The organism is Pedobacter westerhofensis, assembly GCF_900182595.1.
GTDB classification, from domain to species: Bacteria; Bacteroidota; Bacteroidia; order Sphingobacteriales; family Sphingobacteriaceae; genus Pedobacter; species Pedobacter westerhofensis.
On record NZ_FXTN01000009.1, the window covers coordinates 1 to 57,671 of the forward strand.

General features: G+C 42.8%; 50 protein-coding genes and 1 rRNA gene (1 of these 51 running past the window's edge). 22 read left to right on the forward strand and 29 right to left on the reverse strand.

Features of this window, described 5'->3' with window-relative positions:
* Window positions 1-215 precede the first annotated feature (215 nt).
* A 5S ribosomal RNA gene (gene rrf / locus FN831_RS17230) occupies window positions 216-327 on the forward strand.
* Window positions 328-577: 250 nt separating this feature from the next.
* On the forward strand, window positions 578-1,558 hold the full coding sequence (locus FN831_RS17235) for an acyl-ACP desaturase (RefSeq protein WP_142529437.1): 981 nt from the start codon (window positions 578-580) through the stop codon (window positions 1,556-1,558).
* A gap of 58 nt (window positions 1,559-1,616) precedes the next feature.
* Here FN831_RS17235 and FN831_RS17240 read toward each other — a convergent pair whose 3' ends face one another.
* The 11 genes from FN831_RS17240 to pyrR form a co-directional block, all read right to left on the reverse strand.
* Window positions 1,617-4,985 carry a methylmalonyl-CoA mutase family protein gene (locus FN831_RS17240; protein WP_142529438.1) on the reverse strand — a complete coding sequence of 1,123 codons (3,369 nt, stop codon included), beginning with the start codon at window positions 4,983-4,985 and terminating at the stop codon, window positions 1,617-1,619.
* Window positions 4,986-5,080: 95 nt separating this feature from the next.
* Window positions 5,081-6,745 carry an alkaline phosphatase PafA gene (gene pafA / locus FN831_RS17245; RefSeq protein ID WP_142529439.1) on the reverse strand — a complete coding sequence of 555 codons (1,665 nt, stop codon included), beginning with the start codon at window positions 6,743-6,745 and terminating at the stop codon, window positions 5,081-5,083.
* A 137-nt stretch (window positions 6,746-6,882) separates the two neighbouring features.
* Window positions 6,883-8,124: a bifunctional folylpolyglutamate synthase/dihydrofolate synthase gene (locus tag FN831_RS17250; protein ID WP_246101602.1), complete on the reverse strand. Its 1,242-nt coding sequence runs from the start codon at window positions 8,122-8,124 to the stop codon at window positions 6,883-6,885.
* Between the two features lie 86 nt (window positions 8,125-8,210).
* A complete protein-coding gene (locus FN831_RS17255) occupies window positions 8,211-9,029 on the reverse strand; it encodes an energy transducer TonB (protein WP_142529441.1) in 819 nt (272 codons plus the stop codon).
* Window positions 9,029-9,430, reverse strand: coding sequence for an ExbD/TolR family protein (locus FN831_RS17260; RefSeq protein WP_142529442.1), 402 nt, complete (start codon window positions 9,428-9,430; stop codon window positions 9,029-9,031). Before FN831_RS17260 ends, FN831_RS17255 begins: the two co-directional genes overlap by 1 nt.
* Window positions 9,430-10,140, reverse strand: coding sequence for a MotA/TolQ/ExbB proton channel family protein (locus FN831_RS17265; RefSeq protein WP_142529443.1), 711 nt, complete (start codon window positions 10,138-10,140; stop codon window positions 9,430-9,432). Before FN831_RS17265 ends, FN831_RS17260 begins: the two co-directional genes overlap by 1 nt.
* Window position 10,141: 1 nt before the next feature.
* A complete protein-coding gene (locus FN831_RS17270; RefSeq protein WP_142529444.1) occupies window positions 10,142-11,683 on the reverse strand; it encodes a hypothetical protein in 1,542 nt (513 codons plus the stop codon).
* Between the two features lie 53 nt (window positions 11,684-11,736).
* Window positions 11,737-13,476 carry a porin family protein gene (locus FN831_RS17275; protein WP_142529445.1) on the reverse strand — a complete coding sequence of 580 codons (1,740 nt, stop codon included), beginning with the start codon at window positions 13,474-13,476 and terminating at the stop codon, window positions 11,737-11,739.
* 11 nt (window positions 13,477-13,487) lie between these two features.
* Window positions 13,488-16,505, reverse strand: coding sequence for a tetratricopeptide repeat protein (locus FN831_RS17280; RefSeq protein WP_142529446.1), 3,018 nt, complete (start codon window positions 16,503-16,505; stop codon window positions 13,488-13,490).
* Between the two features lie 130 nt (window positions 16,506-16,635).
* Window positions 16,636-17,568, reverse strand: coding sequence for an aspartate carbamoyltransferase catalytic subunit (locus FN831_RS17285; RefSeq protein WP_142529447.1), 933 nt, complete (start codon window positions 17,566-17,568; stop codon window positions 16,636-16,638).
* A 3-nt stretch (window positions 17,569-17,571) separates the two neighbouring features.
* A complete protein-coding gene (gene pyrR / locus FN831_RS17290; protein WP_142529448.1) occupies window positions 17,572-18,120 on the reverse strand; it encodes a bifunctional pyr operon transcriptional regulator/uracil phosphoribosyltransferase PyrR in 549 nt (182 codons plus the stop codon).
* A gap of 120 nt (window positions 18,121-18,240) precedes the next feature.
* Here pyrR and FN831_RS17295 point away from each other — a divergent pair, with 120 nt between their 5' ends.
* Window positions 18,241-18,639: a thiol-disulfide oxidoreductase DCC family protein gene (locus FN831_RS17295; RefSeq protein ID WP_142529449.1), complete on the forward strand. Its 399-nt coding sequence runs from the start codon at window positions 18,241-18,243 to the stop codon at window positions 18,637-18,639.
* Between the two features lie 53 nt (window positions 18,640-18,692).
* Here FN831_RS17295 and rpsA read toward each other — a convergent pair whose 3' ends face one another.
* A complete protein-coding gene (gene rpsA, locus FN831_RS17300) occupies window positions 18,693-20,627 on the reverse strand; it encodes a 30S ribosomal protein S1 (RefSeq protein WP_142529450.1) in 1,935 nt (644 codons plus the stop codon).
* Between the two features lie 159 nt (window positions 20,628-20,786).
* Window positions 20,787-21,473, reverse strand: a complete 687-nt coding sequence (gene cmk, locus FN831_RS17305; protein WP_142529451.1) for a (d)CMP kinase — start codon at window positions 21,471-21,473, stop codon at window positions 20,787-20,789.
* A gap of 164 nt (window positions 21,474-21,637) precedes the next feature.
* On the opposite strand from cmk, the gene FN831_RS17310 reads away from it, so the two are divergent.
* Window positions 21,638-22,051: a peptide chain release factor-like protein gene (locus FN831_RS17310; RefSeq protein ID WP_142529452.1), complete on the forward strand. Its 414-nt coding sequence runs from the start codon at window positions 21,638-21,640 to the stop codon at window positions 22,049-22,051.
* Here the strand turns inward: FN831_RS17310 and FN831_RS17315 are convergent.
* The gene (locus FN831_RS17315) at window positions 22,048-23,001 is read right to left on the reverse strand and encodes a lipid A deacylase LpxR family protein (RefSeq protein WP_142529453.1); all 954 of its coding nucleotides are present in this window, start codon (window positions 22,999-23,001) and stop codon (window positions 22,048-22,050) included. The two genes, FN831_RS17310 and FN831_RS17315, sit on opposite strands and share 4 nt — an antisense overlap.
* A 68-nt stretch (window positions 23,002-23,069) precedes the next feature.
* The gene (lon, locus tag FN831_RS17320; RefSeq protein WP_142529454.1) at window positions 23,070-25,541 is read right to left on the reverse strand and encodes an endopeptidase La; all 2,472 of its coding nucleotides are present in this window, start codon (window positions 25,539-25,541) and stop codon (window positions 23,070-23,072) included.
* A gap of 275 nt (window positions 25,542-25,816) precedes the next feature.
* On the opposite strand from lon, the gene FN831_RS17325 reads away from it, so the two are divergent.
* On the forward strand, window positions 25,817-26,443 hold the full coding sequence (locus tag FN831_RS17325; protein ID WP_142529455.1) for a tetratricopeptide repeat protein: 627 nt from the start codon (window positions 25,817-25,819) through the stop codon (window positions 26,441-26,443).
* Window positions 26,444-26,495: 52 nt separating this feature from the next.
* Here FN831_RS17325 and FN831_RS17330 read toward each other — a convergent pair whose 3' ends face one another.
* From FN831_RS17330 to gpmI, 3 genes are all read right to left on the reverse strand, one after another.
* Window positions 26,496-26,849 (reverse strand): hypothetical protein, encoded by a 354-nt coding sequence (locus FN831_RS17330; RefSeq protein WP_142529456.1) that lies wholly within the window; start codon window positions 26,847-26,849, stop codon window positions 26,496-26,498.
* A gap of 264 nt (window positions 26,850-27,113) precedes the next feature.
* Complete coding sequence (locus tag FN831_RS17335; RefSeq protein WP_142529457.1) at window positions 27,114-27,533, reverse strand: hypothetical protein; 420 nt, start codon at window positions 27,531-27,533, stop codon at window positions 27,114-27,116.
* 110 nt (window positions 27,534-27,643) lie between these two features.
* Complete coding sequence (gene gpmI / locus FN831_RS17340) at window positions 27,644-29,161, reverse strand: 2,3-bisphosphoglycerate-independent phosphoglycerate mutase (RefSeq protein WP_142529458.1); 1,518 nt, start codon at window positions 29,159-29,161, stop codon at window positions 27,644-27,646.
* Window positions 29,162-29,298: 137 nt separating this feature from the next.
* Between gpmI and FN831_RS17345 the strand changes: the two genes are divergently transcribed.
* The 4 genes from FN831_RS17345 to FN831_RS17360 all read left to right on the forward strand — a co-directional run bounded on the left by FN831_RS17345 (window position 29,299) and on the right by FN831_RS17360 (window position 32,129).
* A complete protein-coding gene (locus FN831_RS17345; protein ID WP_185960520.1) occupies window positions 29,299-29,694 on the forward strand; it encodes a DUF4783 domain-containing protein in 396 nt (131 codons plus the stop codon).
* A gap of 49 nt (window positions 29,695-29,743) precedes the next feature.
* Window positions 29,744-30,586, forward strand: coding sequence for a carboxylating nicotinate-nucleotide diphosphorylase (gene nadC, locus FN831_RS17350; RefSeq protein ID WP_142529459.1), 843 nt, complete (start codon window positions 29,744-29,746; stop codon window positions 30,584-30,586).
* Window positions 30,587-30,590: 4 nt separating this feature from the next.
* On the forward strand, window positions 30,591-31,238 hold the full coding sequence (gene plsY, locus FN831_RS17355; RefSeq protein ID WP_142529460.1) for a glycerol-3-phosphate 1-O-acyltransferase PlsY: 648 nt from the start codon (window positions 30,591-30,593) through the stop codon (window positions 31,236-31,238).
* 63 nt (window positions 31,239-31,301) lie between these two features.
* Window positions 31,302-32,129, forward strand: coding sequence for a M48 family metallopeptidase (locus FN831_RS17360; protein WP_142529461.1), 828 nt, complete (start codon window positions 31,302-31,304; stop codon window positions 32,127-32,129).
* Between the two features lie 65 nt (window positions 32,130-32,194).
* Here the strand turns inward: FN831_RS17360 and FN831_RS17365 are convergent, their stop codons facing one another.
* The 4 genes from FN831_RS17365 to FN831_RS17380 form a co-directional block, all read right to left on the reverse strand.
* Entirely contained in the window at window positions 32,195-33,454 is a 1,260-nt protein-coding gene (locus tag FN831_RS17365) for an anthranilate synthase component I family protein (RefSeq protein WP_142529462.1), read from the reverse strand.
* Between the two features lie 65 nt (window positions 33,455-33,519).
* Window positions 33,520-34,797: an adenylosuccinate synthase gene (locus FN831_RS17370; RefSeq protein ID WP_142529463.1), complete on the reverse strand. Its 1,278-nt coding sequence runs from the start codon at window positions 34,795-34,797 to the stop codon at window positions 33,520-33,522.
* 37 nt (window positions 34,798-34,834) lie between these two features.
* Window positions 34,835-35,323: a Fur family transcriptional regulator gene (locus tag FN831_RS17375; RefSeq protein WP_142529464.1), complete on the reverse strand. Its 489-nt coding sequence runs from the start codon at window positions 35,321-35,323 to the stop codon at window positions 34,835-34,837.
* 63 nt (window positions 35,324-35,386) lie between these two features.
* Window positions 35,387-37,594 (reverse strand): RelA/SpoT family protein, encoded by a 2,208-nt coding sequence (locus FN831_RS17380; RefSeq protein WP_142529465.1) that lies wholly within the window; start codon window positions 37,592-37,594, stop codon window positions 35,387-35,389.
* A gap of 109 nt (window positions 37,595-37,703) precedes the next feature.
* Here FN831_RS17380 and FN831_RS17385 point away from each other — a divergent pair, with 109 nt between their 5' ends.
* From FN831_RS17385 to FN831_RS17395, 3 genes are all read left to right on the forward strand, one after another.
* Window positions 37,704-38,324: a DUF4294 domain-containing protein gene (locus tag FN831_RS17385; protein WP_142529466.1), complete on the forward strand. Its 621-nt coding sequence runs from the start codon at window positions 37,704-37,706 to the stop codon at window positions 38,322-38,324.
* A 54-nt stretch (window positions 38,325-38,378) separates the two neighbouring features.
* Window positions 38,379-39,095, forward strand: coding sequence for a bacillithiol biosynthesis deacetylase BshB1 (gene bshB1, locus FN831_RS17390; RefSeq protein ID WP_142529467.1), 717 nt, complete (start codon window positions 38,379-38,381; stop codon window positions 39,093-39,095).
* A gap of 173 nt (window positions 39,096-39,268) precedes the next feature.
* Complete coding sequence (locus FN831_RS17395; protein WP_142529468.1) at window positions 39,269-40,405, forward strand: TlpA disulfide reductase family protein; 1,137 nt, start codon at window positions 39,269-39,271, stop codon at window positions 40,403-40,405.
* 68 nt (window positions 40,406-40,473) lie between these two features.
* Here FN831_RS17395 and FN831_RS17400 read toward each other — a convergent pair whose 3' ends face one another.
* On the reverse strand, window positions 40,474-40,878 hold the full coding sequence (locus FN831_RS17400; RefSeq protein WP_142529469.1) for a hypothetical protein: 405 nt from the start codon (window positions 40,876-40,878) through the stop codon (window positions 40,474-40,476).
* A complete protein-coding gene (gene lat / locus FN831_RS17405; protein WP_142529470.1) occupies window positions 40,875-42,206 on the reverse strand; it encodes an L-lysine 6-transaminase in 1,332 nt (443 codons plus the stop codon). The genes FN831_RS17400 and lat overlap by 4 nt, the downstream gene beginning before the upstream one ends.
* A 369-nt stretch (window positions 42,207-42,575) precedes the next feature.
* On the opposite strand from lat, the gene FN831_RS17410 reads away from it, so the two are divergent.
* The gene (locus FN831_RS17410; RefSeq protein WP_142529471.1) at window positions 42,576-43,043 is read left to right on the forward strand and encodes a sigma factor-like helix-turn-helix DNA-binding protein; all 468 of its coding nucleotides are present in this window, start codon (window positions 42,576-42,578) and stop codon (window positions 43,041-43,043) included.
* Window positions 43,033-43,542, forward strand: coding sequence for a hypothetical protein (locus FN831_RS17415; RefSeq protein WP_142529472.1), 510 nt, complete (start codon window positions 43,033-43,035; stop codon window positions 43,540-43,542). The genes FN831_RS17410 and FN831_RS17415 overlap by 11 nt, the downstream gene beginning before the upstream one ends.
* Before the next feature lie 59 nt (window positions 43,543-43,601).
* On the opposite strand, the gene FN831_RS17420 is transcribed toward FN831_RS17415, so the two are convergent.
* Window positions 43,602-46,040: an outer membrane beta-barrel family protein gene (locus FN831_RS17420; RefSeq protein ID WP_142529473.1), complete on the reverse strand. Its 2,439-nt coding sequence runs from the start codon at window positions 46,038-46,040 to the stop codon at window positions 43,602-43,604.
* Between the two features lie 222 nt (window positions 46,041-46,262).
* Between FN831_RS17420 and pxpB the strand changes: the two genes are divergently transcribed.
* Genes pxpB through FN831_RS17440 form a run of 4 tightly spaced genes read left to right on the forward strand, consistent with a single transcriptional unit; the run spans window position 46,263 to window position 49,892 of the window.
* On the forward strand, window positions 46,263-46,973 hold the full coding sequence (gene pxpB / locus FN831_RS17425) for a 5-oxoprolinase subunit PxpB (protein WP_142529474.1): 711 nt from the start codon (window positions 46,263-46,265) through the stop codon (window positions 46,971-46,973).
* Complete coding sequence (locus tag FN831_RS17430; protein WP_142529475.1) at window positions 46,963-47,931, forward strand: 5-oxoprolinase subunit C family protein; 969 nt, start codon at window positions 46,963-46,965, stop codon at window positions 47,929-47,931. Before pxpB ends, FN831_RS17430 begins: the two co-directional genes overlap by 11 nt.
* The gene (locus FN831_RS17435; RefSeq protein ID WP_317132097.1) at window positions 47,921-48,691 is read left to right on the forward strand and encodes a LamB/YcsF family protein; all 771 of its coding nucleotides are present in this window, start codon (window positions 47,921-47,923) and stop codon (window positions 48,689-48,691) included. Before FN831_RS17430 ends, FN831_RS17435 begins: the two co-directional genes overlap by 11 nt.
* A gap of 10 nt (window positions 48,692-48,701) precedes the next feature.
* Complete coding sequence (locus FN831_RS17440; RefSeq protein WP_142529476.1) at window positions 48,702-49,892, forward strand: NRAMP family divalent metal transporter; 1,191 nt, start codon at window positions 48,702-48,704, stop codon at window positions 49,890-49,892.
* On the opposite strand, the gene FN831_RS17445 is transcribed toward FN831_RS17440, so the two are convergent.
* A complete protein-coding gene (locus tag FN831_RS17445; RefSeq protein WP_246101604.1) occupies window positions 49,861-50,787 on the reverse strand; it encodes a 1-aminocyclopropane-1-carboxylate deaminase/D-cysteine desulfhydrase in 927 nt (308 codons plus the stop codon). The two genes, FN831_RS17440 and FN831_RS17445, sit on opposite strands and share 32 nt — an antisense overlap.
* A 161-nt stretch (window positions 50,788-50,948) precedes the next feature.
* Between FN831_RS17445 and FN831_RS17450 the strand changes: the two genes are divergently transcribed.
* Window positions 50,949-51,977 (forward strand): RluA family pseudouridine synthase, encoded by a 1,029-nt coding sequence (locus FN831_RS17450; RefSeq protein ID WP_142529477.1) that lies wholly within the window; start codon window positions 50,949-50,951, stop codon window positions 51,975-51,977.
* Between the two features lie 6 nt (window positions 51,978-51,983).
* A complete protein-coding gene (locus tag FN831_RS17455) occupies window positions 51,984-52,823 on the forward strand; it encodes an aminotransferase class IV (protein WP_142529478.1) in 840 nt (279 codons plus the stop codon).
* Here FN831_RS17455 and fmt read toward each other — a convergent pair.
* On the reverse strand, window positions 52,818-53,726 hold the full coding sequence (gene fmt / locus FN831_RS17460) for a methionyl-tRNA formyltransferase (protein WP_142529479.1): 909 nt from the start codon (window positions 53,724-53,726) through the stop codon (window positions 52,818-52,820). The two genes, FN831_RS17455 and fmt, sit on opposite strands and share 6 nt — an antisense overlap.
* 60 nt (window positions 53,727-53,786) lie before the next feature.
* Between fmt and FN831_RS17465 the strand changes: the two genes are divergently transcribed.
* Window positions 53,787-54,833 carry a DNA topoisomerase IB gene (locus FN831_RS17465; RefSeq protein WP_142529480.1) on the forward strand — a complete coding sequence of 349 codons (1,047 nt, stop codon included), beginning with the start codon at window positions 53,787-53,789 and terminating at the stop codon, window positions 54,831-54,833.
* Between the two features lie 264 nt (window positions 54,834-55,097).
* On the opposite strand, the gene FN831_RS17470 is transcribed toward FN831_RS17465, so the two are convergent.
* Together FN831_RS17470 and FN831_RS17475 are read right to left on the reverse strand one after the other, a co-directional pair.
* Window positions 55,098-55,313, reverse strand: coding sequence for a hypothetical protein (locus FN831_RS17470; RefSeq protein WP_142529481.1), 216 nt, complete (start codon window positions 55,311-55,313; stop codon window positions 55,098-55,100).
* Between the two features lie 18 nt (window positions 55,314-55,331).
* On the reverse strand, window positions 55,332-56,582 hold the full coding sequence (locus FN831_RS17475; RefSeq protein WP_142529482.1) for an exo-beta-N-acetylmuramidase NamZ family protein: 1,251 nt from the start codon (window positions 56,580-56,582) through the stop codon (window positions 55,332-55,334).
* 80 nt (window positions 56,583-56,662) lie between these two features.
* Between FN831_RS17475 and FN831_RS17480 the strand changes: the two genes are divergently transcribed.
* Window positions 56,663-57,671, forward strand: the 5' portion of a protein-coding gene (locus tag FN831_RS17480; protein ID WP_142529483.1) for an ABC transporter permease. It continues 212 nt past the right edge of the window; only the first 1,009 of its 1,221 coding nucleotides appear in the window; the start codon lies at window positions 56,663-56,665; the stop codon falls past the right edge of the window.

Genomic DNA, 57,671 nt, shown 5'->3' on the forward strand with positions numbered 1-57,671 from the left:
AGTCGAGTAATACTAATCATCCGAAGCTTTCAAAAAGCAGAATACTGTTGTTTGTTCTTCCTTACTAACTTCTTTCAATAATATGTCATTGTTTATGGCGACGAGATCTACGGGATATATTCAAACCCGACCAGATCAAGCTTAAACATTTATACTATTATCAAAATATAATCAATCAGCAGATGAGCAATCATAGCTGAATCGATAGAAAACATTTAGGTGCCTATATCGGTGGTGTCCACCTCTTCCCATTCCGAACAGAGAAGTTAAGCCCACCAGAGCCGATGGTACTGCGGTAACACGTGGGAGAGTAGGTCGGTGCCAAATCTTAAAGAAAGCCTTTCAGGAAACTGAGAGGCTTTTCTTGTTTACAGTACCTCATGATATGTCTTTTTTTCAGTATCTATTTTCCAAACACAATCAACTTTTTATTGTTCTTAAGTTATGGACGATAATCCTAATTTATTTTTTCCTAATCATCACAACTTTTACCCTTGATTCGTTATTTAAATAGCTTTGAAAAAGCATTTTGAAATTATTTTAATTACCTTTGTCCCTAAACTAAAGCACACATATAATGAGTTTTTTCGCTGAAAAAAGAAGAGAAGTAATGCTTCATATTGAGCACTATATGCTTGAAATGATGGATTCTTATCTTAAACCAATTGATACGAATTGGCAGCCTACTGATTTTCTGCCGGTTTCTACAAGTGAAACTTTTCTGCAGGATATAAAATCTCTACGTGAAAATGCAAACGACCTGTCTTACGATCTGGTTGCTGTACTAATCGGAGATACAATTACAGAAGAAGCATTACCTACATACGAATCATGGTTAGCTATGGTAGAAGGCGTAAGCCGTAATGAAGAAGGTGGATGGATGAGATGGAACCGTCACTGGACTGCCGAAGAAAACAGACATGGTGATCTCTTAAATAAATACCTTTATTTGTCTGGTCGTGTTGATATGCGGCAGATGGAAATATCTACGCAGTATCTGATTGCTGATGGTTTTGATATCGGTACCGGACACGACCCTTACCGCAACTTTATTTACACGAGCTTCCAGGAGCTCGCTACAAATATTTCACATAGGAGAGTAGCATCATTGGCTAAAAAAGATGGCGATACTTTACTTTCGAGAATATGTGGTGTGATTGCTTCTGATGAGGCAAGGCATGCTAAAGCTTATAAAGACTTTATGTCTAAAATCTTTGAAGTAGATCCGAATGAAGCCATGATTGCCTTTGAGGATATGATGCGCAAAAAGATTGTAATGCCTGCGCATTTCTTAAGGGAAATGGGAATGAAAATGGGGCAGACCTTTGGTCATTTTACCGACGCCGCACAACGTCTGGGTGTTTATACTGCCGTTGACTATGTAGAAATTATGCAGCAGCTGATTGACGAGTGGAAACTTGAGCATATGGTTGATTTAAATGATGCTGGTGAAAAAGCGAGGGATTACATCATGGCTCTGCCAAACAGGTTGTTACGTGTAGCTGAAAGAATGAAAAATCCTACGATAGACTATAAATTTAGCTGGATCCACGCATAAGCTGTCTGAGTGTGGTACTATATTAAAGCCCGGATATGTTTATCCAGGCTTTTTTTATTCACATATTTCTGCGGTATTGGCCCCCAACTTCATAAAGGGCATTAGATATTTGTCCCAGGGAGCAGATTTTACAAGCTTCCATTAATAACTCGAAGATGTTTTCTCCCCTCACTGCGCTTAGCTGAAGTTCCTGTAAAATACTTTTTGTCTCCTCAGCATTGCGTTTTTGAAATTCCTGCAGTGCATAGATCTGGTATTGTTTTTCTTCCTCCGTAGCCCGGATCACTTCGCCGGGTACGATGGTAGGCGAACCATTTTTATTTAAGAATGTATTTACACCTACTATTGGATACGCTCCCGAATGTTTCTGCATTTCATAATACAAGCTCTCTTCCTGTATTTTTCCGCGTTGGTACATAGTTTCCATCGCACCAAGCACACCGCCCCGCTCATTGATGCGTTTAAATTCCAGGAGCACTGCCTCTTCTACAAGGTCTGTCAGTTCTTCAATAATAAAAGCGCCCTGCAGGGGATTTTCGTTCTTTGCCAGCCCCAGTTCCCTGTTGATAATCAACTGTATCGCCATCGCCCTGCGCACAGATTCCTCTGTGGGGGTAGTGATAGCTTCATCGTATGCATTGGTGTGCAGTGAATTACAGTTGTCATAGATCGCATAAAGCGCCTGTAGGGTAGTCCTGATATCATTGAAGTCTATTTCCTGTGCATGTAAGGATCTGCCGGATGTTTGAATATGGTATTTCAGTTTTTGCGACCTGTCATTGCCCTTATATTTATTTTTAATAGCTTTGGCCCATATCCGCCTTGCTACGCGCCCAATTACGGCGTACTCCGGATCTATACCATTAGAGAAGAAAAACGAAAGGTTAGGTGCAAAATCGTCGATATGCATTCCCCTGCTGAGGTAATACTCTACAAAAGTAAAGCCGTTGCTGAGTGTAAAAGCGAGTTGTGAAACAGGATTTGCACCGGCTTCTGCAATATGATATCCTGAGATGGAAACAGAATAAAAATTCTTTACATTCTGATCAATGAAATACTTCTGGATATCGCCCATCATTCTAAGAGCAAATTCCGTTGAAAATATACATGTGTTTTGCGCCTGGTCTTCCTTCAGGATATCTGCCTGGACTGTCCCGCGCACTGAACTGATGGCGCTGGCGCGGATTTGCTGATATGTTTTCGGTTCCAGTACCTGATCGCCAGTAACGCCGAGTAACAGCAGGCCCAGTCCGTTGTTTCCTTCTGGCAGCTGGCCCTGGTAAAGTGGCCTTGCCATGTTCTTATGCTGATAGATCAGGTCTATCTTCTGATTAACCTGGTCAAGCAGGCCATTTTCAATGATGTATTTCTCGCATTGCTGATCTATAGCCACGTTCATAAAGAAACCCAGTAACATCGGCGCCGGGCCATTGATGGTCATAGACACTGAAGTGGATGGCGAGCATAGATCGAAGCCTGAGTAAAGTTTCTTTGCATCGTCAAGCGTAGAAATGCTTACGCCGGAATTTCCTATTTTTCCATAAATATCAGGCCTCATATGCGGATCTTCGCCATAGAGTGTGACAGAGTCAAATGCCGTTGATAAACGATGGGCAGGCTGTCCGAGAGATACGTAATGAAAGCGTTTGTTGGTCCGTTCTGGTCCACCTTCCCCCGCAAACATCCTGGTAGGGTCTTCACCTTCGCGTTTTAAAGGAAATACCCCAGCGGCATAAGGGAATTCGCCGGGTACATTTTCAGTCAGCAACCAACGGAGAATATCTCCCCAGTCCCTGTAGCGGGGGAGTGACACCTTTGGGATCTTCAGCTGTGACAAAGATTCATAGAAGAGCGGCTGTGTAATTTCTTTATCCCTTACCTGATAAACAAAATATTCCTGCCCATATCTTTCACTGGTTGCGGACCATTCCCTGAGGAGGCGACGGCAATTTCCGTCGAGCTGTTCTTCCAGTTTGGCATATACTTTATTGAGGTCTGCCTTAAAATGTAGTAAATCATCCTGTGTTATACTCATCACCCCATTTAACTGATAAAGCTGAGTGGCAATAGCAGTTTGCTTTTTCACCCATTCATCGTATTGTTCACTGGATTCAGCGATCTCAGCCAGATATCTGGTTCTGTCCGGGGGGATAATATAAATTTTCCCGGATGAGCCGCTGATCAGTTTCAGCTTAGGTTTGAAATCGATGGCGGTCTTCTCCTTAATCTTGTGCAGAAGGCTTACAAAAAGACCATTCATGCCGGGGTCATTAAATTGTGAGGCCATTGTGCCAAAAACAGGGATCTCCTCATCTTTGGCATCAAACAGGTTGTGGTTTCGTTTATATTGTTTGCGGACATCGCGCAAGGCATCCGGGGCCCCTCTTTTGTCAAATTTATTGATTGCTACCAGATCAGCAAAATCGAGCATGTCGATCTTTTCCAGTTGCGTAGCAGCGCCAAATTCAGGAGTCATCACATACAGGGAAACATCACAGTGTTCTGTAATTTCGGTATCAGACTGGCCAATGCCCGAAGTTTCTACGATAATCATATCAAATCCTGCTGCCTTACAAATATCGATGCTCTCCTGTACGTTCGCAGAGAGAGCCAGGTTAGCTTGTCTGGTGGCCAGAGAACGCATGTAAATCCCCGGATGATCTATCGCGTTCATCCTGATCCTGTCGCCCAGAAGCGCGCCGCCTGTTTTCCTTTTGGAAGGATCAACCGAAATAATAGCCAGGGTTTTGCCTTCAACTTCGAGCAGGAAGCGCCTCACGAGTTCATCGACCAATGATGATTTGCCTGATCCTCCGGTACCGGTAATGCCCAAAACAGGGGCCTGAGTATCACGGGGAAGTTTTTTTAGGTGGTTGACGAAATCCTGCGCTCCTGCAGGATCATTTTCTGCAATGGTAATGGCCCTGGCGATACTTCTCATATCCCTGGAAGGGATCTTTTCCAGTTCATCTGTGATTGTCTGAGCAGTGATAAAATCAGTTTGTTCAAGCATGTTATTGATCATACCCTGTAATCCCATTGTGCGGCCATCATCCGGAGAGTAAATCCTGGTGATACCATAAGCCTGTAGTTCATTGATTTCAGCAGGTAAAAATACGCCACCGCCACCTGCAAAAATCGTGATATGTTTTGCGCCACGTTCCTGAAGCAGATCGTACATATATTTGAAATACTCGATATGGCCACCCTGGTAGGAGGTCATTGCAATACCCTGAACATCTTCCTGAATAGCGCAATTTACCACTTCTTCTACAGACCGGTTATGACCAAGATGGATCACCTCGGCCCCGGACGACTGAAGGATCCGGCGCATGATATTTATTGTTGCATCGTGCCCGTCAAACAATGCTGCCGCTGTCACAAAACGTATCTTGTGCCGCGGATGGTAGACATTAACTGGTTCCATACACTGAGTTTATATTGGTGATGTAATGTACAAATAAATTACTGTGCATAAAAAAAGCCGCAGATTCTGCGGCTTCCGGGTATTTCGAATATTGTCTATTGATGCGTCAGTTCTGTGATCGGCTCGCCGACGTTACCGCTTGGCATCTGTATATGCAGCATTGCAGCAATGGTTGGCGCGATGTCTGTCATATGGTGAGTTTTGTTGGTTTTACCATGTTTGACCTTCCATCCCATGAATACGCAGGGAATATGTGAATCATATGGGTTCCAGGCACCATGTGTTGTTCCTGTTTTACCGCCATCAAAATAGTTTGGCTGCAGGATGAAGTATACATCACCGCTGAGGCGTGCATTATACCCATTGGTGATCATTTCTTTTTGTACTGCAGGAAGCGTACTTTCTGCAATTCTGGCAAGGTCCACTGCATTTGCAATCCCATCATAAGTTCTCAGATAATCGATAGTTGCATTTTTCAAAGCGGTAAAATCAATGTTGGGCATATCCTTGTTGCTGTGGTCAAAAATAATCTGATTATTCATAGACATCATTGCCGGCTTTTTGATCTTGAACCTGCTTTCAAGATAGGTGTTCAGACCTGTAATAATGGCTTTGTTATCAACCAAGCCTGCGTGCATTTTGTTTTCCTGCATAAAACCAGGTACGTGAGCTGCACCATGATCGGCAGAAAGAAACACCAGATAATTGCCTTTGCCTACCGTTTTGTCCAGGTAATCGAAGAAACTTGCAATATCCTTATCCAAACGCAGGTAAGTGTCCTCGGCCTCTATTGAATTTGGACCATACTGGTGTCCCACATAATCTGTAGAAGAGCAGCTCACCGCCAGAAAATCGGTAATATTATCCTTACCCAGATTTTCTGCTTCGATGGCTACTTTTGCAAGATCAAGTGTAATGGTATTACCATATGGAGTACTCCTGATCATGTCATAGTTCTTTCCTGTATAGGCTGTGAGCGCATGTGGGAAGGTGGGGGTTTGTTCGCCTCTGGTTACACCCTCATAATCTTTGTTGTCGGCAGTACTCTGAGTATAACTGGCTATAGGATATAAAGTATTCCAGTTCATGTCATAATACTTATTGGCCATTTTCTTTTTATTGTAATCCTGAAGCCATACCGGCAGTTGTTTCATATACCAGGTACTTGTTATCCAGTCACCGGTTTCACCGTCATACCAGTATGCACCTGTTGGGGTGTGGCCTGCAGGTAGAATTGAGCCACGGTCTTTCAAGGACAGGCCTATCACTTTACCCTGAAAATTAGTTGCCAGTCTGAGTTCATCAGTAATTGTACTGCTGAGCAGGTTTTTTGGAGACATTTTGCCCGCGGCATTATTAGATCCCACTCCTGTTACGGTACTGTCATCCGTGCAGTACACTGCTTTTTTTGTTTGAGGATCAAACCAGTTGTTACCGATGATTCCGGTGATAGCGGGTACTGATCCTGTATAAATACTTGTATGGCCTACAGCTGTGTAAGTGGGCGTATATGGAATATAGGTATTTTCGGCAGAGAAACCTTCATTAATCATGCGTTTAAAGCCACCTTGTACATATCGGTCATAGTAACGATAAAGGTAGTCCCATCTCATCTGGTCTACTACTAATCCTACAACTAGTTTTGGACGGTCCAGAGTTGCAGAAGACGTTGCCGGTGTTGTGGAGCTCTTTGCTTTTTTTTGTGCGAAGGTGATGCTGCACAAACAGCATAAGCCTGCGAATAACAAGGTTTTTTTCATCAGAATTTAATTGTCTTTGATAGTTATAAAGCGCGCACAGGGATTATACTATTTTACAGTACCCTTGTCATACGCGTTTCATCATTACATGCGGTAAATATAATGCTAAACAAATAAAATTAATGTTAACAAACCTGCTAAAGAACTTCTGCAACAACAAAGGTACTTCCGCCAACAAAAATCAGGTCATTGGGATCTGCGGCATTTCTGGCTACATCAAGTGCTAAAACGACAGTATGGAAGACTTTGCCTTTGAGGTTAAATTTTTCTGCCTGCTGCGCAAGTTCAGTTGCAGGCAGTGCTCTTTCCAGCAGTGGCTCACAAAAGTAATATGTAGCCGAGGCAGGTAGCAGCTGAAGTACGCTGCTGACGTCTTTATCCTTTAGCATGCCGATTACGATGTGCAGTTTTCTGTATGGGGTAGCCTGTATATTTTGCAATACCTCCTGAATTCCGGCAATATTATGCCCGGTATCACAGATGACCAGCGGGTTGCGGCTGATGGTTTGCCATCTTCCCTGCAGGCCCGTGACCTCCACGGTATGGGCAAGGCCGTCATAAACAGCCTGATCAGGAACGGTAAAACCTTTACGGTTCAATACATTGACGGCCTGAATAACAGTAAGGACATTTTTCAACTGATAGCGGCCAGTGAGATCGAGTTTCAGGTCCTTAAAAATTCGCGCATTATTTTTATATACAGAAGTAACAAGTTGTGCGCCTTCATTACGCACATCATCCAGTCGGAGCTCGGTGCTTGCAAATACAAGCTCGCTGGAAGTTTCCTTTGCTTTACTGATAAATACGGGAGCAGATTCATCCTGCTTTTCTCCAATGACAACCGGAATTCCCGGTTTGATAATGCCGGCTTTTTCCCCTGCAATTTCCGGCAGTGTGTTGCCAAGCAGGCTCATATGATCAAAACTGATATTGGTGATGACAGACAATACCGGGGTGATAATGTTTGTAGAATCAAGCCGGCCGCCGAGACCCACTTCGATAATGGCAATATCTACCTGTTCGGCAGCAAAATAGTCGAACGCCATTGCCACAGTTACCTCAAAAAAAGAAGGACTGATTTCTTCGATCTTCTCTTTTTCGCGGGCTGTGAAATCCACAACAGCTACTTCTGGCATCATTTCTCCGTTAATCCTGATGCGTTCCCTGAAATCTTTGAGGTGTGGAGAGGTGTATAGTCCTGTCTTGTAACCTGCTTTTTGCAGCACGGCAGCAAGCATATGGGAGGTAGAACCTTTCCCGTTGGTACCGGCGATATGAATGGTTTTAAATTTCTCCTGTGGATTGCCCAAGTGTTCACACAACAAAATGGTGTTATCCAGGTCCTTTTTGATTGCGGCAGCGCCAATGCGTGTAAACATTGGCAGTTTATTATATAGGTAGTCGAGAGTTTGGGAATAGTTCATTAGCACAAAAATCTTACACTGTAACGTACCTAACCGGGAGATTATTTCACTTTAAAATTGAATACCACCACACCGGTCTGAAGATCCGGGGCAGACTCAGACTGGTTTAGCCTTGCGCCCATTACTGCGGCCTTACATTTAGCCCAGAGATCAAGATCCTGCAGGGTTGTACCTTTCACACCGGGCGTTGCTTCAACTACAATACCCTGTTTGTTTACAGTGATCCGCACTGCGATCTTGCCAGTTTTTTGTCCGTCATCCTGCGGGGTAACCAGATTGGTAAAACGGCGCAGGGCGATAGGGGTGTTGCCAAAACCGGATCCGCCCTCACCATAATTGTTGGCCAGAGGGTCGCCATTTACAGATCCCTGGTTACCGGGAGTTGTACCGGTGCCATCGCCGCCGCCAGTACCTTTGCTGGATTTGCCCTTATACAGTGCATTCTGGTTGATCGCTGGTTTAGCAGGTTTATCCTCTACTTTTGCAGCGGTAGGGGTAGAAGGTTTGTTCGTTTTCTTGGTAGCAATACTTACAGCCTCCTCAGTATTCTGAGTGGTGATTTCTTTATCAGAACTTTCAACCGACTTTTCTGGTGTTACCTTCTGATCAGGCACTACCTTATCAGGCGGCTGGTTATTTGCGTTTGGATCTGCAGAAGGCTCTTCAACACTTGTATAATCAGTTCCCATACCTTCAACAGACGTACCATAATTAACTACCATACCGCCCATCCCTGCCTCTTCAGGAGGCTGGAAGGTGCCAATAGCAATAAACAGGCTCAATGCCAGCAAACCGGCTAATATTGCCGTTGAGATAGCCACTGCTTTGGGGTAATTATTTTCCTCTTTATATGGAGTCATTATTTTTTCGGTTCTACTGCCAATACAACTTTCAGTTTTAACTGATTAGCAACATCAAATACAGCCATCGTGTTTTCAATAGAAACGCCTCTGGCAACATACAATACAATCGTAAGGTCAGGAGAAGCTTTCTGATATGTTTCAATACTGGCTTTCATCGTTTCAAGTGTAACCGGTGCTTTCTCTACAAAATAATTGAGCTTTTCATCTATGGATACGGTCACTGTTTTCTGGGCCGACGACTGCTGTCCGGATTCTGAACGGGGGAGCAACAATTTTACGACCTGTGGATTTACTACCGCCGAAGCAAGCAGGAAGAACAGCATCAGGAAGAACATGATGTCGTTCAGTGCCGAGGTATGGACCTCAACAGTTGCCTTATTTCTTTTGCGTAGATTCATTATTTACCTGGTTCTTCTAATAGATCAATAAACTCTAATGCATCCGTTTCCATTCTCAGGATGATTCTTTCTACCATTGCATTCAGGATGTGGTAAAGCACATATGCAATAATACCTACGATCAGTCCGCTGGCAGAGGTAATCATCTTGGTATACAGACCTCCTGATATGGTTCCAATTTCGATAGCTCCTTTAATGGATACATCATGGAAAATTGTAATTACCCCTACGATTGTTCCTACGAAACCAAGCATCGGTGCAATCCCGGCTATAATCCCCAGGATTGAGATGTTTTTTTCAAGTTTGGAAACCTCCAGTTTACCGACGTTTTCGATAGCGGCCTCAATATCTTTGATTGGCCTGCCGATACGTCTCATACCTTTTTCCAGCATTCTGCCCAGTGGAGAATTTGTATTCCTGCAAAGTGCTATGGCATTTTCCAGACGGCCGTCATGGATATACTGTTTGATCTGCAGCATCAGGTTCGTTTCAGATTTAGAAGCTTTTCTGATTGTAATGTATCGTTCTACAAAGATTACCAGTCCGGCAAAAGCAAGGATAGCCAATGGAACCATTACCCAACCCCCTTTAATTAAAAGGTCAAAGAAATGAAGTTCCTGAGGTGCAGCAGCTACAGCCTGGTTCGCAACATTAGCGGTATCAGTTAATTGTTTTACTGTATCTGTAGTAACCTGAAGCAATGTGGTCATATTATTTTTGTTTGTTTCTGTAAATGTATATTCCTGGTATTTTTAATTTTTTTGATAATCTGTCCAGCTCTTCTTTGGCTGTTTTCTCATCTTTTAACGTAGCGATACTCATTTTTAGTCTCTTTCCAGACATATTGGTCACCACCTTGGCATCTATTCCGCTTCTCTTCATCAGCGCGATGAAATTATCAGCTTCTTTCTGGTCATGCATTGAAGCGCCGATGATTTCGTATACTGTAGCCGTATCTACGGGTTTGGCAGGGGGCAGTGTTTTGATCAGGGTATCAGCAGGAGACAGGGAAGCGCCGCTTTTCTGAATGGAATCCGTGGTGAGTGAATCATCTGACGCCGGTGCAACAACTGCAGGCCTTGAGGCAGAAGTATTTAACTTTTTAGGCGGAGCCGATGTTTTACCTGTTAATGCATTAAATAAATCGGGCTTAATAACATACACAACACCCATCATTACGATCAGAATCCCTATACTTAAAAGAATTTTTAAGTATAGCGGCATCGTCTTTTCTTCTACTACCTGTGTTGGGTAAACGGGAAAGGCATCTGTTGACGGGGCAGCTTCAGCGGTGTCTTCTTTAGCCGTGATCTTATTTAATTTCATGATCACCTCCTCATCCACAGGGCCTGTAGATTTTAAGTATGGTGATTTTGACCTGTAAAAATTCAGCGATTCGATCTCATCGCGCAGCTGCTGTTCATTCTTTTTATATTGGGCAAAAGGATTTACAGGTGTATCTGCAGGCTTGTTTTCTTCTGCCGAAGCCGGAACAGGCTCTTCTTCAATTTCTTCGTTACCCGGGTTCTCCTCACTGCTTTCGTTGTCAGCAATTACAGATTCCAGATTTTGTTCTTCTGCTTCCACTGGAGACGGTTCCTCTGGCTGAGCGGCAGCTAATTCTTCTGTTTCAACAACAGGTGGCTCTTCAGCTGCAGGCAGAACTGTATCATCAATTTCGGTTACCCTTTCTTCGTCGCCTGGATTTTCTTCGCTGCTTTCATTATCAGCAATTACTGATTCAATGGTCGGCTCTTCTGTTGCTGCTGCCTCTGTCTGTTCTGGCTGAGCAGCTGGTATTTCTTCTACAACATCCTCAATCTGTGCCAGTGCTTCAGGCAGTTGTTCCTGCTCCTCTTTCACCGCCGGCAGGCCATAGAAATCGAAGCCGTAATTAATGGATTCTGCAGGCTTAAACCTGATCTGCTCACCTGATTTAACCAGGGTACCAAGATCACCAAAACTAAATGTACCATCATTGCTCAGCCTCCTGAGCGTATCAGAGCTAAACTCAGTGATAAAATAGTTTGCTGTATCAGCAGACACATTCCTTTTTTTGCCGATGAAATCAGCAAGCAGGATCTCTTCCTTTATTTCATCAGTAAAATCGAGGGTGTAGCTGGGTGGAATGAATGAATGCGTTTCCGCATCATACCTTCCCGGTATTTTCTTTTTAAACACGGTCCCCAAACCGGAAATCCCAACGGCTTTACGCGTTTGAATAAGCTCTGAGAGATAAGACAAGACATCCATTCTGGTAAAAATAAATTTTAATTCCGTATCAACCAATTATAAAATTGATTTGATTAGAATGAGTAGGTAATTCCACCAAAAACATTCACACCAATTACCTGGTAATATAAATATCTGCTGTATTTTGTGTTCAGCAAGTTGTTTGCTTTTGCAAAGGCAGAGAACCTGTTATTGATCTTGTACGTAGCCCCAATTCCCAGGTCTACATAACCTTTCACAGTAGTAGTTGTTTCTATTGCCGGGTTGGGAATTACATATGGACTTGCAGGCGCTGAAGTATATATTTTTGCGTTGCTTGCATCCTGCACAGATACGGCAGCGTTGAAACCGATTTTATCGGTGATGCTGTACAACAGGTTAGAGCTGATGCGCAGCTGAGGTTTAAACCAGCTGTAGGTCTCAGAAGCAGGTTTGTAATCTTCAAGGTTTAGTTTGCCCGTCCATTTCAGCTGATCGCTCACTTGCACTGATAACTCACCTTCAAGGCCCAATACCTTGGTGTTTCCGAAATCATAGATGACATCAAATTTTGTAGGGTCATTATAGTTGTTTACAAAAAGTGGCATATCGGTAATTTCTTTGCGGTACACCCTTACTTTGTATCCAAATCCCGGGCCGCCCGTTCCTTTAATACCGGCACTGAAGCTTAGTTTTTCTATGGAGTTTTTGATCGCAATATTACTGTTCAGGAAAGGGTTCTCATCTGTCAGGTCTTTCATTGAATTCCTGTTCACATCGCCTTTCAATTCTGCAAAGATCTGCAGGTAATCAGGGATCAGTGTAAAATCTGCCGTTACTGCCGGGAAGATGTGCCCTGCAGAAACAGTACCAAATTCCTGTACATAGTTAATACCGGCGTTGATCTTGATACCATTTGCTTCTAACCTGATATACGGGTTTAATCGGAGCAGGTTATTCTTTACATCTGTTAACTCATCCTTTGTATTGCCAAATTCTGCAGAAGCTGCCAGTCCCAGGTTAAAACTGCTGATCCTTTTGTTCAGGTATCCGTTGATGACAACTGAATTCTCTTTGGCAGAAAGCTGATCGCCCCAGACATACCCATTGATTTTTGCTGCGTAGCTCAGTGCATCAGGGTCTTCAGTGTATTTGTTTACCACTTCGCCTTCAGCCTCGATAAAGTTGAAAGCCTGTTTGGCAGGATCAAGGTTTCTCAGCGGGTTGGCCTCATCAAAGCCATAAAAATAAAATCCCTTTCTTTCATAATTTACGCGACCGCTCAGCACAGCTTTTTCGCCGATGCTGCGACCGAAAACGCTTACCTGCTGTTGACTTAGTTTCTGGCCTTCCAGTTTGCCATCCTGACTAAAATGTCTGAAAAAACCGCCTGCCTGTAAAGCTTCGTCCCTGCCCATATTGATATAAGCTTCGCCGAAGATTGTACTTGCAGAACCCAGTCCTCCCTTTACATAATTATTGATCAGTTCAGCTTGTTTTTCTGCCGCAACATCCTGTGCGTATAACTTATCGATATCAGAATTGAGCATCAGCTTCCTGTCTGTCAGCGCATAGTTAAAACGTGCTTTATATGATTTAACATCATTCAGGTCAGGGCTTCTTCTTAGTTTTACAGCCTCGGCCAGAATTGGTTTATAGGGTCTTACTACTTCAATTTCTTCCGTTACTGCTTTGTCGTCTTTTTTCTCTTCCGGTTTTTGTTCGGTTTTCTTATCCGTCTTTTTATCTGTAGTTTTTTTATCCTGCGCATTCACAGAAAGTGTGCCCGCTGTAAGGAAGAATATGGATATATATAATATTTTGCTCAATCTCATGATGCTTGGTCTTATTTAATTTTTTCTAATTTTTCTTTGGCAGTAGCTACGATTTCGTCTTTACCGTCATAATTGTCAATAATACTGAGCAGTGTGCTTTTTGCCTGCAGGTTATCTTTTAGCGCTACATAGTTGTCTGCGAGCAGTATGAACGATTTGGCTACCCAATAATCGTAAGAAGGCATGTTATTAATGATATCGAAACAAGTTTTTTGCGAGGTTTTGTACTCACGCTTATTGTACTGGATCTGTGCCAGGGTAAACTTAGACTCAGCTGCTGCAATGGTTTTGGTTTTTGTAGCCACGCTGCTGAAGGCTTTTACAGCTGAAACCGTATCTGCTTTTAACAGGTAGGCTTTACCGGCATAAAGGTCGGCACTGTTCAATTCTTCTTCTGAAGCTTTGTCAGACTCTTTGGTAAGCTGTACATATTTGAGCATGTCATCAGGACTGTTCAGCGCTGTGTAAGCTTTGAGCAGGTTGTTGATGGCAAAAGAGTAGTGTGATTTATAATCAGCAGTAGTTTCCAGTCTTTTCAGGTAAACAATGGCCTCATTGTATTTTTTCTGGTCCAGGAACAGCTTGGAAATACTGATCAGGGAACGTTCTGTATAATCGCTGGTCCAGTCGTTCAGAATAAACTCGTAGTCAGGCACAGCCTCATCCGGTCTGTTCAGTTTCACCAGTGATTCTGCCCTGATGAATTTTGCTTCTTTTGCATGGATCGCTTTAGGATATTTATCAAAATAGGCGTTTACACTTTCCACTGTACCCTGGGCATCGCCTTTGAGGTACCTGTTATTTGCTGCCTGGAATACGATGTTGTCCTGATCAGCTACGGTATAGTTACCGATAGGGGTGGTTGCTGCATATGCGATAAAGCCATTGGCATCGCCACGGTCCACATAGATATTCTTGATAGATTCCAGTGCCTGTTTGGCTTCTTCGGTACTGGCGTAATCAGTAATTACTTTCTTGAAGGTTTCCAGTGCAGCATCGTCCTGATCCTGGTTGTATTGTACCAGACCGATGGTTACCAACGCTCTTGGAACATAACTGCTGTTGGGATACTTGCTGATCAGGGCAGTTAAGTCTGTCCTGGATTTGTCCAGTTCACCTTTGTTGAAATAGGTGTAAGCAATTTCAAAACCTGCGTCATCCGCATAGTTAGATGAAGGGAATTGCTGCAGCAGGCTTTGCATCGTAGCGATCTTAGTATCGTTCTGCTCCTGCAGGCCCTGTATCATTCCTCTCTGGAACAGGGCATAGTCGTCACCGGTGGATTTATTACTGATGATCCGGTTGTAATACGTTAAGGCATTGCCATAGCTTTTATTGACAAAATATGAATCTGCCAAACGAATGGTGGCATCCACAACTGTGTTTTTGTCTTTATCATCGCCCGCCAGGAAGCGTTCGAAATAATTTGCTGCTTTTGAATATTTTTCATCTTCGAACGCTGCATAAGCCAGTGCATAATTGGCAAAATTATAGACTTTCGTTTTGTCTGCGCCCGGCATATCCAGGAATTTTTCAAAGGTTTTTACCGCTTCGCCAAACTTGCGAAGTTCATACATCGCTTCGGCCATCCAGTAAGTGCTCAGGGCGTGGATCTCTTTATCGTCCGGATAAGTATTTGAACGGATGAACATCGATAGCGCATTCGGAAAAGCACGTTCGTTATAGAATTCCAGTCCCCTGAAGTAAGTTACTTTCTGGTAGGCTTCTTCGGCTTCCGGTGATTTCTTTACAATTGGTTCCAGGATATCAATCGCTGCCTGGTAGTTTTTGCTGGTCAGCAGGATTTCTCCAAGCAGGGTTTTTGCTTCATTGATTTTTGCCGATCGTGGAAATTGTTTCAGGAAGTTCTGGGTTGATTCCAGTGCCTGCTGATTGAAATCCAGTTCGTAGCTTAAGCGTGCATAATTGATCCAGGATTCTTCCTGTATGCCTTTGTCAAACTCTAAACGTGAAGCCCTGAAAAACGCGCTTCTTGCTTTTTCTTTATCGGCAAGCTTGATGAAAGCACGGCCAAGAGTGTACATGCCGCTTTGAAGGTATACATCATCCGTATTTAACTGCGATAAAACGGTTACGGCTTCTTTGGTCTTGTTGTTTTGAAACAGTGCATAACCATACTGATAGATAAACAGGTTGTTTTTCTTTTCTGATTTGTCTTTTGAATAGAAATCCCTGAAATAAAGCTCAGCATTTTTAAAGTCGCCCTTCGCGAAATATGAAGCAGCAATCAGGCTCAGCATTTCTGCTTCAAACTGTTGTTTGGAACTTTTCAGGATCGGGATGGCATAACTGATCACATCATCATATCTCTGGTCCAGGTAATACATGGAAGTGATATAATAAGGATAGCTGGCCTGGTAAGTTGTAGAACCTTTTAACTTTTCGAAATTTGTAAGGGCAGTTTTGTAATCTTTATTCAGGTAATTGATATAGGCAAAGTAGTAGGTTGCACTTTCCTGAAAAGGCCCCTCTTCGTTTTTCACCTGCTCAAGCAGCGGTTCTGCTTTTGCGATGTCATTCTGCACAAAATAAGAATAGCCTTGTTTAAACTGGTACTCTGTACGTTGTTTTTTAGAGAGGGTAGAAGGATCAGTTTTTTCAAACCATTCCAGTGCTTTCACATAGTTCTTTTGTTCGAAATATGATTTACCAACATGGAAGAAGGCAAGTTTTGTATTTGGATTTAAGGGATAATCACGGATAAAAGTCTGAAACAGGCTTTCTGCGTCATTATTGCCTAGTTCAAGGGCGCAAACAGCGGCATAGAACTTCGCATTTTCTTTTAATAAGGATAGTTCTGAATTGCTTTCCTGCTGGGTTCCCGGTTTTGTTCTGAGCTGCTCAACCAGTCTGAACTGCTGAGCGGCAGCAACATATTTTTCATTATCGAGTAATTCAAGGCCAGTCTGATAATTTTTATTGAGGTTTACTAACGCACTTACCTGAGCATAACCCGTGGTCAGGTTACCGGCTAATAAAAGCGGAATAAAAAGGTATTTTTTCTGCATTTGGTTTAAATATATTGGGTGCTAATATAAAAATTGTAGAGACACTTGTTAACGATAGAAGTTAACAAGTGTTAATAACACTGTTTAACGTAAAGTTTGTAAGAATGGTATTAGGAAAGTTACAAAGAGGTTAATCTCTCTGAGAAGCAAGGAGATAGAGTACAGCCATTCTTACAGCTACACCATTTTCCACCTGATCCAGAATAATCGACTGTTTACTGTCTGCAACATCACTTGTAATTTCCACACCCCTGTTAATCGGGCCCGGGTGCATTACAATGATCTCTTTATCCAGGTTATCAAGGATCTGTTTATTCAGGCCGTACATCATCGCATATTCCCTTAGCGAAGGGAAATACTTGATATCCTGTCTTTCCATCTGGATCCTTAACATATTGGCTACATCGCACCAGTTTAAAGCCTTGATCAGGTTATGTTCCACTTTCACGCCCAGCGCTTCGATATGTTTTGGAATCAATGTTGTTGGTCCGCAAACCATTACTTCTGCACCTAATTTTTGCAGGCAAAGTATATTTGATATGGCTACTCTTGAATGCAGGATATCACCTACGATCACCACCTTTTTACCTCTTACCTCTCCAAGTTTATGACGGATAGAGTAGGCATCAAGCAGCGCCTGTGTAGGATGCTCATGCGCGCCGTCTCCGGCATTAACGATCTGTGCGTTGATATGTTTGCTCAGGAATACGCCGGCACCTGCATAAGGGTGCCGCATCACAACCATATCCACTTTCATGGCCAGGATGTTATTTACCGTATCAATCAGTGTTTCTCCCTTGCTTACAGAAGAAGAAGATGCGGCGAAGTTGATCACATCGGCGGATAATCTTTTTTCAGCAAGTTCAAAAGAAAGTTTGGTACGCGTAGAGTTTTCGAAGAAGATATTGGCAATTGTGATATCACGCAGGGAAGGGACTCTTTTGATCGGTCTGTTGATCACGTCCTTAAAATTATCTGCAGTTTCAAAAATCAATTCAATATCATTCAGGTTAATATCTTTGATGCCTAAAAGATGTCGTGTTGATAGTTTTTCTGCTGCCATTTTTTATTTATTTCGTTCTGATAATAAAATTACTTTGTCTTCACCCTCGGTTTCTTTCCAGCTCACTTTCACCAGTTGCGAATCCAGGCTATCTACCTGCTGCCCGATATAATCAGGTTCAATAGGTACATGCCTTGAAAACCTCCTGTCGATCAATACCATCAGCTCAACCTTTGCGGGCCTGCCGTAAGCCAGGAGTGCATCAAGTGCTGCCCTGATGGTACGGCCTGTCCACAGCACATCGTCGATGAGAATTACGTTACAGCCTTCAATGATAAAGTCTATGGTGTTGCTGCTTGCGGAAACAATGCCGTCTTTTCTTCTGAAATCATCCCTGAAAAAAGTAATGTCGAGATTACCTTTTCGGATATTTTCAGTTTTAAGAATATGAGTGAGTTCTTGTTTTACCCTGTCGGCGAAGTAGCTGCCCCGGGGTTGTATGCCAATAAGTACGGTATTAGAAAAATCGGTGTGATTCTCAATTAACTGATGACAAAGTCGCTTAATTGTGATTTGGAACTTATTACCGTCTAGCAGGGTTCTTTTTTGCATTGACAAATTGATTAGGCAAATATAAAAAATCGAATTGAATTACGGGGATGCATTTTCAATTAATTTGAACGGGGGATTCTAAACCGGCCCAAAATTATGCTAATTAATTAACTTTGAGGCATGGAGCATTCTATAATTTTTTTTGACGGAGTATGTAACCTGTGTACCAGCTCTGTGAAGTTTGTGATCAAACGGGACCGTCGGGATTTTTTCCGCTTTGCTACTTTACAGGGAGATATTGCTGCTCAGTATCTTGATGGTCCGGATGCAACTGAGGATTCTCCACCGGGTTCTGTTATCCTGCTGCAGGGAGGTAAGGTCTATAAACGTTCTGCCGCAGCACTGCGTATTGCCCGCCATTTAGGGTTTGGCTGGAACCTGCTCTACGGGTTTATGATCGTTCCGGCATTTATCCGTGATTTTGTATATGATCAGATTGCAAAAAGAAGGTACAGCATCTGGGGCAAAGAAGAAAGCTGTATGGTTCCTACAGCAGAGCTGAAGGCGAAATTCCTGTAAAACAAAAAAGCATCCCGGCTAGGGGATGCTTTTCAAATATATAAGCTTTAAGATTACTTAGCTTTGTTTTTGCTTTCTTCGCCTTCCATTTGTTCTTTCAATTGTGCAAGAACACCTAGATCACCAAGAGTTGATTTCTCAACTGAATCTTTAACTTTTTTAACTGCATTGCTGGATGCTTTAGCTTCTTTTTTCTTAGATGCTCTTTCTTCAGCAGCAACTTCAGCTTTAGCCTCTTCCCAGATACGGGCGTGAGAAACAACGATACGTTTAGCATCTTTGTTGAATTCAATGATTTTGAAGTCATTGGTTTCTTCAGCTTTGATAGTAGTACCATCTTCTTTAGCCATGTGTTTAGTTGGTACGAAACCTTCTACACCATATGGTAAAGCAATCACAGCGCCTTTATCAGTTACTTTAACAACAGTTCCCTGGTGGATTGAATCTAATGTGAAGATAGTTTCAAAAGTATCCCAAGGGTTTTCTTCTAATTGTTTATGACCTAAGCTTAATTTACGGCTGTCAACGTCTAATTCTAAAACAACTACATCTAATGTATCACCAACTTTAGTGAATTCGTTAGGGTGGTTAACTTTTTTAGACCATGAAAGATCAGAGATATGGATTAAACCATCGATACCTTCTTCAATTTCAACAAATACACCGAAGTTAGTCATGTTTTTAACTACAGCAGTATGTTTGCTTCCGATAGGATATCTCTCAGCAACATTTTGCCAAGGATCCTGAGTTAATTGCTTAATACCTAAGCTCATTTTGCGTTCATCGCGGTCTAAAGTTAATACTTCAGCTTCGATTTCATCGCTAACTTTAAGGAATTCCTGTGGACTGCGCAGGTTTTGTGACCATGACATTTCTGAAACGTGGATTAAACCTTCAACGCCAGGAATGATTTCTAAGAATGCACCGTAATCAGCTACAGTAACGATTTTACCTTTAACTTTAGATCCAACAACAAGGTTAGTATCTAAACTTTCCCAAGGGTGTGGAGTTAATTGTTTCAAGCCTAAAGCAATACGTTTTTTCTCGTCATCAAAGTCAAGAACAACTACATTGATTTTCTCGTCTAAGCTCAATACTTCTTTCGGATGCTCTATGCGGCCCCAAGAAATATCAGTAATGTGAAGTAAACCATCAACACCACCTAAATCGATGAATACACCGAAGTCTGTAATGTTTTTAACAGTACCTTCAAGTACCTGACCTTTTTCAAGTTTAGATACGATCTCAACTTTTTGACTTTCTAAATCGTCTTCGATTAAGATTTTGTGCGATACTACAACGTTTTTAAATTCGTGGTTGATTTTCACAACTTTGAATTCCATTGTTTTACCTACATAAACATCGTAATCACGGATCGGTTTGATGTCGATCTGAGAACCAGGTAAGAATGCCTCAACACCCATAATGTCAACGATAAGACCACCTTTAGTACGGCTTTTAACAAATCCGTTGATGATTCTGTCATTGTCAAGGGCTTCGTTGATAGATTCCCATGATCTTTGAGTTTTAGCTCTTTTACGAGATAAAATCAACTGACCATTTGCATCTTCAGGAGCTTCTACGAATACATCAACTGTATCGCCAATCTTCAAATCAGGAGTATCACGGAACTCAGAAGTTGATACTAAACCGTCAGATTTAAATCCTACGTTTAATACTACGTCTTTATTGTTGATTGATACAACAATACCGCTAATGATTTCACCCTGGTTGATTTGATTGAAAGTATCGGTATACATGTCTTCAAACTTTTTACGGTCTTCGTCAGAATATTTTCCGAAAGCTTTGTCGTCTGCATCCCAGTCAAAGTCTTGATCTGGTGTTGCTAAAGATGATTTGATCTGTTCGATCGATAATGAATCAGCTTCTGATTCAATAGTTTCTCTTTCAGTGAGACGGGCGTCTGCACCTTGTAATTCGGCTTTTTTAGCCTCTAGTTCTTTTTCTGCTACTTGTTTTTTTGCCATTAATCATTTAATCTCCTTTTCCCTTTAGGGACTGCAAAGATAGAAAATATTCTTTTTATTGAAAGAATATTTTAATAAATGTTGTTGATTTTGAACTGCTTGCCTGTAATAAGCTTGGATTCAAATGACAAAACGATAGATTTGAAGGAGCTAAATGGGTTAATCCTGATGAGGCAGGTGAGGTGTAACCTTATGGAGTGCAAATTCCAGTTGTTCTTCCTGTGTAATATCTGTGTTGTCAAGGATAATCGCATCTTCTGCGCGCACCAGCGGGCTTTCCTTGCGTGTGGTGTCGGCGTAATCGCGGTGTGCCAGATTTTCGAAAACATCTTCCAGTGAAGTTTCTGTATCGCCTTTGCTCTGTAATTCCTTAAATCTGCGTTCTGCCCTGATTTTTGGATCGGCCGTCATGAAAAATTTTACCTGCGCATCAGCAAATACAGTGGTGCCGATATCACGGCCGTCCATCACTATATTTTTGGATTTGCCCATTCGCTGCTGCTGTCTCACCATCTCTGTCCGCACTTCCTTTATCGCAGAGACCTCACTTACATTTTCTGAGACCGGCATTTTCCGGATTTCTTCTGACACTTCCTCACCGTTGAGGGTAATGTGCGATTCATAATCCCTGGAATGAAAGTTCAGCTCTATATGCTGTAGCGCATCCATGATCGCGTCATGATTGCTCATGTCTGTGTGGTTGCGCAAAAAATAGAGCGTTACCGCACGGTACATCGCACCACTGTCTATATAGATGAAGCCCAGTTTTTTGGCCAGCGCTTTTGCCAGTGTACTTTTACCGCAGGAAGAATAACCATCAATCGCAACAACCAGATTTTTTCTCATATGGCGCAAAGTTAGTCTTTTGACCCTTTTTTTAAAGTTTAATTGCCCTTTAATTACAGGGGGAAATTTTTCGGGCGGGCAGGAATAGGAGAGCTCAGGCACAATTCGCTCTTCACTTATATATTATGTTTACGTTATTCCCTGAAAAGAATTATTTTTGCTTTATGTTACCTGAAAGAAAAGATCTCATGAAAGCTGTTTCCTTTAAGACTTCGCGCAGCGGAGGCAAGGGAGGGCAGAATGTCAATAAGGTTTCGAGCAAAGTAGAACTGATACTCCACATCAGTTCGGCGGTATTTTTTAGCCCGGAAGAAAAACAGCTGCTGGCCGAAAGGCTGGCTCACCGTTTGGACCAGGATGGAAATCTTCATGTGATCTCTCAGGAAGACCGTAGTCAGCTCCTCAACAAAGAAAACACGGTAGACAAACTGATGGCGCTGCTGACGGCGGCGCTCCATGTGCATAAATTAAGAAAGCCCACACGTACCCCCCGTAGTGTTATCCTTAAAAGGAAAAGCGATAAGAAGTCTATTGCGCTGAAGAAAGAAAGCCGCAGGCGACCGAAACTGGATGCCTAGTCAAACCTGTAAAATAAACCAAGGGATCCCCATTGGTGCGCAATGGCAGAACTTTTAACTTCCCTGGTTTTAAATATTACACTGAAATCTACTGTGAAACGCTGTGAGCTGTAATCTGCTCCCAGTTGCTGCGCAAATACGACTGGTTTCTGGCTAAAAGTTACCGGGCTGTTATTGTTAAATAAACTGCCTTGTATGGTGGCGTCGTAGGCCACAAAGTTCAGCTGGGGTTTGGCATAAAAGAAAAATTCTCTTTTTACCAGTGCTTTTGTTTTGGCATGGTTGCCAATCACTGCATTGGTATAGGCAGAATTAAATAACTGGTTGAGCGCGCCTGTTCTGAAAAGCAATCCGGCACCCGCACCGGTAAAAGTTGTGCCAAGATTGGCATAGCCTTCAAAGGAGAACTCAACTGCATTATCTGCTATACGTGTCAGTAATTTTGTATACTGACCAGACAGGTTTAGTTGCAATTCATTTTTTATCTGGTAGTCCCATCCTTCGATATCATAGAAACCAAAAGTGCTGTGCAGTAATTTCTGGCCTGCTTCCCCGAGTGAATTTTTACCGGTAGTCCCGATTTGTGCACTGGCTTTAATTATACTTTCGTCACTGTAAAACCAGTTCATGGCACCTTCGGCATAGAGGTAACCTGCAAAGGGACGGTCCTGTGTGGCAGGATCAGGTGCATCTCCCGAATAAGGATTAAACATCTTCTGTCCCAGGGAAATCTCATAGGTCTTTTTTTCCAGGTTCTGTGGCAGTTTTTGCTGATCAAGCGCGTGGCGGAAGTTGAAGAACAGGCCATTGGTATAATAGCGGTCAGACCCCTGTCCAAGATATGAGTCATTGTCGCTCCTGAGGCCTAATTCATTTTTATATGTTTGTGATGAAGCTGCAGCAGATATTAATAGGAGGATAAGCAGGAGCGGATAACCGGAATATTTCATGTTTGTTCAAAAAAAAGCCCCGGTTATTCCGGAGCTTTAAAGATATGAGTTAAAATTTATCTGTGCAATTAGTTTGCTGAGAGTTTAGGTTTGATGCTCAGATCCTGCGGATCTTTCACTTTATCTTTGGTCAGCGCCAGGTCTATCACCTCTTTCATTTCTGTCACATAGTGGAAGTTGAGGTCTTTGATATAACTTTCTTTAATCTCCAGAATGTCCTTGCGGTTTGATTTACATAAGATGATATCTTTGATATTGGCTCTTTTCGCTGCAAGTATTTTCTCCTTGATCCCGCCTACTGGCAAAACTTTACCGCGGAGGGTAATCTCGCCGGTCATGGCCAGGTTGGATTTAACCTTGCGTTGAGTAAAGGCCGAGGTTAACGCGGTAAGCATGGTTATACCTGCAGAAGGCCCGTCTTTTGGCGTAGCTCCCGCAGGAACGTGAACGTGTATATCCCAAAGATCGAATAACTGGTTGTCGATGTTGAACGCTGCCGCATGAGCTCTCAGGTAGGCAAGAGCAATTACCGCAGATTCTTTCATGACATCACCAAGATTTCCTGTCAGGGTAAGCTTTCCTTTTCCGGGACTAAGACTGGCTTCGATAAAGAGGATGTCTCCGCCTACCTGGGTCCAGGCCAAACCAGTAACCACACCTGCTACTTCATTGCCTTCGTAGAGGTCTTTGTCGTAAATTGGAGCCCCTAATATGCGTTCTACATCTTCCAGGGTAAGCGTTGCCTCATACGTTTCTTCCATCGCAATTTTTGTTGCTACGCCACGTACCAGGGATCCAATTTTTTTCTCTAACCCCCTTACGCCGGATTCACGGGTATAATCTTCAATTACCTTTTCAATCAGGCTGTTCTTCAAAACAATATCTTTTGTTTTGATACCATGCTGGTCCTTTTGCTTTGGGAGCAGGTATTTTTTTGCGATCTCTATTTTTTCTTCGATGGTATAACCATTTACCTCGATGATCTCCATACGGTCAAGCAATGCCGGCTGTATATTACTCAGTGAATTGGCCGTAGCTATAAACAATACGTTAGACAGGTCGTAATCTGTTTCTACGTAGTGATCATTAAATGCATTGTTCTGTTCAGGGTCCAGCACCTCCAAGAGAGCTGATGATGGATCTCCCCTGTGATCCGAACCTACTTTATCAATCTCATCGAGCACAAAAACAGGGTTTGCTGCACCTGCCTTTTTGATGGACTGGATGATGCGGCCCGGCATGGCACCAATGTATGTTTTTCTGTGTCCGCGGATTTCTGCTTCGTCCCTGATGCCGCCCAGTGCCATACGAACGTATTTTCTGTTCAGTGCTTTGGCAATGGATTTGCCCAGTGAAGTTTTACCAACTCCCGGAGGGCCAACAAGGCAGATAATAGGGGCTTTCATATCCCGCTTTAATTTTAAAACGGCCAGATATTCAATGATACGCTGCTTTACTTTTTCTAATCCGAAGTGATCTTTGTCCAATACCTTTTGGGCACGTTTCAGATCAAAATTATCCTTGGTAAAATCATTCCAGGGCAAGTCCAGCAGCAGTTCAAGATAATTGATCTGCACAGAATAATCTGGTGCCGCCGGATTCATTCTTCCGAGTTTTTCCAGCTCTTTACTGAAATGGGCTTTCACCTGTACTGACCATTTTTTCTTCTTGGCGCGGACTTCCAGCGCTTCGTACTCAAGATCGGAAGAATTGCCTCCCAGTTCTTCCTGGATAGTTTTGAGTTGCTGGTTCAGGAAGTAATCCCTTTGCTGCTTGTCAAGGTCTGTACGTACTTTAGACTGAATCTGGTTTTTGAGTTCCAGCATCTGCAGCTCCAGGGTGAGCAGCTCCATTACCATCATTGCCCTGGCTCTCAGGTTTTCCATCTCCAGCATTTTCTGCTTGTCCTTTACATCTGCATTCATGTTTGAGGAGATGAAATTGATCAGGAAAGAAGTGCTTTCAATATTTTTAAGCGCCATAGCCGCCTCACTTGGAATATTAGGCGACAGCTGAATAATTTGTGAAGACATCTCCCTGATAGAGGCTACCAGTGCTTTAAATTCCTTATCTGTTTTATGTTTGGCCTCATTAAATTTACTGATGGTAACTTTAATATAAGGTTCAGATTGTACTTCTTCGATCAGGCGGAAACGTTGTTTTCCCTGGATGATCACGGTAGTATTACCGTCCGGCATCTGCAGCATCTTAATAATCTGTGCTACTGTACCCACTTTATTTAACTGCTCAAATGTGGGGTCTTCAATAGAAACATCCATCTGAGACACTACTCCAATAATCTTGTCGCCCTTGTAGGCTTCCTTGATTAATTTAATGGATTTGTCCCTGCCAACAGTAATGGGAATAACAACACCAGGGAACAATACAGTATTTCTAAGCGGAAGAATGGCTAATATATCCGGTGTCTCTTCGTTATTCATCTCATCTTCATCTTGTTGGGACATTAATGGAAAAAATTCCGTATCTTCATTTATGATGGGTAGTGCATTGCCAAAATCAAACTGATCTTTTATACTCATTAAATAGGCCTTTCTAAATAAAAAAACGACAATGTGACAGTGTGCCGCTTCAAAAAATATTAATTATATACAAATGTCTACAATTTCAACTGTTATGCCAAAGACTCAATATCGTATTTTGTCTGTTAAAAAGGCAGGAAATTAAAATATAATTGTCGTGCCTATCATAATTCCACTTTTTTAGCGTTTACCCATTGAATATTTATAAATGATATTTTAACTTTAGCTACTTAGGCTATGTTTTTATATCTTTATTCTTTATTAAATAAAATTTGATGAACTACATTAAAAAAGCGCTTGTACTACTTTTAGTTATTTATGCTCAAAACAGCTTTGCTCAAAGCGGAAGTTATGATAAGTTAGGGATGCAGGCTATGATGAAAGGCGATTACAAAGGGGCTGTAGCCCAGTTGGAAAAAGCTGATGCTAAAAGCCCGAACAACCCAAGCGTACTGAAGATGCTGGGATATTCTTATTTTCAATGTGGTAATTTTGAAAGCTCTATTGAGACTTACAGCAGGTTGATTACTGTTAAACCCTCTGACTACTCTGCTTACTATTACAGGGGTAAAGCCAGGCAGAATGTGGCAAATGATCCTAAGGAATCTTTAAACCAGATGCGGGAGACCTTTTATTTGTCAGCTATCAAAGATTTTACCAAAGCGATCGAGATCAATGGTGAGGAAGATACCCAGCTGTTGCAGAACAGGGGGCTTGCTTACAAAGATTATGCAATTTATAAATCTTATAAGATCAAGAAAAAGGCAGATAAAGAAGCTTGTATCGCCATCTTTAACAGTTCAATCGCTGATTTTCAAAAAGTTCTGATTGTTCAGCCATTGCGCAAGGACATTATCTCATTGATTGATTATGTGAAAGCACAAATTTCAAGTTTGAAATAACGTTTTCAGGTTGTAAAATACATAAGGGTGCTTCGTTTGGAGCACCCTTTTTTTATTTGAAAAAATAACGTGCAAGGAGTTGTACGATGGACATGCCTACAACCCAGAGAATCGTTTGAACCTTCGCAGAGTTTATCCTGTCAATCAGTTCAGTTCTCATATTGTTCATCTTCTCCGTCAGTGCGGTTCTTAGATTGTCGATCTTTTCTGTCAGTTCGGTTCTTAGCTTGTCGATTTTTTCTGTCAGCTCAGTTCTCATGATGACCATCTTCTCGGTCAGTTCAGCTTTTATGCCGTTCATTTTTTCCGTCAATTCAGTCTTTACATTGTTGATCTTTTCTGTTAGCTCGTTTTTCACCTCAGCGATCCTTCCGGTAAGTTCAATAAACTTGTGCGTGAGTTCCAAATTTAAATCGTTGAATTTAATTGTATTTTCAGTTTTCACCTCTTCTGCGATTGCATCCTGCAGGAGAGAGACTGCATCAGCAGCAGTTTGTTCATTGGTTTTGCTTCTGATCAGCTGAAAATTGTAATAGTTGAATTTTGATCGTTCATAGCATTTAGGTTAATCGTTAAATCAAAACTAACAATTAAAACCTGAAGCACAAAATAAAATAAACTTAAAGTTACATATTGATTTATAAAATTAAATCAATGGGGGTCAAGGCAATCAGTGAAATCGCCCGGATATCCTGTAATTTTTCTGATTCAGCAATCTGATGTGCTGCGTTTTCCTGATTTCATATAAGCTGTCAGGATAGTACGAGAGTGTATCATTGGAAGTATACAGCGAATTGGAATTGCTGTTCAGGATCTGGATTTTGAAAATCTTACCTGCCCTGTACTGAATGTTCAGCAGTTTAACCGGCACTTTATCATTGTCTGCGGTATAAGTCTTGCTCAGGGAAGTCTGATCTGAAGTAAAAAGGCCTGCCCAGGCAGATTTATTGATATCTGCTTCAGAAAATGCAGACAGTTCCTTTTGCCAGTTGGCAATCTTTAACTTTTTACGCTCTTCGGTATTGTTTACCCTCACAGATTTATCGATCTCTGGGTCAAGCTTTTCAAGGCGTTTAACTTCTCCATCCATAAAACCCTTAAGATCAAAATATTGGAGAACTGAAGCTTGTTTTTTGGGAGCTGCGGAATCACAGCTCTCAAAAAACAAAACAGTCAGTAAAAGGAACATTGTATTCCTCATTATACTAAAGCGTTTCCTGTCATGATCGCAGGTTTTTCAATACCCATGATCTTAAGAATTGTTGGTGCTACGTCGCCTAGTTTACCATCAGCAATGCTGGTGTATCCGGTACCTACCAGAATACATGGAACCAGGTTAGTTGTATGTGCAGTATTTGCAGAACCATCGTTGTTAACCATAAATTCCGAATTTCCGTGGTCTGCCAGGATAATAAATGAGTAGCCATTTTCAAGTCCTTTCTTAACCACGGCTTCTGCACAGCGGTCTGCAGTTTCCACTGCTTTCACAACGGCCTCAAACACTCCTGTATGCCCAACCATATCCGGATTGGCAAAATTCAGACAGATAAAATCTGCCCAGCCGGATTCCAGTTCTTTAGTGATGGCATCGGTAATTCCCTGTGCGCTCATCTCAGGCTGAAGATCATAAGTTGCTACCTTTGGAGACGGGATCATAATCCTTTTCTCATTTTCAAAAGCCTGCTCCCTGCCACCAGAGAAGAAGAAGGTAACATGCGGATATTTCTCCGTCTCTGCAATACGGATCTGATTTTTATGATTTTTCTCCAGGATCTCTCCCAGGGTTTCAGTAAGGTCGTCTTTAGTGAAAATTACTTTTACATTTTCGAAGTTTTCATCATAGCTGGTCATCGTTACATAATATAACGGCAGTTTGTGCATATCAACTTCAGGGTAATCATTCTGGGTTAGCGCGGCAGTAATTTCACGACCCCTGTCAGTTCTGTAGTTAAAGCAGATGACAACATCATCCGGCTTTATTGTAGCGATGGGCTGATCATTTTCTGTAACTACAATAGGCTTGATGAATTCGTCAGTGATACCATCGGCATAAGATTTTTCAATAGCAGCAAGAGGATCGGCAGTATGCTCGCCAATGGCTCTGGTCATCACGTCATAAGCTTGTTTTACACGTTCCCAGCGCGAATCCCTGTCCATTGCATAATAACGGCCAATCAGGCTCGCAATCTTACCTGTAGAGGTTTTCAGGTGCTGGTCAAGGTCTTTGATAAATCCCAGCCCTGAATTGGGATCGGTGTCTCTGCCATCCAGAAATCCGTGTACAAAAACATTTTTCAGGCCTTTTTCATTTGCCGCATCACACAGTCCCTTTAAATGATTGATGTGGGCATGTACACCTCCGTCAGACACCAGTCCGATAAAATGAACAGATTTATTATTGGTCTTTGCATAATCAAATGCATCGGACAAAGTTTTATTGGTTTTGATCGATCCGTCGCTGATTGCTTTATTGATCCGGCCCAGTTCCTGGTAAACTACCCGGCCTGCGCCCAGGTTCATGTGTCCTACTTCAGAGTTACCCATTTGTCCTGCAGGCAAACCTACTGCTTCGCCCGAAGCTTCAAGCTTTGAGTTAGGATATTGTTTCAATAAAGAATCAAAGAAAGGAGTGTTGGCCGCATACGCTGCATCTGAATTATCCTGTTTTCCGTAACCCCATCCGTCGAGAATGAGGAGCATCACTTTTTTATTGTCCATTTGAATAGTATTGATATTTCGCTGGTTTTTAAAACCTAACAAATATAGTCCTATTGAAGTTTGATCAATAATCTAAATGAATTTTATGATGTGTTAATGGCATAATTTGTGTGCAATTTTATTGCTATCTTTAGAATATGATAAGACCAATACTTCCGGCACTGATTATACTGACACAGATATTCTATCCTGTGGCCTTTCAGGGTGATATTGTGGATGCTTTATCTGCATTATTCAAGTCTGCAAATTCAAAAGAGATCAGCAAAAATTTCTCCACGTCGGTAGAATTAACAGTAAATGAAGAAGAAGATGTATACCCAAAAGCACAGGCGGAACAAATTATAAGAGAATTCTTTACAAAAAATCCACCGGTAAGTTCGGCGGTAGTTCACCTGATCAATACCAATCCAAATTACAGATTTGGAGTGATTGCGCTGAATACAAAAAACGGGAAGTTCAGGGTGGCGGTTACGCTGAAAAAAACAGCCAATACTTTTTTCATTACTGAATTAAGGATCGAACCGGAGAAATAATAACGTTAATTTATGTTAAAAATGCTATTTTTGATCTAAAATACTGATTTTGGATAAGAAATTAATAGACCTGTTTATAAAGAATGCTATCGCTGAAGATCTTGGTGATGGGGATCATACCTCACTTTCTACCATCCCGGCGGGTGCCAAAGGCAAAGCTAAATTATTGGTGAAAGAGGCTGGTATTCTTGCCGGAGTGGAACTTGCAATGGAAATCTTTAACCAGATAGATTCAACACTGCAAACCGAAATTTTCATCAGCGATGGTGATACCGTTGCCTATGGCGATGTTGCATTCACAGTTGAAGGCAGCACCCATTCCATTTTGCTGGCAGAGAGGTTAGTGCTGAACTGTATGCAGCGGATGAGCGGAATAGCAACAAAAACCAACCGTATTGTGAAATCACTGGCAGGTTATGAAACCAGGCTTCTGGATACACGCAAAACAACACCCGGACTGCGTTACATTGAGAAATGGGCAGTTAGAATAGGCGGGGGGGTGAATCACAGGATTGGCTTGTACGATATGATCCTGATCAAGGATAACCATGTAGATTATGCCGGCGGCATTGCTAATGCAATTACGGCCGCAAATCAATATCTTGCTGACCAGGCAAAGCAGCTTGAAATCGAGATTGAGGTACGAAATCTGGATGAACTGAACCAGGTACTTGAAGAAGGAAGGGTAAGCAGGATCATGCTGGATAATTTTAATTTTGATGATCTTCGTACAGCTGTACAGCTGATCAGCCATCGTTATATCACAGAAGCTTCCGGAGGAATTACCGAAGAAAATGTAACAGCGTATGCAGACTGCGGGGTGGATTACATTTCGATGGGGGCGCTAACGCACTCGGTTAAGAGTTTAGACATGAGTTTAAAAGCCTATTAAAGGTATGATATCTATCTTTTCTATTTCTGCCCTCATCCTGGCTTACCTCTGCGGGTCTATTCCTACTGCGGTTTGGATCGGACAGGCATTCTATGGTATCGACGTAAGGGAATATGGCAGCGGCAACGCCGGGGCCACCAATACTTTTCGTGTGCTGGGCAAAAAAGCCGGTATGGCGGTGATGACAATCGACATTGCCAAAGGTTATACGGCAACCAAACTTGCCTATTTTATAGGACTTTCTGTAACCGGCCCGCATAACTCCTCCCAGTTTGTAAATTATGAACTCGCATTAGGGGTAACAGCTGTAATGGGGCACCTGTTCCCGATATTTGCCGGATTCAGGGGCGGTAAAGGGGTAGCTACACTTTTTGGAATGATTTTGGCAGTCAACTTGCCGGCAGCAATGCTTTGTGTTCTTGTTTTTGTAGTGATTTTACTGGTAACCAAATATGTTTCCCTCAGCTCAATTTGCGCAGGATTTACCTTCCCGCTGGGAATTGTTTTTGTGCTGCACTCTACCATAAAATCGGAAGTGCTGTACAGTATGTGCGTATGTATTCTGATTCTGGTAACCCATCAGAAGAACCTGGAACGATTGCTCAAAGGCAAAGAATCTAAAGTGTACTTGTTTAAAAGAAACCAACGCTAGCTTTAGCTTTATAACCGCTGAAAGCAAGCGTTGAATGATGAAAAACTAACTAAATAAATACTGATGAAGAAGTTATTATTAACGGGTATTGTTTCGGCGATATTGCTGAATTACGGTTGTTCTACCGTTCCGCTTTCCGGAAGAAACAGAATAAGTTTTGTAAATGAAAGTGAGATGCAGACTGCCGCTGCCCAGAGTTATTCCACCCTGTTAAAAGCCCCGGAAACTAAGGTTTTAAATAATGCTGATGCCGTAAGGATCAGGAATATCGGTCAGAAAATTGCTGCTGCTGTTACTAAATATATGAATGCCAATGGATATGCTTCTCAGATTGAAGGATTTAAATGGGAGTTTAACCTGATTGACAGTAAAGAAGTAAATGCTTGGTGTATGCCAGGTGGTAAAGTAGCCGTTTATTCAGGTATCCTGCCGGTAACCAAAGATGACGCCGGACTGGCCACGGTAATGGGACATGAAATTGCACATGCTGTGGCACATCATTCCTCTGAAAGAGCTTCCAAGGCTGCAGTAGCCCAAGGCCTTGGCGGATTGCTGGGCGCTGCTACAGGCGGACAGTCGGCAGCAACACAGGGTGTGATCAATCAGGTTTATGGTATTGGTGCGCAGGGATTTTATCTGCTGCCCAATTCAAGGACACAGGAGCTTGAAGCTGATCATTTAGGCCTGATCTTTATGTCGATGGCGGGCTATAATCCTAATAATGCGGTAGGTTTCTGGCAGCGTATGGCTGCACAGGGACAGGCAGGGCAAAAACCATCTGAGTTTTTAAGTACCCACCCTTCTGATGCTACCCGGATTGCACAGATTCAGAAAGACCTTCCGGAAGCGCAGCGTTATTTTAATTCGCCGACAGGAAAGCCTGTAAACTAAAGCAAATTTTATACAGAGGGCCAGTTTTTACTGGCCCTTTAGTGTTTTACTAGCCCTTTAGTGTTTTACTGGCCCTTCAGTGTTTTGATGATCGCTGAAGCCTTTAACAGGCATTCTTCATATTCTGCTTCTGCGGATGAAGCATAGGTGATTGCTCCTCCTACCTGGAATGACAGGTACCGGTTACTTTCATTGTAAAGTATACTCCGTATTACTACATTGAAATCGAAATCACCACCGGGTTCAAAATAACCTAAAGTTCCGGAATATATACCTCTTCTGCTGCATTCAGTTTCTTCGATCAGTTCCATCGCACGGACTTTTGGCGCACCTGTCATGGAACCAATCGGAAAAGTGTTTTTTACTGCATCTACAGGATGTACATCGGGGCTGATCGTGCAACTGACCGTAGAGATCATCTGGTGTACCTGCGGAAAGGTATAGATGCCAAACAGCTCTTCTACTTTTACTGATCCTTTTACGGCACTTTTAGTCAGGTCGTTTCTTACCAGGTCTACGATCATCACATTTTCCGCCTGTTCCTTACTGTTATGATACAGCGCGGTTTTGATCTGCATGTCTTCTCCGGTATCGGAACTACGTCTTGCTGTCCCTTTAATCGGTTGTGAAAACAGCCGTTTGCCTCTCCTGCATAAAAAACGTTCCGGACTGGCAGAAAGGATATACTTATCCCCAATCTTAAAAAAACCTGAAAAGGGAGTGGGGGATATCTGGTTTAAGTGCCGGTAGACCTGATAGGGATCTATCGCCGCATTTTCTGCGAAGAACTCCTGACAGAAGGTGACTTCATAAATATCTCCTTTGGCAATAGCTCTTCTCAGCTTTTCTACTTTATAGAGGTATGCGTCTTTACCTATCCGTGGTGTAATTACAGGAATATCGTAAGAAGATGCGTTATAGCCTGGCAAGGTACTGATGGTGTTCAGCACTGCTGCGGAGCCAATCAGAACCTCTGCAACTCCATTTTTTACTGCAATCAGGTATTCAGGAACAAAGAAAAAAAGATCGGGGAAGCCAAGTTTGTTGTCATGGCCGGACTGCAGGTCTTCCAGCTCATCTTTCAGCTCATAGCTGAGCATTCCAAATATCCAGTCTGCATGTGTGTTGTAAAAGCTTTTTAATTCTTCAAAAGCATTTCCTTTTTGTGTATGCAATTGATGTGCTGTACCTGCAGCCAGCAGAAAATCATATTTTGAGTAGGGATCACTGCTGTATCCGTTTGTATCCAGGCAGCAGCAAACCTCAAACTGGTTTGCCCATTGTAAAGCCTGGTGTTTAAATACTGATAAGTCCTGTGTGTTCATTTTGCCCATGGAAATGAGGGGAAATAAATAAGGCGGCAATCAGCCGCCTTATTTATACGTTGACCCTAGCTTAGGATCAGTGTCTGTACCCTGTCAGGGCCAACAGAAAGGTATTTTACAGGTACTTCAAGTTCCTTTTCCAGGAAGGCGATATAATCAGCCAGCTGTGCAGGAATTTCATCCACCTTTGTGATTTTAGTAATATCTGTTTTCCAGCCTTCAATTTCCTTTAAAACCGGAGTTGGTTTGATGGAGATGATATCGTACGGCATATAATCGATCTTTTCACCATTGTGTTCGTAATGCGTGCAGGCATAGATGGTATCAAAACCACTCAGCACATCCGCTTTTGTCATTACCATTTCTGTAACACCGTTCAGCATGATCGCATATTTCAAAGCAGGAAGGTCAATCCATCCGCATCTGCGCGGTCTGCCTGTGGTAGCGCCAAATTCATGACCTACCTGGCGCAGGTTTTCACCCACTTCATCTTCCAGTTCAGTAGGGAATGGTCCGCTGCCCACACGTGTGCAATATGCTTTAAATATGCCCACTACGCTTCCGATTCTGTTCGGGGCAATCCCCAGGCCTGTGCAGGCACCGGCAGTAGTTGTATTGGATGAAGTTACGAAAGGGTAAGAACCGAAGTCGATATCCAGCAGCGTGCCCTGTGCGCCTTCTGCCAGTACTTTTTTGCCTTCTTTCAGGTAACCATTTACAAAATGCTCACTGTCAACATGAGGAATGCTTTTCAGGAATTCCACAGCTTCAAAGAATGCAGCCTCTTTTTCTTCCAGGTCGTATTCAAAGTTATAATGCGAAAGCAGTTCCTTGTGTTTTGTTACCAGCTTGGTATAACGTTCTTTAAAATCAGGAAGGGTAGTATCTCCCACACGTAAACCGTTACGTCCGGTTTTATCCATGTAAGTGGGGCCTATACCTTTGAGGGTAGAACCGATTTTATCCTTGCCCATTTTCTGCTCATTGGCAGCATCCAGCAACTGGTGCGTTGGCAGGATTAAATGTGCTTTGCGCGCGATTACCAGTTTGCCTTTGGCAATTGGATCATGGCCGGCAGTTTTCAGGTTATCTAATTCTCTTTTTAAAATGATGGGATCAATTACCACCCCATTACCAATCAGATTCATGGTTTTCTCGTTAAAAATACCTGATGGAATGGTATTCAGAACAAATTTTTTGCCATCAAACTCTAAGGTGTGGCCGGCATTCGGTCCGCCTTGAAAACGAGCTATCAAATCATATTGCGGACATAAAACGTCAACAATTTTTCCCTTGCCCTCATCGCCCCATTGCAGGCCAAGAAGCACGTCTACTTGCGTCATTATTTTAAATTAAGAAAAGATTATAATTGTGTTGTTGTTAACTTGCATTCTTGATTTCTTCCTTGTTTTTGATGGTGGCTTTGGCAGAACAGTCAAAGCAGGTACCATACAAATTTAAAGAGTGGTGTTTAATATCAAACTTTAGTAAATCACCTACCATGCTCTGAATCTGGTGGATACGCGGATCACAGAATTCGACTACTTTTCCGCAATCGATACAAATAATATGATCATGCTGATGGTAACCGTAAGACTTTTCGAATTGGGCCATGTTTTTTCCAAACTGATGTTTGGTAACCAGGTCACAGGAAACAAGCAGCTCCAGGGTATTATACACTGTAGCTCTGCTGACCCGGTATTTCTGGTTCTTCATATGGATATAGAGTGTTTCTACATCAAAATGGTCATCTCTGGAATATATTTCTTCTAAGATCGCAAAACGCTCAGGCGTTTTTCTCAGACTTTTATTTTCGAGGTAGGCTTCAAATATTTTTCTAACCAACTCGCTGTTGTGGTGTGTAGACATAGTTTTAAAACTCCTTTCAAAGGTATCAATTTTTAAATAGAACTATACGATTTATTCAATTTTTTAGGCATCAAAACGTGTAACCCCTGTTACGCCCTTCACTTCCAAAAGATTTTTGATCAGGTTGTCAAGATGCTCTTTATCATTTACAAAGATCATAATTGACCCGTCAAATATACCATTATCAGTATCCACGGTAATAGAACGCATGTTTACCTTAAAGTCATTGGAGATCACCTTTGTAATATTGTTGATCAGACCCACGTCATCAATCCCTACGATATGCAGGCCGGTCAGGAAAGTAAGTTCCTGGGCCTTGTTCCACTTGGCCTTTACCACGCGGTAACCATAATTGGCCATCAGCTGCGCGGCGTTGGGGCAATTGGTACGGTGGATCTTGATGCCCTCGCTTACCGTTACGAAACCAAATACATCATCGCCCGGTATCGGATTACAGCATGCTGCCAGGGTATAATCGATTTTCTGCAGATCTTCCCCGATCAGTAATATATCTGATTCAGGTCCCTTCACTTTGTTTAAAAGTGCTTCGATCTGCTGGCCGTCACTTCTTTCCGCACCTTTATTTTCGATCTCTTTTTCACTGGCAACGTACTCTTTCAGGTCTTTTAATTCAATTTTACCATGTGCAACAGCGATAAACAGTTCCTGTGTAGAGGCAAGTTTGAAAAAATAGCTTAGTTTATTCAGGTTATCCGTATTGTAAGTGATCTTGAGGGATTTCAGCTTACGTTCAAGGGTTTCTTTTCCCTCCTCGGCAATTTTCCTTTTCTCCTCTTTAAGGGAAGATTTTATTTTAGACTTGGCTTTTGCCGTGACCACGATATTCAGCCAATCTTCTTTTGGCGTTTGTTTGCTGGAGGTGATGATCTCCACCTGGTCGCCATTCTGCAGTTTGTAGGAGAGTGGTACCAGCTTGTGGTTTACCTTGGCGCCTATACATCGCGCGCCCACATCGGTGTGTATCTCAAAAGCGAAATCCAGAGCGGTAGCACCAAGAGGCAGCTGAATAAGTGCGCCCTTTGGGGTAAAGATAAAAATCTCATCCGAGAAGAGGTTCATCTTAAAATCATCAAGGAAATCCAGCGCATTGGCTTCAGGGTTGTTAAGCATTTCACGAACTTTCATGATCCATTGGTCAAGTCCGTTGTCATTGCTGGACTCTTTGTATTTCCAGTGTGCGGCAAATCCTTTTTCGGCAATCTCATTCATCCGCTGTGTGCGGATCTGCACTTCAACCCACTGGCCTTTCGGTCCCATTACGGTAGTATGCAGGGATTCATACCCGTTTACTTTTGGCGAAGATACCCAGTCCCTTAGCCTGTCCGGATTAGGGCGGTATAGGTCGGTCACAATAGAATATGCTTTCCAGCAATCTGCTTTCTCATTTTCCGGTGTGCTGTCCAGCACAATCCTGATGGCAAACAGATCATAAACCTCTTCAAAAGGAATATTCTTCTTTTTCATCTTGTTCCAGATGGAGTGGATCGACTTAGGGCGGCCGTATATATTGGCAACAAAGCCCTGTTCGGCCAGAATTTCATTAATAGGATCTACAAAACGTTTTACAAATAGCGTACGTTCTGCTTTTTTCTCATTGAGCTGGGTAGCAATAAACTTATAGGTATCTGGTTCCAGGTACTTCATGGACAGATCTTCCAGTTCTGATTTGATAGCGTAAAGTCCCAGGCGATGGGCCAGCGGTGCGTAGAGATAGATCGTTTCAGAGGCAATTTTCAATTGCTTATGCCTTGGCATAAAGTCCATCGTACGCATATTATGCAGCCTGTCTGCCAGCTTGATAAGGATAACCCGCACATCATCAGCTAAAGTAAGCAGCATTTTTCTGAAGTTCTCTGCCTGCAGTGAGCTGTTATAATCGAATACCCCGGCAATCTTGGTGAGGCCGTCGATAATTTTAGCGGTTTTCTTGCCAAATTCCCTTTCGATATCTTCGAGCGTGATGTCTGTATCTTCCACTACATCATGCAGCAGCGCGCATACGATAGAAGTTGTTCCCAGTCCGATCTCTTCGGCAGCAATCTGTGCCACAGCGATAGGATGGTAGATATAAGGCTCGCCGGATTTTCTGCGCATCTCCTTGTGGCTTTCGAGCGCCATGTCAAATGCTTTCCTGATTTCCTTTTTATCCCCTTTCTGCATGGTTGGTTTACAGGCACGCAAAAGTGCCCGGTACCGCTTAAGGATTTCCTGCTTTTCTGCTTCTAAATCAATCACTAAGGTGTTCTTCATTTGTATTATTTTCGTAATAATTCTGGGTAGTCTACCGTTTAAAGTTATATTAGATAAGTTATAAACCTAATGTATTAAATTTACTTTAACTTTGTGGGAGTATAAATTTATGAAATTTTGCAGGTTATTTATTCTGTTATTTGTCATTATTACCACAGAAAGGCTAAATGCTCAGGAAAATCCTGCGTCTTATAAGTTTCCTCCCCGGGGCAAGAATGATACAATCAGGGTAGCTTCTACAAATGATAACGGCGAGATGATCCCATGGATGTCTCTCCATGAGGTAGTTATCTATGCTGAAAGGATATTTAAGTCCCCCGCAGACCGTGCTGCATACAACCGGCTCCGTTATAACGTTCTGAAAGTCATGCCCTATGCGCTTTTTGCAAAAAGAAGATATGAACAGCTGGAGAGAGACCTGGCTTCAACTACAGACCGCAAAGAACATAAGAAACTGGTGAAGCAGTGCGATGAAGAAATCAAGCAGATGTTTAAAACTGAGATCAAAGAGCTTACGATCACACAAGGTCAGATACTCACCAAACTGATCGACCGCGAAGTTGGCCGTACTACCTATGAAATAGTCAAAGAAACACAGGGAGGCGTAAAAGCCTTTCTCTACCAGTCGGTAGCCCGGGTTGTTGGCCACAATTTAAAAAGCACTTACAACCCCGAAGAAGAAAGAGATATTGAGGCCATTATTGCCTCATCAGGATTTTACCGTCAATAAGATTAAAACAATGACAGCCGGTGTGCTGTCTGATAAATAAAGAATATTACATAAATGAAGTTAGATATACTTGTATTAGCTGTCCATCCTGATGACGCTGAATTATGCTGTTCCGGTACTATATTAAAACATATTGCAATGGGAATGAAAGTAGGGATTGTAGATTTTACCAGGGGAGAACTTGGTACACGCGGAACTGCTGAAACAAGAGACGAAGAAGCGGCCGACTCGGCACGGATACTGGGATTGCATGCCCGCGAAAACCTTGGATTTAGAGATGGCTTTTTTAAAAATGATGAATCCCATCAACTGGAAGTGATCAGGATCATACGTAAATATCAGCCGGAAATTGTACTCAGCAATGCCTTGCATGACAGGCATCCGGATCATGGACGTGCAGGTGATCTTGCCAATGATGCCGTTTTCCTGTCGGGATTACTAAAAATCGAAACCTTTGAAGAGGGCATTGCCCAGCAGCAGTGGAGACCAAGGTTGCTTTTGCAGTATATCCAGGACAGGTATATTCAGCCAGATGTAATTATCGATGTTACACCCTATATGGAAACCAAACTGGAGTCGATCAGGGCCTACAAAACCCAGTTTTTTAATCCTGAGGTTGAAGGGCCCGCAACTTATATCTCATCGCCTGAATTTTTGGAAAGTGCCATTGGAAGAGCCAGAGAATTTGGTAAATCCATCGGCACCACCTTTGCTGAAGGCTTTACATCAAGGAAGCTCCTTGGGGTTGACAGCCTGTTTGATCTGCGGTAATACTTCCGCCAGGGGTATGAAAGCTGATTTATTTTAGATACTTCAGCGATAACTCCTGAATTTTTCTCTTATTTTGGGATAAATAAAAAACTAAATGAAACCTGCTTAGGATTTTCTTACAAAAATCAAAATCTTGCGCAAGCTTCATAACCGCTAATAATCAATAAACACTGATGAAAAAATTACTGATATCATTAATGATAGCCTCTCCGGCACTGGCATGCGGCCAGAATGGCGAATTTACGGTCAATGGAAAAATTGGTACCCTTAACTCTCCTGCAAAAGCATATTTAAATTATGTGGCAGACGGTAAGCAGGTAATGGATTCTGCTGTGATCACCAAAGGTTCTTTTGTATTCAAGGGAACTGTTTCCGGCCCCACCATGGCCCGTATTATTTTGGATCACAATGGCGAAGGGTTAAGGAAACTTGGCAGGGCTGCCGATAATGAGATTGTGTATCTTGAACCTGCAAATATTACCGTGACGGCCAAAGATTCTGTGAAAAATGCTGTTGTTACCGGATCAAAACTGAACGATGAAAATGCAAGCTATTTGAAATCTATAGCCGGACCGGTTGCAAGTATCACTGCGCTGAACGCAGAGTACAGTGCAGCACCGGAAGCAAAACAAAAGGATCAGGCTTACAGAGATGCGATGCAAGCCCGTTATAATAAATATGCTGCCGAACTGAATGCCCTACAGGCAGATTTTGTTAAGGCCAACCCTGATTCGTACATCAGTCTGGGCGCTTTACGTGAGATTTCCGGCGAAGGAAGTATAGATTTTGCCAAAGTTGATCCTTTATACAAAGGATTGTCTGATAGAATACGCGGTACCGCAGCAGGGATTGAAATAGGTAAAAGCCTTGAGGCTGCAAGATCAACTTCAGTAGGGGTGATGGCACCTGATTTTACACTCAATGATGTTAACGATAAACCGGTAACATTGTCTAGCTTACGTGGTAAATATGTGCTGCTTGATTTTTGGGCATCATGGTGCGGACCATGCCGTGCAGAAAACCCCAACGTTGTGCTGGCTTACAATAAATTTAAAGATAAAGGTTTTACTGTTCTGGGGGTTTCTCTGGATCAGCCCGGCAAGAAAGATCTGTGGCTGGCCGCAATCGCCAAAGATGGTTTAACCTGGACCCAGGTATCTGATCTTAAATTCTGGAACAGCAAAGCTGCCCAGTTATACGGAATCAACAGTATTCCTCAGAACTTCCTGATCGATCCTTCGGGAAAGATCGCTGCAACAAATTTAAGAGGCGAAGAGTTACAGGCTAAGCTGGCTGAATTATTAAAGTAGGTTCCTTATTGCCTGAACAGGCCTTAAAATATAAAGACATTGCTGTACATCCGGCAATGTCTTTTTTATTATTGAAAAGGATGTTTTGTTAACACCACGTTACCTACTGCACTTTTCTCATACATGGCCACACAGGCTTTATTGAAGGAACTTTCAAAGTTGATGTTTCCCGGCGAGAGAAATAAAGGGGCAGCCGTTCCTTCCAGGAAATAATAAACCTTGGTTGTCCCGCCTTTGTGATGGGGCTTGTAATTTCCATATGTTTCCATCTCAGACCATAATGTGTCTTTTACTGTAACGGAGAAAACATACTGAACCGGCCCGGTATTGTTTTCATTCCTGTATTCTGCAACCTGCTTGAACCCGGCCTTCAGGTCTCCTGCTCCGGGCTGAAAAAATGTGCCTTTCAGCATCCATGCAACCAGAAACAGGACCAGTACGACCAGTAAAATATTTATTTTTTTATTTCTCATAGTGTTGCTAAAATTTTATCCATGACCTCCATGCCAAGGTCGATATGGTGTTTTTCGATGATCAGTGCGGGACGGAAACGTATGGTTTGCTGACCACAACCGAGGAACATCGTATGGTGCTCCAGTCCTTTTGCGATGAACGTATTGCGCATCGCCGCAGTAGGGAAATCGAAGGCACATAAAAGGCCTTTGCCCCTTACATTACTGATCTGATCATACTTTATGGCAAGGTTTTCCAGCTGATCTTTCAGATATTGCCCTACACTGGCGGCATTGTCACATAAATTATCTTCCTCAATGATCTGCATAATCTGTGTTGCCCTTACCATATCTACCAGGTTTCCGCCCCAAGTAGAATTTATTCTCGAAGGTACTCTAAATACATTGTTTTCCACTTCATCAACCTTGTTGCCAACCAGGATTCCGCAAACCTGCATCTTTTTACCAAAAGCCAGAATATCGGGGCGTGCTTTTTCACTGAAGTGCTGGTGGCACCAGAATTTACCTGTTAGGCCTACACCTGTCTGCACCTCATCATAGATGAGGAAGGCTTCATTTTCATCCGCAATGCTGCGGAGCTGGATCAGAAATTCTTCACGCAGGTGATTGTCACCGCCTTCCGACTGGATAGGTTCTATAATGATCGCACAGATATCATCTTTGTGCTCTGAAAAGGCTTTTTTAATCTGGGCGATGGACACTTCTTCAGAATGGACAGCCTGTGCCAGATGATTACCTTCCAAAGGAAAAGTTACCTTCGGGACAGAAACCCGCGGCCAGTCGAACTTCGCAAACCATTTGGTCTTTTCGGGCGATGTATTCGTCAGGCTCAGGGTATAACCGGTCCTTCCATGAAAAGCCTTCTCAAAATGTAAAACCTTAAATCCCTTTTCTTCCCTGTACCCCCTGGCAAAGTTTTTCTGAACTTTCCAGTCCATAGCAACCTTGATGGCATTTTCAATTGCAAGCCCGCCTCCTGCAATAAAAAAAGCATGCGGCAGATACTCTGGAATGCCAATCTTACCAAAAGTTTTCACAAACTGGGCATATTGCTGAGTATATACATCCGAATTGGAAGGATTGGCCATTGCTGCCAGCAGCAGATGATGTTTAAAGTTTTCATCATGCAGCATCTTCGGATGGTTATATCCAAGGGGCACGGATGCAAAACAAGTGAAAAAATCAAGTAGCTTACGATTGTATTTTGAGTCATATAAATATGCCCCCTGGCTTAGGCCCATATCGTAAGTCAGATCAAATCCATCAGCTAAAACATGCTGGCCCAGGGTTTCATTAACCTGGTCTGGAGGGACGGTAAGTTGGTACATAGTTTTATAATTTGGTTCGTATCAAATGTAGTAAAAACCGCCTCAATAACAAATCTGGAGCATATTTTGGGTGCTTAAGCAAAAAACTAAGCCTAAATCGTTTAAAGTTGGTTTTCCCTGAGAAATATCATTTATGTACACAAATGTTGGTACGTTATTTAAATTAAATAATTTCCATGTTGTGCCATTTACTTAACAAAAGTATCGTTTCAGGCGCTGTTTATCTGCTTGTGCAGATGGGTAAAGGGTAAAATGTTTATTTATTTTTAATTCCTCTAAACTTTATTTAATTTTATAGCTTATCAAAGCAGACAAAAGCCTGTGGTTGAGCCAGGAATATACTACTGCAGCGATTGAGAAAAAACACACATGCTGAAAACTGACAGACAGGTACTTCTAGAAAGTAAACCCGAAAGTATACGCAGTCTTTATGATAAGTATGCAGGAACGTTATTGGGTTATATTTTTGAAATTGTAAAGGACAGCAAATTGGCTGAGGAATGCCTGGTGCATATATTTTGTGAGCTTTCAGCAGCGTTTGGTGCTGAAAATGCCAGAGGTCCTCAAAACTGGTCTCAGCTGCAAAGATTTGCCAGAGGCAGATTAGAGGCTTTTCCGGGTGTTTCAGGAAAAATCTCTGCGGGAGTATTGGCACACAACTCATATGATCAACATCTGTCAGCGCTTTCCCAGGAGCAGAAAAAGGTCTTCCTCGATATTTATTACCATGGAAAAGGCCTTGCTAAACTTGCAGCAGAATTAAATAAAACTGAAGAATTCATTCGGAAGACTTTAAAAGAGGCTTTCGCTATACTGAGAAAAAGTGGTGAAAATTAACGAATACATAGAAAGTGGGGTGCTTGAAGCTTATGTATTAGGTTCGGCTTCTGAACAGGAAACCAAGGAATTATTATACCTCAAAGCTAAGCATCCGCAGATTTCAGAGGCCTTAAAGGATCTGGAGACAGACATCGAGTACATTGCTCAAAAGATGGCTGTTACACCTCCTCCCGGTACCTGGTTGAAAATTGAATCCAACATCAATGAAATTATTAAAGCGCGTGAATCCGATGCATTGACAATAGATATGCCTTATCAGGACCGCCCCCGCGAATCATCCAGAACCCGTAAGAGCAGCCAGTTTGTAGAAATAGAGGCAGAATCCGGACATATGCGGATCCGGAAAATATGGAGGTGGATATTCGCCGGAGTTTTTTTGCTGGGCAAGATATTTCTGGCCTGTGCAATTTATTTTTACATCGAGAACCGTCACAATGAGAAGGAAATTGACTTATTGAAAACGGAAATTAAAAACATCACTGCAAACGGCAGATAAATTTTTTATATGATTTAAAAGGCATGAAGTATTGTATCCTCATGCCTTTTTTATGAAAATTATATTCTTTTTTGTTCGTCCTCAGAGCCTCTGGTACGCTTTCTGGCACTTTTGATGGCATTGCTGCCAAAATGATAAGCGGCCGTCAGACGAAATATCTGGCTTTCATATTTCGCTCTGTAGGTATAGTTCTGCCCTGGTATAGTACTCGTGGTGACATATTTGAGAAGATTAAAAACATCATTGGCCGCCAGCTTAATATCTAATTGTTTATCCATTAGTGTTTTGCCTAATCCCATATTTACACTGTATTCCTGACTGGTGGTCGAGGCACCATCAATATTTCTTGAATGATAGTATCCTGATAATTCAGCAGTCAGTGTAGAATTGATAGTAAAAGTCTGTGTACTGTTGAGATTAAAGGCCAGTTTTCCACTTTCAAATGGAGATCCAAGAAGATCCGGCGTGGTGTATTTATTATAGAAAACAGTAAGGTTGTTGTTTAAATTCCACCATTTGGTAATCGACAGTGGCGCACTGATGTCGAGGGTGTATGTTTTTAATGCAGCAAGGTTAACGGTTGTGGCGTGCAGGGTTTTCCTCACAGTATCGCCGGTAGTCACAAAGGTAATCACATCAGTAGTGGAACTGTAAGCCAGGGTTGCATTTAGTGTTTTTTTATATGACCAGGAAAGTTCAAATGCATTGGTATATTGTGGTTTTAAGAATGGATTTCCTTCAACATAGGTATAGGCATCAATATAGTGTATAAATGGGTTTAAGGTTGAATAATTCGGACGGTCAATCCTTCTGCTGTAAGAAAACCCGATCTCATTATCTTTCGAAAGCACCTGATTAATAAACAAGCTTGGGAACAAATTTAAATAGTGACGGTTGACTACACTTTGTGAACTGAGAGAATTGCCTTTTGAATTTGTTTGTTCTGCCCTTAAACCAAGTTGGACAGTGGTGCTCTTAAATTCCCGGTGAAAGCTGGCATAGGCTGCATTGATGTTCTCGTCATATAAAAAATGGTTGCTTTGGTTTTGGTCATATTGCCACTGATTAGCTACCAGGTTTTCGACGATGGAGTTATTGTCTGTATTTACAAAGCTGGTTTTCAGTCCCAGGTCAACTTTCATCTTCTTGTTAAAAGGATAGGTATAGTCCGCTTTAGCAGTCCAGATTTTTACAATAGAAGGGGTAAAATTCCTAAATGTTGAAGTTGGTCTGGTTGGTAAACCATTAGCATCCTGCAGGGTATTATTGTAAGCATCCAGTTTTTCTCTGTGGTACCGCGAGAAATCAGCATCAATGTTAAGTTCCTGACCCATGGTGTCCAGTACGCCCTTATAATTCAAATTGTAGGCAGTATTTTTGTAGGTATAATCAGTAGGGTTTACTGCCTTTAGAATAGAATCCGTTTGAGACGGACTTACCCCAATCCGCGTAATGTTATCGGTAACCTGACCCGCTTTGGAGATAAAGCCATTTACAGCCACGCCTACGGTGTTGCGATCATTAATAAAATAATCCGCACCGGTTTTATAATTGGTATTGTTCCTGATGCCGACATAACCTCCGGTTTGGTCAAAAAAGATACGGCTGGCACCTGCACCATTGGTGCGAAGCAAGCCCTGGTCTGCAAAGTTTTTGTTCCGCGCATAGTTAAAGTCGCCAAAAACATTTAATTTTTTTTCCCGGTGGTTGACTGTCAAACCACTGTTGGCTTTATAATATCTGCCATATCCTGCTCCTGCAGTTACCGTTCCGTTGGTACCATAATTCCGGTTCTTTTTGAGCCTGATATTAATGATGCCTGAATTCCCTGCTGCGTCATATTTTGATGAGGGATTTGTGATCAGCTCAATACTTGAAATGGCGTTTCCCTCAGTGGCATTTAATAAGTTAACCGTTTCTTCACTTGAAAGATAGGTCAGTTTACCGTCGATCATCATGCTTACCCCTTTTTTTCCGTAAAGGCTAACATTGCCATCCTTATCAACACTTACGCCCGGAGCTTTCTTTAAAATTTCCAGTGCTGTATTCCCGGTGGCGAGTATACTGTTCTCAATGTTCAGTATTGTTTTATCAATTTGTCTTTCCACAAGCGGTTTCCTGCCAACAATGTTTACGCTGTTCAGCTGCTTCGTGGTAGAAATAAGTTGCACATCCGCGGAATTGTAGGTCTGATGGCTCTTGTCAATGCTGAAGGGCCCTTTGATCACTTTGCTGTAGCCCACCATATTAAAAGCGATCAGGTAGTTTCCCGCGGGCAAGTGTTCAAAAGCAAATTTACCCTCCGCGCCTGTAAATGATCCTTTTACCAGGGTAGAGTCCTGCGCCTTCAATAGCGCAATAGATACATAATCCAACGGTTTTTTCTGTTCGTCAATTACACTTCCTGTAAGATTGCCGTCCGAGCTGGTTTGGGCATTTGTGGTGGTAGCAAGCAGGAGCGCTGCACAGCAATTTAGAATAATAAATTTGTATCTCATGTAACCGGATAATTTGAAGGGACCCTCCTGGTAGGGATGGCCTTTTTGATGTTAAGTATGAATAGTGATTTTCTGTAAAAGTATCTCAATTGCCATGCTGCTAAAACCCCCGATTACGGGGGTTTTTGGGTGCCATCAGAGGGATATGCTTAAAATGATATAGCAATAGTTTTTCCCGGTTTAATTATTATATTTATTTGCCCGCTAAAACTCAATAAATGAATGAATTCCACTTTTAAGGATGTGCGCTTTTACCCATTGGGAGACACAGCAATTGTGGCCTGCCTGGGTGACGAGATCAGCAACCCAACTCATGATATGATCCAGTGTATCTGTAATTACCTCGAAGAATATTCTTTTGAGGGCTTTACAGAATATGTTCCGGCATTTACCACGGTTACCATTTTTTATGACCCGATAACGGTCAGTTACCAATCCGTTCAGTCGCACCTGGAAGAAATGCTGGCCGAGGTGGCTGCCCATCCCGAAAAACCGGCCTCCAGGATTGTAGAAATTCCTGTTGTGTATGGTGGTATATGGGGCCCGGATCTGGAAATTGTTGCTGCCCATGCAAACCTCACTGCTGCCGCAGTGATCAGCTTGCATACTGAACCCGAGTATCTGGTACATATGATTGGCTTTGCCCCCGGATTTCCTTATCTGGCCGGTTTGAATGAGAAGATTGCAAGCCCCAGAAGAGCGGTGCCGCGGGCTGCAATTGCTGCGGGATCCGTTGGGATTGCCGGCAATCAGACGGGAGTATACCCGATAGAAACTCCGGCAGGCTGGCAAATTATCGGGCGTACGGCCTTGCGGTTATTTGATGTAAACAGAGACGAACCAACATTGTTACGCGCAGGAGACCGGGTTCGTTTTGTAGCCGTTGAAGACAGAGCGTTTGAGATCAGCAATAAATCAGGTTATGGGAATTAACGTACTTAAAGGCGGCCTGCTTAGTACCATACAGGATACCGGCAGGTTCGGATACCGGAAAGACGGTATTATCCTGAGCGGCGCTATGGATACGCTGGCGCTGAGGACAGGAAACATGATTGTAGGTAATGATGAGCATGAGGCGGGTATTGAATGTACATTAATCGGCCCGGGAATCCTTTTTGAATCTGATCAGCTGATTGCGCTTAGTGGTGCTGATCTTTCAGCAACCATAGATAACATCCCTTTAAAAATGTGGAGGCCTGTATTGGTCAGAAAAGGCTCAGTCCTTGGGTTTGGCGCAGCAGTAGCTGGATGCCGGTCTTATCTGACAGTGTCTGGAGGTTTCGCTGTTGCGAAAATTTTGGGCAGCCGGTCTACGTATTTACGCGCCGGATTTGGAGGGTTGAAAGGCAGGGCATTACAGGCTGGGGATTATATCCCTTTCAGGGAGAGATATCAGGAGACACTGCATGATTTTAACTGGTCCTGCGATCTCAGTGCATTTTACCCGGATCTCAACGACCGTGTGATCAGGGTAATCAAGGGGCCTGAAAACGAGTTATTTTCGGCAGGCAGCCGGCAGGCATTTTTTGAGCAGGAGTTCCAGCTCAGCAATGAATCAGACCGAATGGGGTACCGTTTAAAAGGTCCCGTCCTGGCACTTGAAACACCGCAGGAAATGATTTCTTCTGCAGTTACTTTCGGCACCGTTCAGGTCATCGGTAAGGGCGATGCAATTGTACTGATGGCCGATCACCAGACTACAGGCGGCTACCCGAGGATAGTGCAGGTGATTACTGCCGACTTCTCCAAGCTGGCACAGCTGCAGAGCGGACAGAAAATACGGTTTGAATTGGTTACTTTAGCACAGGCACAGGCTGCCCTTCTGCATCAGGAGCAGCAGATCAAACAGCTGCAGCAGACCTTAACATTTAAATATAACAATGACATCTGATATCTATACGGTTGATCTGAATTGTGACATGGGAGAAAGCTACGGAGCTTTTACCATGGGCAGTGACGAGATCATTCTGCCTTTTGTTACCTCTGCGAATATCGCCTGCGGCTTTCATGCCGGTGACCCTGCGGTAATGAAGAAGACCGTGAGGCAGGCCATTGCAAAAGGCGTGGTGATTGGTGCACATCCGGGGCTGCCGGATTTGCAGGGATTTGGACGCAGGGAAATGGCTGTCTCCCCCGAAGAAGCTTATGATCTGGTAGTGTACCAGATCGGGGCGCTGGCGGCCTTTGTGAAGTCGGAAGGAGGTATCTTACACCATGTTAAGCCACACGGCGCACTCTATAACATGGCTGCTGTAAACAGGGAACTTGCTGCTGCCATTGCAGAGGCCGTTTATAAAGTAGAGCCGGGGCTGATCTTATACGGCCTGTCCGGAAGCGAGCTGATTGCTGAGGGAGCAAAAGCAGGGCTAAAGGTAGCCAATGAAGTATTTGCCGACAGGGCCTACCAGCAGGATGGCAGGCTGACCTCCAGAAAGCTGGCTGATGCAATGGTTACAGATGACCTGCTTGCGATCAGCAGGGTTTTAAGGATGGTAAAAGAAGGAAAAGTAAAATCACAGCAAGGTGTGGATATTGATATTACTGTAGATACCATTTGTATTCACGGTGATGGAAAACACGCTGTACTATTTGCCGAAAAGATTTATACTGCATTTAAAAAAGAGGGTATTGCAATGCATTCCCCGGCATAAACTCCGCTAAATGAAATCTAAAAGGAACTGGAATATCCTCACCGGTGCGGCCTTTTTAATGGCTACCTCTGCCATTGGCCCGGGTTTTTTAACACAGACCACTGTTTTTACCCAGAGCCTGGGTGCCAGCTTCGGATTTGTGATCCTCATTTCCATTCTGATTGATATCGGTGTACAGCTGAATATCTGGAGGGTAATCGCGGTGTCTGAAAAGCGTGCCCAGGATATTGCTAATCTGCTGTTGCCAGGTTTGGGCGGTTTTATTTCGTTTCTGATCGTACTGGGAGGGCTGGCATTTAATATTGGCAACATTGCAGGTGCAGGATTAGGCCTCAATGCCTTGCTCGGTATTCCGGTGATGTCGGGAGCTGTCATCTCAGCAGTGCTGTCAATAGCGATCTTCCTGGTAAAGGAAGCAGGGAGGGCGATGGACCGTTTTGCTCAGCTGATGGGTTTCGTGATGATCATCGTGATCATTTACATTGCTTTCACTTCTCAGCCTCCGGTAGCTGAAGCCGCGCTGCGGACCATCGTACCCTTAAAGATTGATCTCATGACTATCATTACCCTGGTAGGCGGCACTGTCGGCGGGTACATCACTTTTTCTGGCGGGCACCGTTTACTCGATGCAGGCATTAAGGGCAGGGCTGTTTTGCCTCAGGTAAATACAAGCGCGGTGATGGGTATATCGGTGGCGGCGCTGGTGCGTGTATTCCTGTTCCTGGCTTCGCTGGGCGTGATCAGTAAAGGGCTGCTGATCGATGGTGCTAATCCTACGGGCTCAGTATTTCAGCTCGCTGCCGGCAATCTGGGATATAAGCTGTTTGGTTTGGTCATGTTCGCAGCAGCAATCACTTCGGTGATCGGCTCGGCCTACACGTCGGTATCATTTATTAAATCTTTCAGCCAGAAAATCATGGATCATGAAAATAAGATTATCATTGGATTTATTGTGGGTTCTGCAGCCATTTTTTTAGCGATTGGAAAACCAGTCAGCCTGCTGATCATTGCTGGTGCGCTCAATGGGTTTATTCTGCCGGTTACCCTGGCTACCATTCTTTTTGCCGCATACAAAACAAGGATCGTGGGAGATTATAAGCATCCGCTATGGCTTACTGTTTTTGGTATTGCGGTCGTTTTTATCATGACCTACATGAGCGGCAGCGTGATCATAAAGCAATTTTTTCTTTCATCCCCATAATCCCGAGCAGGCCGCCGGTATGTATGGCAGCGATCTTTTCGTTTGCTTTGAAATAGCCTTTTTCAGCAAGGTCGTAAATGGCAAAAAACATTTTTGCGGTATAAACCGGATCGGTAAGGATGCCAGATATTGCTGTAAACGTTCTCAAAAAATGCAACAGCTCAGGCTGCGTTTTTGCGTAACCGCCAAAATGATAATCTGTATATAATATCAGGTCATCAGGCAGGGGTATATTAAGGGCAGGCTGAGGCGCATACCTGTAAATCTCTTCCCTGATAAACTCAGCTCCTTTCAGTACGGGTACCACATGAAGTTTGGTTTTTAAGCCGGCTTCCCTGATGCCCTTCAGCAAACCCGCAGCAGTGGTGCCGGTACCTGCAGCGCAAAACAGATGATCAAGATCTGCCGGAAGTTCTGCTATAATTTCTGCACAACCTTTTACTGCTGCAGCAGATGCACCGCCTTCATCTATAAAATAGGTACGGGGATTTGTACCAAAATACCTTTCATAACAGCCGGGTTTATCCCTGTAACTTTCGCGATCAGTAAAAATAAACTCCATGCCATATAGCTGGCATAGGAGCAGCATCTCATTCATTACTTTTTCTCCTCTCACAAAAGCCGTAGCTTTTAACCCGGATCTTGCAGCGGCCGCAGCCGTAGCAACAAGGTGATTGGAATATGCTCCGCCAAACGTTACCAGGTGATGTTTACCTTTCTCCGCAGCATCCTCAAGAATATACTTGAGCTTGCGCCATTTGTTTCCGGAAATGTAAGGATCAATGAGATCATCCCTCTTTATCCACAGATCAGATAAAATAGGATGTTTTAAATGTTGAAAAGGACTGTTCAGGTCTGTAAACATCAGGCAAATATATACCCTTTTGTGATTCATTTTGTTAATATCTAAACCATTAAGCGCTGCGGTTTGATTTCTTTTGAGAAATGTAATTGTTAAAGGTTAGTTTTGTAAACTGGGACGAACCGGGTATGATAGCATTTTGAAATGGCTGTTGCCGTATACAGGCCCGTCTGGATCAAATCATAAAATTACGAATGGAAAATACGAATAGCGGGCTGGAACTGGAAGAGCAGGATTTATACGAGCATTTTAATATTGTTGTAGATGGCGGGCAATCGCCGCTGCGCATAGATAAATTTCTGATGCAGCGTATGCAGAATGCGTCGAGAAACCGTATTCAGAATGCAATTGATGCAGGCAACGTGCTTGTAAACAAAGCCACAGTAAAGGCCAGTTATAAGGTTAAGCCTGCTGATGAGATTTCGATTGTGTTTCCTCATCCTCCAAGAGATACAGAAGTTTATCCGGAAGATATTCCGCTGGATATCGTATATGAAGATAACGATCTGCTGATTGTAAACAAGCCGGCAGGAATGGTGGTGCATCCGGGATTTAATAATTATACGGGTACGCTTGTAAATGCACTTGCATTTCACTTTGAGCAGTTGCCGCAATTGCCCGGCAATGAGGGAAGACCGGGACTGGTACACCGTATAGATAAAGATACCTCGGGCCTGCTGATCATCAGCAAGAACGAGATCACAATGACCAAACTGGCGAAGCAATTTTTTGACCATAGCATTACGCGAAAATATATTGCACTTGCCTGGGGAGATATTGCAGAAAATGGCACAGTTTCTGGGTATATCGGCAGAAGTGCGAAGAACAGAATTGTAATGGACGTGTATGATGACGAGGAGAAGGGAAAGTGGTCCGTTACACATTATTCTGTTTTAGAGCGTTTAAATTATGTGACTTTAATCAGTTGTCAGCTGGAAACAGGGCGTACGCATCAGATCAGGGCACACATGCAGCACATCGGTCACCCGCTGTTTAACGATGCCAATTATGGCGGAGATAAAATATTGAAGGGAACTACATTTACAAAGTACAAGCAATACGTTGCCAATTGCTTTGAAATGTTGCCACGACAGGCGCTGCATGCACAGACCTTGGGTTTTATACATCCTACAACAAAGGAGTATATGGAATTTGAAGCGCCGCTGCCACCGGATTTTGATGGTGTATTGAATAAATGGAGAAACTATGTTGTACAGGCATAACAATTAATGCAACAGGAATATATCTTACATAACGATGAGTTTATTGCCGTAGATGAAAAGATATTTACGGCACAGAACCGTGGTTTCAGATACGGTGACGGCCTTTTTGAATCTATGCGTATGACAGGTGGCAAATTAAAGTTTGCCGAACTGCATGCCGATCGTCTGCAGGCAGGAATGAATGCGCTGAAGATGGACGGGGGCATTTTGTTTGATGAGTATTTTCTGAAACAGAAAACGGCTGATTTATGTAAAAAGAACAAACTGAGGGATAACGCAAGGTTTCGTCTTTCAGTTTATCGTGATGCAGATGGTTTGTATACACCTGAAACCAATAAATCGGGATATGTACTGGAAGCATCGGCCAGCCACGGAAACGGGTATGAGCTCAACAAAAAGGGGTTGATTATCAACGTTTATGATGAGATTACCAAACCCGTAAATAAACTTTCCAATTATAAGACCAGTAATTCTTTATTATTTGTGATGGCCGGGCTGTATAAAAAGCAGCACAGGCTGGATGAGGCTTTTATCCTCAATCAGCATGGTTTTCTTTGTGAAAGCATCAGCTCAAATGTGTTTGTAGTTTATGACAAGCAGATTTATACACCTGCACTTTCTGAAGGCTGCATTGCAGGTGTAATGCGTAATATCGTGATGCAAACCGCAAAAGCCAATGGCATTTCGATTATAGAAGCACAGATCAATCCTGAAGTACTCAACGAGGCAGAAGAGGTGTTTATCACAAATGCAACTAACGGCATCCGCTGGGTAATGGGATATGGCAGGAAACGTTATTTCAATGAGGTAACCAAATCGCTGAGCGCGTTGCTGAATACACTATAAACGCATTCCTCTTAAAAACTCATCCACCAGCATTCTTTTTTTACCTTCATATTGCAGGTCCAGCAAACTGATATAACCATCTGCCGCAGCAAACTTTAAAAATGTTTTCCCGTCGGTTACATAATTGCCGGGGGCAATATCAGCTGCAGTTTCTTCATATTGTGCTTTAAAGATTTTAATGGTTTTATCATTCAGCTCCGTAAAAGCAGTGGGGTAAGGGCTAAGGCCCCTGATCAAATTGTAGATGCGCTTAACAGGCTGGTTCCAGTCTACTTTACAAAACTCTTTAAATATTTTAGGTGCGTGTTTCAATTCATCTGAGGCAGTCTGCGGCTGTTCTTTGTAATCGCCATCAGCGATAGCTTTCACTGTTTTAACCAGCAATCCCGCACCTGCTTCCATCAGGTGATCATGCAGGTCGCCCGCCGAGTCGTCTTCTGCAATAGCCACCTTTTCCGAAAAGATCACATCTCCTGTGTCAATTTCATGCTTCAGAAAGAAAGTAGTGACGCCGCTTTCAGTTTCTCCATTGATAATCGCATGGTTAATGGGGGCAGCACCACGGTAATTAGGCAACAGCGAGGCATGCAGGTTGATCGTTCCCTTTGCAGGCATATCCCAGACCATCTCCGGCAGCATGCGAAAGGCCACCACTACCTGAAGGTCTGCATGCAGTGCGCGCAGCTCTTCAATAAACTCAGGATCTTTTAGTTTCAGGGGCTGCAATACCTTAAGGCCTTTCTCCACCGCATACTTTTTTACTGCACTTTCGTGTAATTTCTGCCCTCTGCCTGCTGGTTTGTCTGCTGCGGTAACTACGCCTGCAATATCGTAACCATTTTCAAATAAGGCATTTAGGGAGGCCACTGCAAAATCGGGGGTACCCATGAAAACTATCTTCATTTTTCTGTGTTTAAGAGAACAAAATAACTAAAAATTTAACGCATATTTTGCTCAAAGTGTATGGTTCAGACCCCGGAAGAGATTAAAGAAAGTGGTTTAGTGTATGTTACCGACAGTATGCCTGGTATTTACCGGAAAGGGAAGCCCGGTAAATTTTATTACGAGGACAAAAACGCGGATAAAATTACTGATGCTGCACAGCTTGACAGGATTAAAGGACTGGTATTGCCGCCGGCATGGACCTCGGTATGGATTGCAACAAAGAAGAACGCTTATCTGCAGGCAACCGGTCTTGATGCTGCGGGGCGCAAGCAATATCGCTATCATCCAAAATGGACTTCGAGGCAATCAGATCATAAATATTTCAGGCTGCTGGAATTCGGGAAAGTCTTGCCAATGGCGAGAAAGAGAATTGCGAAAGATCTGAAAAGGAAAGAGTACGATGAACAGAAGGTGCTGGCCATCTGTGTTCAGGTGATGCAGAAAACATTGATCAGGGTAGGGAATGAGTCTTACGCACAGCAATATGGCAGTTATGGCTTGTCTACCCTGAGAACTAAACATGCAAAGGTTGACGGTAACACTTTAAAGTTGAAATTTGTTGGTAAAAAGGGGGTGAAACAGGAAGTGGCACTCAATGATAAAAGCCTTGCCAGGATGGTGAAAAGCTGTATGGAGATTCCTGGTCAGGATTTATTCCAGTATTATACAGAAGGGAAAGAGCACAGAGGGGTAGATTCAGGAAAGATCAATAACTATATCCGCGAGATCACCGGAAGTGATTTTACCGCAAAAGATTTCCGTACCTGGGGCGGTACGCTGGAGGCACTGAGGCAACTTGCAATCTGCTCAGGTAATGTTGAAGAAGAACGCCCTAAAAAGAAAGTAATCGTACAGGTGCTGGATTGTGTAGCCAGCAAACTGGGGAACACCCGTGCCGTATGTAAAAGTTCCTATGTTTACCCTTTGCTTTTAGAAGCTTTTGAGAATGATCAGCTGGCTAAGTACCTGAAGAAGATTCATGTCCATGCCCCAACTACGGAGCAGGCAATAGAAAATGATGAAAAGGTATTGATGAAGTTTTTGAAGGAAGCACAGAAAGGGTAACCTTTTAGAACGTTATCCCTTTTTCGTTAAGGATGGATAAGCACTCTAGACATGTCCTGTCCTAATTGATGAATTGTGTATTGTATTTTTTTGCTTGCTTAGCTGATGGATATTTAACCTGGCTCGTATACTGGCGCCTGCAGATGAAACCTTTTGAGATTTCCCTTCCCAACCATCTTTTTTAAGCGGCTTAAGCACCTCAATATACCTCATAAAAAAAGGTAGCAAAATTGCTACCTCACATTCAATAATATTTTGGAAATTTTAATCCTTGGTTGGTGCCTTTTTTATCGGATCAACAGGTTGTTCTTCTCTTTCTCTTTGTTTTGCAGGATCCTTAAATTCAGGAGTATCTGCTGTGTAATCTTTATCTTCAGGCTTTTTTACCGCCTTGTTTCCTTCGTCAACTTTGCCTTCCGGAACGGGTTCCTGGAAATTACTGCTCGGTTTTTCGTTTTTCTTTTTAGGTTCAGTATTCATATTCGTAGATATTATAAGTTAAGGATACAATAGGTATTTCTTGCGTATCTCTTTGTAACGGCTAAGTCCAGGTTCCCAGCTTGCGCGGATTTCCTTTTCGGATTTACCGGCAATGATCTGTTCCTTTAATGTTGAAACTCCGGCAAGCTTATCAATATTGCCCATCTGTTTACTCAGTTTCATATTAAAGAAGTCGGCCTTGTTTGGATAAGCTTTATACAATTCGATCATCCATTTAATGTTTAACGTTTTATCTTTTCTAATGTTTGCAATATCATAATTTCGCAAATCCAGCCCAAAACATTCCTGATCTTGGTGCAACGGCGTTTCTGCCATTCCTTTGATGCTTTTTGGGGTAAAGGAAAACTTGTATTTGCCTTTTAAGGCAGGAGCACCCAAAACACTAAAAGGGAACATGGTGCCGCGGCCCTGGCTCAGGTACGTCCCTTCAAACAGGCATAGGGTAGGATAAAGAAGAATTGACTGCTGTGTATTCAGATTTGGAGAAGGTTTTACAGGCAGCTCATAAGGCATATCATGGTTGTAGTTTGCCACTTTAATGATATTGATTTTACACTTTACCTTATTATTGAGCCAGCCTTCACCATTTAACATCTGCGCATATTCACCAACCGTCAGGCCATGGACTATCGGGATCGGCTTTAGGCCAATTCCTGAAACCAGGGCCGGATCAAGAACCGGTCCGTCAACATAAAAACCATTTGGATTGGGACGGTCAAGGATCAGCAGTTCCTTGTTATTTTCTGCGCAGGCCTGCATCACGTGCTGCAGGGTATTGATGTACGTGTAAAACCTTACGCCCACGTCCTGGATGTCAAAAACCATAATATCTATGTCTGCCAGATCTTCGGTGCTTGGTATATTATGCTTTCCGTATAAGGATATTGCTTTGATACCCGTTTTTTCGTCTACCGCATCATTAACGGTAATACCTGCACTTGCATCTCCTCTAAAACCATGCTCGGGTCCAAAAATCTTTACAATATTAACTCCAACTTTGATCAGGCTGTCTACTGCGGTGAGTTGTCCTATTACCGAGGTAGGGTTCACCACCATTCCCACCCGCTTGCCCTGCAACAGGGGAAGGTACTTTTCTGTTTGTGCCGCTCCGGTGAGGATCTCCTGCTTTACACTGTCAGCCCTAACTGACTTTAATGCGTTTTTAGGTAGTTTCGGACTGGCATCACAGGCCTGCACTGCAAACATAAACAGACCGAGCGGGTAAATTAATTTTGGGAATAGTTTCATTCAGTACCTTTTTTAATTAAATATAGTTGAATTCAAAATCAAATAACCATTTTTGCTAAGTTACAGTTTATTGAAAAAATTTGAATACAGAATATTTTATAGCCAGGCGTATCGCCATTAAGTCTGAGCGGACCTTTTCCAAGCTGATCGTTCGTATCGCTATCTCAGGGGTAATGCTCAGTCTGGCCGTAATGATGCTGTCTGTTGCTATTATCAAGGGCTTTAAAACCGAAATCCAGGAAAAGGTGAGGGGGTATGTCGGGGATGTAAGGATCTTTAAACTCGACCTCAACAATTCTTTTGAGCTTACACCCTTTGTTCCCTCATCAAAAACAATCTCTGATCTCAAAAAGAATAAGAACATACTGTTTTATCAGGCCTATGCCACAAAGCCGGCAATTATTTCTGCCAATGACGAAGTTGAAGGCATTAATTTTAAAGGGGTAGATGCCGGTTTCAACTGGGATTACATCAGGAAACACCTGGTTACCGGCAGGGTGATTGATTTCACTGATAGCCTGAAAGCCACTAAAGAGATTATGATCTCGGCCTTTACTGCAAACCGCCTGAAACTGAAAACCGGGGATACATTTGTGATGTATTTTGTGCAGAACCCGCCAAGGAAACGCCCATTTAAAATCGTAGGGATCTATGATATCGGCGTGGAAGAAATAGATAAAGGTTTTGTACTGGGCGATATCAATATCATCAGGCGCTTAAATAACTGGGAGGATAATCAGATTGGCGGAATAGAGATTAGGTTGAAAGACTTTTCCCGTCTGCAGGCTCTGTCTGACGAGATCTACTCCAACCTCGAGATCAATCTCAAATCAGAATCAGTACAGGAATATTTCCCTAATATCTTCACCTGGTTATCCTTACTGGATATCAATACCAAGGTATTACTGATCTTAATGATGATCGTTGGGGTAATTAATATGATTACCGCTCTGCTGATCATGATCCTGGAGCGCACCAATATGATCGGAATGTTAAAGGCTTTTGGAATGACCGATTACAGTGTGATGAAAGTTTTCCTTTACAATGCGCTGTATCTTGTAGGTATTGGACTGCTGCTGGGAAATCTGC

Bases quoted from the DNA above. Each gene is read 5' to 3' on its own strand.
- rpsA (WP_142529450.1), bottom strand. From the start codon at position 20,627: ATGGCAAAAAAACAAGTAGCAGAAAAAGAACTAGAGGCTAAAAAAGCC.
- FN831_RS17400 (WP_142529469.1), bottom strand. From the start codon at position 40,878: ATGAGAAATAAAAAAATAAATATTTTACTGGTCGTACTGGTCCTGTTT.
- FN831_RS17455 (WP_142529478.1), top strand. From the start codon at position 51,984: ATGCAACAGGAATATATCTTACATAACGATGAGTTTATTGCCGTAGAT.
- bshB1 (WP_142529467.1), top strand. From the start codon at position 38,379: ATGAAGTTAGATATACTTGTATTAGCTGTCCATCCTGATGACGCTGAA.
- fmt (WP_142529479.1), bottom strand. From the start codon at position 53,726: ATGAAGATAGTTTTCATGGGTACCCCCGATTTTGCAGTGGCCTCCCTA.
- FN831_RS17375 (WP_142529464.1), bottom strand. From the start codon at position 35,323: ATGTCTACACACCACAACAGCGAGTTGGTTAGAAAAATATTTGAAGCC.
- FN831_RS17325 (WP_142529455.1), top strand. From the start codon at position 25,817: ATGAACTACATTAAAAAAGCGCTTGTACTACTTTTAGTTATTTATGCT.
- FN831_RS17465 (WP_142529480.1), top strand. From the start codon at position 53,787: ATGGTTCAGACCCCGGAAGAGATTAAAGAAAGTGGTTTAGTGTATGTT.
- cmk (WP_142529451.1), bottom strand. From the start codon at position 21,473: ATGAGAAAAAATCTGGTTGTTGCGATTGATGGTTATTCTTCCTGCGGT.
- FN831_RS17315 (WP_142529453.1), bottom strand. From the start codon at position 23,001: ATGAAATATTCCGGTTATCCGCTCCTGCTTATCCTCCTATTAATATCT.
- FN831_RS17370 (WP_142529463.1), bottom strand. From the start codon at position 34,797: ATGACGCAAGTAGACGTGCTTCTTGGCCTGCAATGGGGCGATGAGGGC.
- FN831_RS17365 (WP_142529462.1), bottom strand. From the start codon at position 33,454: ATGAACACACAGGACTTATCAGTATTTAAACACCAGGCTTTACAATGG.
- FN831_RS17270 (WP_142529444.1), bottom strand. From the start codon at position 11,683: ATGGATGTCTTGTCTTATCTCTCAGAGCTTATTCAAACGCGTAAAGCC.
- FN831_RS17450 (WP_142529477.1), top strand. From the start codon at position 50,949: ATGGAAAATACGAATAGCGGGCTGGAACTGGAAGAGCAGGATTTATAC.
- FN831_RS17240 (WP_142529438.1), bottom strand. From the start codon at position 4,985: ATGGAACCAGTTAATGTCTACCATCCGCGGCACAAGATACGTTTTGTG.
- plsY (WP_142529460.1), top strand. From the start codon at position 30,591: ATGATATCTATCTTTTCTATTTCTGCCCTCATCCTGGCTTACCTCTGC.
- FN831_RS17275 (WP_142529445.1), bottom strand. From the start codon at position 13,476: ATGAGATTGAGCAAAATATTATATATATCCATATTCTTCCTTACAGCG.
- FN831_RS17265 (WP_142529443.1), bottom strand. From the start codon at position 10,140: ATGACCACATTGCTTCAGGTTACTACAGATACAGTAAAACAATTAACT.
- FN831_RS17430 (WP_142529475.1), top strand. From the start codon at position 46,963: ATGGGAATTAACGTACTTAAAGGCGGCCTGCTTAGTACCATACAGGAT.
- FN831_RS17440 (WP_142529476.1), top strand. From the start codon at position 48,702: ATGAAATCTAAAAGGAACTGGAATATCCTCACCGGTGCGGCCTTTTTA.
- FN831_RS17260 (WP_142529442.1), bottom strand. From the start codon at position 9,430: ATGAATCTACGCAAAAGAAATAAGGCAACTGTTGAGGTCCATACCTCG.
- FN831_RS17255 (WP_142529441.1), bottom strand. From the start codon at position 9,029: ATGACTCCATATAAAGAGGAAAATAATTACCCCAAAGCAGTGGCTATC.
- FN831_RS17380 (WP_142529465.1), bottom strand. From the start codon at position 37,594: ATGAAGAACACCTTAGTGATTGATTTAGAAGCAGAAAAGCAGGAAATC.
- FN831_RS17435 (WP_317132097.1), top strand. From the start codon at position 47,921: ATGACATCTGATATCTATACGGTTGATCTGAATTGTGACATGGGAGAA.
- FN831_RS17395 (WP_142529468.1), top strand. From the start codon at position 39,269: ATGAAAAAATTACTGATATCATTAATGATAGCCTCTCCGGCACTGGCA.
- FN831_RS17235 (WP_142529437.1), top strand. From the start codon at position 578: ATGAGTTTTTTCGCTGAAAAAAGAAGAGAAGTAATGCTTCATATTGAG.
- FN831_RS17335 (WP_142529457.1), bottom strand. From the start codon at position 27,533: ATGGATGGAGAAGTTAAACGCCTTGAAAAGCTTGACCCAGAGATCGAT.
- gpmI (WP_142529458.1), bottom strand. From the start codon at position 29,161: ATGGACAATAAAAAAGTGATGCTCCTCATTCTCGACGGATGGGGTTAC.
- FN831_RS17280 (WP_142529446.1), bottom strand. From the start codon at position 16,505: ATGCAGAAAAAATACCTTTTTATTCCGCTTTTATTAGCCGGTAACCTG.
- pyrR (WP_142529448.1), bottom strand. From the start codon at position 18,120: ATGCAAAAAAGAACCCTGCTAGACGGTAATAAGTTCCAAATCACAATT.
- FN831_RS17285 (WP_142529447.1), bottom strand. From the start codon at position 17,568: ATGGCAGCAGAAAAACTATCAACACGACATCTTTTAGGCATCAAAGAT.
- FN831_RS17475 (WP_142529482.1), bottom strand. From the start codon at position 56,582: ATGAAACTATTCCCAAAATTAATTTACCCGCTCGGTCTGTTTATGTTT.
- FN831_RS17445 (WP_246101604.1), bottom strand. From the start codon at position 50,787: ATGAATCACAAAAGGGTATATATTTGCCTGATGTTTACAGACCTGAAC.
- FN831_RS17295 (WP_142529449.1), top strand. From the start codon at position 18,241: ATGGAGCATTCTATAATTTTTTTTGACGGAGTATGTAACCTGTGTACC.
- pafA (WP_142529439.1), bottom strand. From the start codon at position 6,745: ATGAAAAAAACCTTGTTATTCGCAGGCTTATGCTGTTTGTGCAGCATC.
- FN831_RS17250 (WP_246101602.1), bottom strand. From the start codon at position 8,124: ATGTTTACACGCATTGGCGCTGCCGCAATCAAAAAGGACCTGGATAAC.
- FN831_RS17410 (WP_142529471.1), top strand. From the start codon at position 42,576: ATGCTGAAAACTGACAGACAGGTACTTCTAGAAAGTAAACCCGAAAGT.
- FN831_RS17310 (WP_142529452.1), top strand. From the start codon at position 21,638: ATGTTACCTGAAAGAAAAGATCTCATGAAAGCTGTTTCCTTTAAGACT.
- FN831_RS17385 (WP_142529466.1), top strand. From the start codon at position 37,704: ATGAAATTTTGCAGGTTATTTATTCTGTTATTTGTCATTATTACCACA.
- lat (WP_142529470.1), bottom strand. From the start codon at position 42,206: ATGTACCAACTTACCGTCCCTCCAGACCAGGTTAATGAAACCCTGGGC.
- lon (WP_142529454.1), bottom strand. From the start codon at position 25,541: ATGAGTATAAAAGATCAGTTTGATTTTGGCAATGCACTACCCATCATA.
- FN831_RS17420 (WP_142529473.1), bottom strand. From the start codon at position 46,040: ATGAGATACAAATTTATTATTCTAAATTGCTGTGCAGCGCTCCTGCTT.
- FN831_RS17360 (WP_142529461.1), top strand. From the start codon at position 31,302: ATGAAGAAGTTATTATTAACGGGTATTGTTTCGGCGATATTGCTGAAT.
- pxpB (WP_142529474.1), top strand. From the start codon at position 46,263: ATGAATTCCACTTTTAAGGATGTGCGCTTTTACCCATTGGGAGACACA.
- FN831_RS17470 (WP_142529481.1), bottom strand. From the start codon at position 55,313: ATGAATACTGAACCTAAAAAGAAAAACGAAAAACCGAGCAGTAATTTC.
- FN831_RS17345 (WP_185960520.1), top strand. From the start codon at position 29,299: ATGATAAGACCAATACTTCCGGCACTGATTATACTGACACAGATATTC.